The 55,577-nt window shown below is 65.1% G+C and carries 67 protein-coding genes and 6 pseudogenes (1 of these 73 running past the window's edge); 36 read left to right on the top strand and 37 right to left on the bottom strand.

Going from position 1 to position 55,577, the window contains the following annotated elements; translation table 11 throughout:
* On the bottom strand, positions 1-380 hold the 5' portion of the coding sequence (locus GNX96_RS35295) for a TetR/AcrR family transcriptional regulator (RefSeq protein WP_313885855.1). 46 nt of this gene lie to the left of the window's left edge; only the first 380 of its 426 coding nucleotides appear in the window; its start codon is at positions 378-380; its stop codon lies beyond the left edge, outside the window.
* 158 nt (positions 381-538) lie between these two features.
* Here GNX96_RS35295 and GNX96_RS35290 point away from each other — a divergent pair, with 158 nt between their 5' ends.
* Together GNX96_RS35290 and GNX96_RS35285 are read left to right on the top strand one after the other, a co-directional pair.
* The gene (locus GNX96_RS35290; RefSeq protein ID WP_279582296.1) at positions 539-988 is read left to right on the top strand and encodes an ester cyclase; all 450 of its coding nucleotides are present in this window, start codon (positions 539-541) and stop codon (positions 986-988) included.
* A gap of 120 nt (positions 989-1,108) precedes the next feature.
* A complete protein-coding gene (locus GNX96_RS35285; protein WP_279582295.1) occupies positions 1,109-1,549 on the top strand; it encodes a DUF3237 domain-containing protein in 441 nt (146 codons plus the stop codon).
* Here GNX96_RS35285 and GNX96_RS57585 read toward each other — a convergent pair.
* The 9 genes and pseudogenes from GNX96_RS57585 to GNX96_RS35250 form a co-directional block, all read right to left on the bottom strand.
* The gene (locus tag GNX96_RS57585) at positions 1,546-1,929 is read right to left on the bottom strand and encodes a Gfo/Idh/MocA family oxidoreductase (RefSeq protein WP_279582294.1); all 384 of its coding nucleotides are present in this window, start codon (positions 1,927-1,929) and stop codon (positions 1,546-1,548) included. The two genes, GNX96_RS35285 and GNX96_RS57585, sit on opposite strands and share 4 nt — an antisense overlap.
* Positions 1,930-1,970: 41 nt before the next feature.
* Complete coding sequence (locus tag GNX96_RS57580) at positions 1,971-2,612, bottom strand: Gfo/Idh/MocA family protein (protein WP_279582293.1); 642 nt, start codon at positions 2,610-2,612, stop codon at positions 1,971-1,973.
* Complete coding sequence (locus tag GNX96_RS35275; RefSeq protein WP_279582292.1) at positions 2,609-3,142, bottom strand: ThuA domain-containing protein; 534 nt, start codon at positions 3,140-3,142, stop codon at positions 2,609-2,611. Before GNX96_RS35275 ends, GNX96_RS57580 begins: the two co-directional genes overlap by 4 nt.
* A 358-nt stretch (positions 3,143-3,500) precedes the next feature.
* Positions 3,501-3,959 (bottom strand): annotated as a pseudogene (locus GNX96_RS57575) (carbohydrate ABC transporter permease); the annotation flags it as partial.
* Positions 3,960-4,235: 276 nt separating this feature from the next.
* Positions 4,236-5,192, bottom strand: a complete 957-nt coding sequence (locus GNX96_RS35265) for a carbohydrate ABC transporter permease (protein ID WP_163572204.1) — start codon at positions 5,190-5,192, stop codon at positions 4,236-4,238.
* Positions 5,185-5,940: an extracellular solute-binding protein gene (locus GNX96_RS57570; protein WP_279582304.1), complete on the bottom strand. Its 756-nt coding sequence runs from the start codon at positions 5,938-5,940 to the stop codon at positions 5,185-5,187. Before GNX96_RS57570 ends, GNX96_RS35265 begins: the two co-directional genes overlap by 8 nt.
* Complete coding sequence (locus GNX96_RS57565) at positions 5,892-6,398, bottom strand: extracellular solute-binding protein (RefSeq protein WP_279582291.1); 507 nt, start codon at positions 6,396-6,398, stop codon at positions 5,892-5,894. The genes GNX96_RS57570 and GNX96_RS57565 overlap by 49 nt, the downstream gene beginning before the upstream one ends.
* 80 nt (positions 6,399-6,478) lie before the next feature.
* Positions 6,479-6,919: a substrate-binding domain-containing protein gene (locus GNX96_RS35255; RefSeq protein WP_279582303.1), complete on the bottom strand. Its 441-nt coding sequence runs from the start codon at positions 6,917-6,919 to the stop codon at positions 6,479-6,481.
* Positions 6,883-7,470 carry a LacI family DNA-binding transcriptional regulator gene (locus GNX96_RS35250; protein ID WP_163572202.1) on the bottom strand — a complete coding sequence of 196 codons (588 nt, stop codon included), beginning with the start codon at positions 7,468-7,470 and terminating at the stop codon, positions 6,883-6,885. The genes GNX96_RS35255 and GNX96_RS35250 overlap by 37 nt, the downstream gene beginning before the upstream one ends.
* 131 nt (positions 7,471-7,601) lie before the next feature.
* On the opposite strand from GNX96_RS35250, the gene GNX96_RS35245 reads away from it, so the two are divergent.
* Positions 7,602-7,781: a hypothetical protein gene (locus GNX96_RS35245; protein ID WP_163572201.1), complete on the top strand. Its 180-nt coding sequence runs from the start codon at positions 7,602-7,604 to the stop codon at positions 7,779-7,781.
* Between the two features lie 79 nt (positions 7,782-7,860).
* Here GNX96_RS35245 and GNX96_RS35240 read toward each other — a convergent pair whose 3' ends face one another.
* A complete protein-coding gene (locus GNX96_RS35240; RefSeq protein ID WP_163572200.1) occupies positions 7,861-8,298 on the bottom strand; it encodes a TA system VapC family ribonuclease toxin in 438 nt (145 codons plus the stop codon).
* Positions 8,295-8,528, bottom strand: coding sequence for a hypothetical protein (locus GNX96_RS35235; protein ID WP_279582290.1), 234 nt, complete (start codon positions 8,526-8,528; stop codon positions 8,295-8,297). Before GNX96_RS35235 ends, GNX96_RS35240 begins: the two co-directional genes overlap by 4 nt.
* Between GNX96_RS35235 and GNX96_RS57560 the strand changes: the two genes are divergently transcribed.
* The gene (locus tag GNX96_RS57560) at positions 8,425-9,186 is read left to right on the top strand and encodes a helix-turn-helix transcriptional regulator (RefSeq protein WP_279582289.1); all 762 of its coding nucleotides are present in this window, start codon (positions 8,425-8,427) and stop codon (positions 9,184-9,186) included. The two genes, GNX96_RS35235 and GNX96_RS57560, sit on opposite strands and share 104 nt — an antisense overlap.
* On the opposite strand, the gene GNX96_RS35220 is transcribed toward GNX96_RS57560, so the two are convergent.
* The gene (locus GNX96_RS35220; protein WP_279582288.1) at positions 9,165-9,524 is read right to left on the bottom strand and encodes a hypothetical protein; all 360 of its coding nucleotides are present in this window, start codon (positions 9,522-9,524) and stop codon (positions 9,165-9,167) included. The two genes, GNX96_RS57560 and GNX96_RS35220, sit on opposite strands and share 22 nt — an antisense overlap.
* Positions 9,525-9,630: 106 nt before the next feature.
* Here GNX96_RS35220 and GNX96_RS65655 point away from each other — a divergent pair.
* The 10 genes and pseudogenes from GNX96_RS65655 (at position 9,631) to GNX96_RS35175 (ending at position 20,414) form a co-directional block, all read left to right on the top strand.
* Positions 9,631-11,231 (top strand): annotated as a pseudogene (locus GNX96_RS65655) (peptide-N4-asparagine amidase).
* Between the two features lie 282 nt (positions 11,232-11,513).
* Positions 11,514-12,768: pseudogene (locus GNX96_RS65650) on the top strand (HAL/PAL/TAL family ammonia-lyase); the annotation flags it as partial.
* A gap of 231 nt (positions 12,769-12,999) precedes the next feature.
* Entirely contained in the window at positions 13,000-14,325 is a 1,326-nt protein-coding gene (locus GNX96_RS65645) for an FAD-dependent oxidoreductase (RefSeq protein WP_163572197.1), read from the top strand.
* Positions 14,326-14,327: 2 nt separating this feature from the next.
* Positions 14,328-14,987, top strand: coding sequence for a p-hydroxycinnamoyl CoA hydratase/lyase (locus GNX96_RS35200; RefSeq protein ID WP_279582284.1), 660 nt, complete (start codon positions 14,328-14,330; stop codon positions 14,985-14,987).
* Between the two features lies 1 nt (position 14,988).
* Positions 14,989-15,150: a hypothetical protein gene (locus GNX96_RS57535; RefSeq protein WP_279582283.1), complete on the top strand. Its 162-nt coding sequence runs from the start codon at positions 14,989-14,991 to the stop codon at positions 15,148-15,150.
* 10 nt (positions 15,151-15,160) lie between these two features.
* Entirely contained in the window at positions 15,161-16,720 is a 1,560-nt protein-coding gene (locus GNX96_RS35195) for an AMP-binding protein (RefSeq protein ID WP_163572196.1), read from the top strand.
* Between the two features lie 323 nt (positions 16,721-17,043).
* Complete coding sequence (locus GNX96_RS35190) at positions 17,044-17,652, top strand: hypothetical protein (protein WP_163572195.1); 609 nt, start codon at positions 17,044-17,046, stop codon at positions 17,650-17,652.
* A 206-nt stretch (positions 17,653-17,858) separates the two neighbouring features.
* Positions 17,859-18,425: a hypothetical protein gene (locus GNX96_RS35185; RefSeq protein WP_163572194.1), complete on the top strand. Its 567-nt coding sequence runs from the start codon at positions 17,859-17,861 to the stop codon at positions 18,423-18,425.
* Positions 18,426-18,612: 187 nt separating this feature from the next.
* Entirely contained in the window at positions 18,613-19,845 is a 1,233-nt protein-coding gene (locus tag GNX96_RS35180) for a zinc metalloprotease (protein WP_279582282.1), read from the top strand.
* A gap of 113 nt (positions 19,846-19,958) precedes the next feature.
* Complete coding sequence (locus tag GNX96_RS35175) at positions 19,959-20,414, top strand: hypothetical protein (protein WP_163572192.1); 456 nt, start codon at positions 19,959-19,961, stop codon at positions 20,412-20,414.
* A 109-nt stretch (positions 20,415-20,523) separates the two neighbouring features.
* Here GNX96_RS35175 and GNX96_RS35170 read toward each other — a convergent pair whose 3' ends face one another.
* From GNX96_RS35170 to GNX96_RS57510, 9 genes are all read right to left on the bottom strand, one after another.
* The gene (locus tag GNX96_RS35170) at positions 20,524-21,171 is read right to left on the bottom strand and encodes a DUF222 domain-containing protein (RefSeq protein WP_279582281.1); all 648 of its coding nucleotides are present in this window, start codon (positions 21,169-21,171) and stop codon (positions 20,524-20,526) included.
* Positions 21,172-21,194: 23 nt separating this feature from the next.
* Positions 21,195-21,467 carry a hypothetical protein gene (locus GNX96_RS35165; protein ID WP_163572191.1) on the bottom strand — a complete coding sequence of 91 codons (273 nt, stop codon included), beginning with the start codon at positions 21,465-21,467 and terminating at the stop codon, positions 21,195-21,197.
* Between the two features lie 381 nt (positions 21,468-21,848).
* Entirely contained in the window at positions 21,849-22,433 is a 585-nt protein-coding gene (locus GNX96_RS57530; RefSeq protein WP_279582280.1) for a helix-turn-helix domain-containing protein, read from the bottom strand.
* The gene (locus tag GNX96_RS57525) at positions 22,373-23,242 is read right to left on the bottom strand and encodes a hypothetical protein (protein ID WP_279582279.1); all 870 of its coding nucleotides are present in this window, start codon (positions 23,240-23,242) and stop codon (positions 22,373-22,375) included. The genes GNX96_RS57530 and GNX96_RS57525 overlap by 61 nt, the downstream gene beginning before the upstream one ends.
* The gene (locus GNX96_RS57520) at positions 23,199-24,506 is read right to left on the bottom strand and encodes an AAA family ATPase (protein ID WP_279582302.1); all 1,308 of its coding nucleotides are present in this window, start codon (positions 24,504-24,506) and stop codon (positions 23,199-23,201) included. The genes GNX96_RS57525 and GNX96_RS57520 overlap by 44 nt, the downstream gene beginning before the upstream one ends.
* A gap of 154 nt (positions 24,507-24,660) precedes the next feature.
* The gene (locus GNX96_RS57515; RefSeq protein ID WP_279582278.1) at positions 24,661-24,852 is read right to left on the bottom strand and encodes an adenylate kinase family protein; all 192 of its coding nucleotides are present in this window, start codon (positions 24,850-24,852) and stop codon (positions 24,661-24,663) included.
* Positions 24,853-24,868: 16 nt separating this feature from the next.
* Positions 24,869-25,351, bottom strand: coding sequence for an adenylate kinase family protein (locus GNX96_RS35155; RefSeq protein WP_279582277.1), 483 nt, complete (start codon positions 25,349-25,351; stop codon positions 24,869-24,871).
* Positions 25,352-25,500: 149 nt separating this feature from the next.
* Complete coding sequence (locus GNX96_RS35150; protein ID WP_163572190.1) at positions 25,501-26,742, bottom strand: HNH endonuclease; 1,242 nt, start codon at positions 26,740-26,742, stop codon at positions 25,501-25,503.
* A 274-nt stretch (positions 26,743-27,016) separates the two neighbouring features.
* Positions 27,017-27,187, bottom strand: coding sequence for a hypothetical protein (locus GNX96_RS57510; RefSeq protein WP_279582276.1), 171 nt, complete (start codon positions 27,185-27,187; stop codon positions 27,017-27,019).
* Positions 27,188-27,393: 206 nt separating this feature from the next.
* Between GNX96_RS57510 and GNX96_RS65640 the strand changes: the two genes are divergently transcribed.
* On the top strand, positions 27,394-27,903 hold the full coding sequence (locus GNX96_RS65640) for an MFS transporter (RefSeq protein ID WP_390624225.1): 510 nt from the start codon (positions 27,394-27,396) through the stop codon (positions 27,901-27,903).
* 306 nt (positions 27,904-28,209) lie between these two features.
* Here GNX96_RS65640 and GNX96_RS65635 read toward each other — a convergent pair.
* Positions 28,210-28,662: pseudogene (locus GNX96_RS65635) on the bottom strand (SDR family oxidoreductase); the annotation flags it as partial.
* A 179-nt stretch (positions 28,663-28,841) separates the two neighbouring features.
* On the bottom strand, positions 28,842-29,048 hold the full coding sequence (locus tag GNX96_RS65630) for a hypothetical protein (protein WP_163572188.1): 207 nt from the start codon (positions 29,046-29,048) through the stop codon (positions 28,842-28,844).
* Between GNX96_RS65630 and GNX96_RS57500 the strand changes: the two genes are divergently transcribed.
* The gene (locus GNX96_RS57500) at positions 28,981-29,421 is read left to right on the top strand and encodes a hypothetical protein (protein ID WP_279582274.1); all 441 of its coding nucleotides are present in this window, start codon (positions 28,981-28,983) and stop codon (positions 29,419-29,421) included. The two genes, GNX96_RS65630 and GNX96_RS57500, sit on opposite strands and share 68 nt — an antisense overlap.
* Positions 29,422-29,525: 104 nt before the next feature.
* Here GNX96_RS57500 and GNX96_RS65625 read toward each other — a convergent pair.
* The 4 genes and pseudogenes from GNX96_RS65625 to GNX96_RS35115 form a co-directional block, all read right to left on the bottom strand.
* Positions 29,526-29,753, bottom strand: a pseudogene (locus tag GNX96_RS65625) (L,D-transpeptidase); the annotation flags it as partial.
* Between the two features lie 49 nt (positions 29,754-29,802).
* Positions 29,803-30,258, bottom strand: a complete 456-nt coding sequence (locus tag GNX96_RS35125; protein ID WP_163572186.1) for a hypothetical protein — start codon at positions 30,256-30,258, stop codon at positions 29,803-29,805.
* 113 nt (positions 30,259-30,371) lie between these two features.
* A complete protein-coding gene (locus GNX96_RS35120) occupies positions 30,372-31,409 on the bottom strand; it encodes a DUF346 domain-containing protein (RefSeq protein WP_163572185.1) in 1,038 nt (345 codons plus the stop codon).
* Complete coding sequence (locus GNX96_RS35115; RefSeq protein WP_279582272.1) at positions 31,300-31,944, bottom strand: CHAP domain-containing protein; 645 nt, start codon at positions 31,942-31,944, stop codon at positions 31,300-31,302. Before GNX96_RS35115 ends, GNX96_RS35120 begins: the two co-directional genes overlap by 110 nt.
* 312 nt (positions 31,945-32,256) lie before the next feature.
* Between GNX96_RS35115 and GNX96_RS35110 the strand changes: the two genes are divergently transcribed.
* The 5 genes and pseudogenes from GNX96_RS35110 to GNX96_RS35085 all read left to right on the top strand — a co-directional run bounded on the left by GNX96_RS35110 (position 32,257) and on the right by GNX96_RS35085 (position 37,408).
* The gene (locus GNX96_RS35110; RefSeq protein ID WP_163572183.1) at positions 32,257-33,081 is read left to right on the top strand and encodes an AfsR/SARP family transcriptional regulator; all 825 of its coding nucleotides are present in this window, start codon (positions 32,257-32,259) and stop codon (positions 33,079-33,081) included.
* A gap of 147 nt (positions 33,082-33,228) precedes the next feature.
* The gene (locus GNX96_RS35105; protein ID WP_163572182.1) at positions 33,229-33,738 is read left to right on the top strand and encodes an NB-ARC domain-containing protein; all 510 of its coding nucleotides are present in this window, start codon (positions 33,229-33,231) and stop codon (positions 33,736-33,738) included.
* Positions 33,739-33,982: 244 nt separating this feature from the next.
* Positions 33,983-34,942 (top strand): annotated as a pseudogene (locus GNX96_RS35095) (protease inhibitor I9 family protein); the annotation flags it as partial.
* 31 nt (positions 34,943-34,973) lie between these two features.
* Positions 34,974-36,206, top strand: a complete 1,233-nt coding sequence (locus GNX96_RS35090) for a S8 family serine peptidase (RefSeq protein WP_313885854.1) — start codon at positions 34,974-34,976, stop codon at positions 36,204-36,206.
* Positions 36,203-37,408: a hypothetical protein gene (locus GNX96_RS35085; RefSeq protein ID WP_279582271.1), complete on the top strand. Its 1,206-nt coding sequence runs from the start codon at positions 36,203-36,205 to the stop codon at positions 37,406-37,408. Before GNX96_RS35090 ends, GNX96_RS35085 begins: the two co-directional genes overlap by 4 nt.
* Before the next feature lie 54 nt (positions 37,409-37,462).
* On the opposite strand, the gene GNX96_RS35080 is transcribed toward GNX96_RS35085, so the two are convergent.
* Positions 37,463-38,263: an esterase/lipase family protein gene (locus tag GNX96_RS35080; protein WP_163572177.1), complete on the bottom strand. Its 801-nt coding sequence runs from the start codon at positions 38,261-38,263 to the stop codon at positions 37,463-37,465.
* Between the two features lie 276 nt (positions 38,264-38,539).
* On the opposite strand from GNX96_RS35080, the gene GNX96_RS35075 reads away from it, so the two are divergent.
* The 12 genes from GNX96_RS35075 (at position 38,540) to GNX96_RS35030 (ending at position 48,356) form a co-directional block, all read left to right on the top strand.
* Complete coding sequence (locus GNX96_RS35075) at positions 38,540-39,169, top strand: TetR/AcrR family transcriptional regulator (RefSeq protein ID WP_163572176.1); 630 nt, start codon at positions 38,540-38,542, stop codon at positions 39,167-39,169.
* Between the two features lie 195 nt (positions 39,170-39,364).
* Positions 39,365-39,622, top strand: a complete 258-nt coding sequence (locus GNX96_RS35070; protein WP_163572175.1) for a hypothetical protein — start codon at positions 39,365-39,367, stop codon at positions 39,620-39,622.
* 194 nt (positions 39,623-39,816) lie between these two features.
* Complete coding sequence (locus GNX96_RS35065; protein WP_279582270.1) at positions 39,817-40,563, top strand: S1 family peptidase; 747 nt, start codon at positions 39,817-39,819, stop codon at positions 40,561-40,563.
* A gap of 211 nt (positions 40,564-40,774) precedes the next feature.
* Positions 40,775-41,161, top strand: coding sequence for a RidA family protein (locus tag GNX96_RS35060; RefSeq protein WP_163572174.1), 387 nt, complete (start codon positions 40,775-40,777; stop codon positions 41,159-41,161).
* A 99-nt stretch (positions 41,162-41,260) separates the two neighbouring features.
* Positions 41,261-41,590: a hypothetical protein gene (locus GNX96_RS35055; protein ID WP_163572173.1), complete on the top strand. Its 330-nt coding sequence runs from the start codon at positions 41,261-41,263 to the stop codon at positions 41,588-41,590.
* A 46-nt stretch (positions 41,591-41,636) separates the two neighbouring features.
* Positions 41,637-41,966, top strand: coding sequence for a hypothetical protein (locus GNX96_RS35050; protein ID WP_163572172.1), 330 nt, complete (start codon positions 41,637-41,639; stop codon positions 41,964-41,966).
* Between the two features lie 203 nt (positions 41,967-42,169).
* The gene (locus GNX96_RS65620; RefSeq protein WP_390624223.1) at positions 42,170-43,183 is read left to right on the top strand and encodes a homocysteine S-methyltransferase family protein; all 1,014 of its coding nucleotides are present in this window, start codon (positions 42,170-42,172) and stop codon (positions 43,181-43,183) included.
* Positions 43,159-45,978: a methionine synthase gene (gene metH / locus GNX96_RS35045; RefSeq protein WP_390624222.1), complete on the top strand. Its 2,820-nt coding sequence runs from the start codon at positions 43,159-43,161 to the stop codon at positions 45,976-45,978. The genes GNX96_RS65620 and metH overlap by 25 nt, the downstream gene beginning before the upstream one ends.
* 96 nt (positions 45,979-46,074) lie before the next feature.
* Entirely contained in the window at positions 46,075-46,650 is a 576-nt protein-coding gene (locus GNX96_RS61660) for a TerD family protein (protein WP_313885853.1), read from the top strand.
* 1 nt (position 46,651) lies between these two features.
* Positions 46,652-47,305, top strand: a complete 654-nt coding sequence (locus tag GNX96_RS61655) for a vWA domain-containing protein (RefSeq protein ID WP_313885852.1) — start codon at positions 46,652-46,654, stop codon at positions 47,303-47,305.
* Between the two features lie 88 nt (positions 47,306-47,393).
* Entirely contained in the window at positions 47,394-47,633 is a 240-nt protein-coding gene (locus GNX96_RS35035) for a hypothetical protein (protein WP_163572171.1), read from the top strand.
* A gap of 225 nt (positions 47,634-47,858) precedes the next feature.
* On the top strand, positions 47,859-48,356 hold the full coding sequence (locus tag GNX96_RS35030; RefSeq protein WP_279582269.1) for a hypothetical protein: 498 nt from the start codon (positions 47,859-47,861) through the stop codon (positions 48,354-48,356).
* A 390-nt stretch (positions 48,357-48,746) separates the two neighbouring features.
* On the opposite strand, the gene GNX96_RS35025 is transcribed toward GNX96_RS35030, so the two are convergent.
* A complete protein-coding gene (locus tag GNX96_RS35025) occupies positions 48,747-48,995 on the bottom strand; it encodes a hypothetical protein (protein WP_163572169.1) in 249 nt (82 codons plus the stop codon).
* 55 nt (positions 48,996-49,050) lie between these two features.
* On the opposite strand from GNX96_RS35025, the gene GNX96_RS35020 reads away from it, so the two are divergent.
* From GNX96_RS35020 to GNX96_RS57490, 3 genes are read left to right on the top strand one after another with little or no spacing between them, the layout of a single operon-like run.
* Positions 49,051-50,061 carry a DNRLRE domain-containing protein gene (locus GNX96_RS35020; RefSeq protein ID WP_279582268.1) on the top strand — a complete coding sequence of 337 codons (1,011 nt, stop codon included), beginning with the start codon at positions 49,051-49,053 and terminating at the stop codon, positions 50,059-50,061.
* Complete coding sequence (locus GNX96_RS35015) at positions 50,058-51,155, top strand: hypothetical protein (RefSeq protein WP_163572167.1); 1,098 nt, start codon at positions 50,058-50,060, stop codon at positions 51,153-51,155. The genes GNX96_RS35020 and GNX96_RS35015 overlap by 4 nt, the downstream gene beginning before the upstream one ends.
* Positions 51,038-51,397, top strand: coding sequence for a LamG-like jellyroll fold domain-containing protein (locus GNX96_RS57490; RefSeq protein ID WP_279582267.1), 360 nt, complete (start codon positions 51,038-51,040; stop codon positions 51,395-51,397). Before GNX96_RS35015 ends, GNX96_RS57490 begins: the two co-directional genes overlap by 118 nt.
* A gap of 141 nt (positions 51,398-51,538) precedes the next feature.
* Here GNX96_RS57490 and GNX96_RS35005 read toward each other — a convergent pair whose 3' ends face one another.
* From GNX96_RS35005 to GNX96_RS57485, 7 genes are all read right to left on the bottom strand, one after another.
* Positions 51,539-52,054, bottom strand: a complete 516-nt coding sequence (locus GNX96_RS35005; RefSeq protein ID WP_163572165.1) for a hypothetical protein — start codon at positions 52,052-52,054, stop codon at positions 51,539-51,541.
* A gap of 1 nt (position 52,055) precedes the next feature.
* Entirely contained in the window at positions 52,056-52,976 is a 921-nt protein-coding gene (locus GNX96_RS35000; protein ID WP_163572164.1) for a hypothetical protein, read from the bottom strand.
* Between the two features lie 82 nt (positions 52,977-53,058).
* Positions 53,059-53,352 carry a hypothetical protein gene (locus GNX96_RS34995; protein ID WP_163572163.1) on the bottom strand — a complete coding sequence of 98 codons (294 nt, stop codon included), beginning with the start codon at positions 53,350-53,352 and terminating at the stop codon, positions 53,059-53,061.
* Between the two features lie 97 nt (positions 53,353-53,449).
* The gene (locus GNX96_RS34990) at positions 53,450-54,046 is read right to left on the bottom strand and encodes a LamG domain-containing protein (RefSeq protein WP_163572162.1); all 597 of its coding nucleotides are present in this window, start codon (positions 54,044-54,046) and stop codon (positions 53,450-53,452) included.
* Positions 54,024-54,179, bottom strand: coding sequence for a hypothetical protein (locus tag GNX96_RS34985; RefSeq protein WP_163572161.1), 156 nt, complete (start codon positions 54,177-54,179; stop codon positions 54,024-54,026). Before GNX96_RS34985 ends, GNX96_RS34990 begins: the two co-directional genes overlap by 23 nt.
* Positions 54,161-55,324: a LamG domain-containing protein gene (locus GNX96_RS34980; protein ID WP_163572160.1), complete on the bottom strand. Its 1,164-nt coding sequence runs from the start codon at positions 55,322-55,324 to the stop codon at positions 54,161-54,163. Before GNX96_RS34980 ends, GNX96_RS34985 begins: the two co-directional genes overlap by 19 nt.
* A 43-nt stretch (positions 55,325-55,367) precedes the next feature.
* Positions 55,368-55,577: hypothetical protein (locus GNX96_RS57485; RefSeq protein ID WP_279582266.1), on the bottom strand; the 210-nt coding region annotated here is incomplete at its 5' end.

Below are 55,577 nucleotides of genomic sequence, written 5' to 3'. Positions count from 1 at the left end.
GGTCGACTGTCGAAATCGGCGTAGTTGGCCACCCAGAAGCATCCGCCGGGAAACAGCGGGGTTTCGGCGTACACCAGCCAGCGTTCGACCAGTGCGCGCAGTCGAGCGACGCCGTGGTCCGCGCTCAGGGCGGGTTTGACGACCGCTTCGGTGAACATTTCGCGCGCGCACTCGATGGAGGCGAGCTGCAACTGTTCCTTGGTGCCGAACAGTGTCTGCACGCCGCTCTTGCTCAACCCCAGATCAGTGGCCAGTCGGCCGATGCTGAGCCCGTTCAGGCCTTCCATCGATGCCACGTCGACCGCTCGCCGGGTGATCGCGCGCCTGGTTTTGGCTCCACGCGCGAGCCGTTGGTCGATTGTCGCCGCGTCCGGATCCATCGCAGAGCCTCCCGTCGCTAGGTCTCGGTGACCTTACTTACGTACGACCGATCGTACAACTTCTGCCGAGACTGTCAGGAGTGTCACACTGCTTGGTAAAACAATACGACCGATCGTATGTTTTGTGTCAGAGGTTGGATCGACGAAATGAGGAGTCTGTGGAAAGCGATCGGATGTTCGAACTGGCGCAGGCGTTGGCGATCGCCAAGAGTCGGCAGGACGTGTCGGCCGCAGTGCGGCTGCTGCATGAGGACATGGTGTTGGTGACTCCGGCGTTCGGGACCCAAGCCCGTGGCCGGACCGCGAACGCCAAGGTGTTGACCAGATTTTTCGCGACGTTCCCTGATTACCACGTGGTCCTCGACGGACATGCCAGTGATGCGCAGACCCTGGTCTGCTGGGGCCGCCTGTGGATGACCATGACGGGGGACCGGTTCGGCGTTGTCCCCAACGGCAGGCGTGCCGAACTGCCAGTGTTCATCCAGTTCTCGTTCAAGGACGACCTGATTGCCGGCGAGCAGTTCTTCTTCGACCTGTCCGAACTCTGTGCTCAGTCGGGAGTATCCACCGACGCCGTACGGGACCGCCTTTTCGGAGCGGCGGCATGACCGGAGACCGGCGAATACAGGACGTTGGCGCAATTAAGACCGCACATCTCTTTGACATCGTCGTCGATTTGAACCCTCCGCTGAACATCGGTCACGGGCCGTTCGGCCGGCGGGTTCTTTTTGGGGGCCGCGGGCGGTACGTTCGAAGGGCCGAAACTGAAAGGCGAGGTGCTGCCAGGAGGCGGCGACTGGGCACTGTTTCGCCCGGACGGCACGATGACACTGGACGTGCGGCTGACGCTTCGTACGCATGACCAGGCATTGGTGCACATGACCTACGGTGGTCGGTGGGTGGTGCCGGCCGCCTTACGCAACGACCTGACGGACCCGGTCAAGAGATATCAGATCGACCCGTCAGCATATTATTTCCGAACAAACCCGCTGTTTGAAACCGGGGCCCCTGAGTACGCCTGGCTCAATGACGTTGTGTCTGTCGGATCGGGGTATCTGGTCGAAGGCGGAATCGCGTACAAAGTCACCGAAATCAGTAGAGCGCATGGATTCGGTCACGTCCAAGACAAAAAGGTGCGTACGCGCGGCGGTGTCGGGGCTTCGCGTTAGCCGCTGGCTGCGGTAGACGTTGGGGGCAATTCCCGGCCCCGGGTGAATACGTCGGCGAGTGTCACCGCAACGCCGGTGTCGGCCGACTCGACGGCGGCTTCGACCATGGCGAGGCTCATCAGGTTCTCGTGGATTTCGCCCATCGGTGCGACGCCGGTACGCAGCGCCTCGACGAAGACCTGAAGCGCGCCGGCGATTCCCGAGTACGGAGAGGCTGGACGGTCCAGCGGTGGATGGTCGGAGGCGAGTTCCGGATCGTGGTCGCCGTCCCAGTGCGCGCTGCCTTTCTCGCCGGAGATCCGCCAGGTGCCGTTCCAAGAGGTTTCGGCGCCCGCCGCGCACCAGCTGCCGACGTACGTGTAGCGGGCGCCATCGGACATTTCGAACACAGCCGACGCGTTGGCATCGCCGCGATACCAACTCACGACGGGTTCCAGGACTGGCAGGTCACCGAGACCGGTTCGGCGGCAAGCAGAAACCGTGCGGTGTCGAACGAGTGGATGGCCATGTCCACCAACAGCGGCTGCCGCATCTGGTCACGGAAGCCGCCGAACCGGGGCGCCCGAAAGAACTCAGTGGTCACCGAGCCGACCGCGCCGAGGCCCTCGACCATGGCGCGTAACGCGAACACCCGCGGGTTCCACCGCCGCGACTGGCTCACCATGAACAGCTGCCCGGTCTGTTCGGCCACGGTGGCGAGCCGGACGGCCTCCGCGAGAGTGCTGGCGGCCGGTTTTTCCCCCAGCACCGGCAGTCCCGCACGCAGCGCGGCCATGGTCACCGGGAGATGCGCGGCCGGAACCGTGACGTTGACGATCGCCCGGGCGCCGGTGGCGGCGGCGACCGCCACCGCGTCAGCTCCGATGGGGACGTCCATGCCGAGGTCGGCGACAGCGGTACGGGCCGCGTCCTGGTCGATGTCGATGTCGACGACTCCGGCAAGGCGTACCAGCGGGTCGGCCTGGACAGCGGCCAGCCAGGCCCGGCCCATCGAGCCCGCGCCGACGCACAACACCGGCAGCGGATCGTCCACGGAGGATGGCAGGGTGGCGAACGCGTTCACGCCTGGTTCTCCAGCGGTCCCTGGTAGCCGTGCCCGCGATAGAAGTCGTTGGTCTCGTACCGCAGCAGGGTGGGCAGTGAGCGGGTCGGCTGATCCGTGACGCACCACTGGACCGCGTTGGAGATGACCTTGCGTACGCCTTCGTGGTGGTAAACCGGGTAGTCCTGGTCACCTGGCTTGAAGTAGAAGATCTTGCCGTGCCCGCGCCGGAAGGTGCAGCCGGACCGAAACACCTCGCCGCCGGAAAAGCTGGAGATGAACACCAGCTCGTCCGGCGCGGGGATGTCGAAGAACTCCCCGTACATCTCGTCCTCTTCGATGATCATCGGGTGCGGAATGCCGCGGGCGATCGGGTGCGTCGGGTTCACCGTCCACACCAGCTCGCGGTCATGCGCACTGCGCCAGCGCAGGGTGCAGGAAGTGCCCATCAACTTGCCGAAGATCTTCGACCAGTGTCCGGAGTGCAGCACGACCAGCCCGAGCCCGGACAGTACGTGGCGGTGCACCCGCTCGACGACCTCGTCGGCCACCTCGGCATGCGCGGCGTGGCCCCACCAAGTCAGTACGTCGGTGTCGGTCGGCGAGGATCTCTTCGGTCAGGCCGTGCTCGGGATCGTCCAGGGTCGCGGTGCGTACTCGTACGCGGTCGCCGAGGTTGGCCACGATGCCCTCGGCGATTGTGGTGTGCATGCCGTCGGGATAGATCTTCGCCACCTGCTCCTCGAGCTTCTCGTGGCGGTTCTCGCCCCAGACGGTGACCCGGATCGGCTTGTCTGACAAAGGTCTGCCTTTCATTTGACGGCGCCGCCCGTGACGCCAGCCGCGACGTATCGCTGGGCGACGACGAGCAGCAGGACGGCGGGCGGGAATGGAGGCCAGTACGGCGGTGGCCATCACCGCGCTCCAGTTGCTGACGTACGTGCCGATGTACTGGTAGAGCCCGAGCGTCACCGGCCGGATCGTGTCGGTGGTGGTCAGCGTCAGCGCGAACAGGAAATCGCTCCAGCTGAACAGGAACGTGAACAGCGCCGCGGTGATGAGCGCGTTCCGGCTCATCGGCAGCACGATGGAGATGAAGGCGCGCAGCTGCCCGGCGCCGTCCACCCGGGCCGCCTCGATCACCGACGCCGGCAGGTTTCCCATGAACGCGCGCATGACGAGGATGCCGAACGGGATGCCTGCGGTGGCGTCGGCGAGGATCAGGCCCGGATAGGAGTTGAGCAGCCCGATGTCGTTGTACGCGCTGTAAAGTGCGTTGGCCACCACGATGCCAGGCACCATCTGGCTGATCAGGATCCCGAACAGCACCACGGTGGCCCAGCGCCAGCGGAACTGCGCCAGCGCGTACGCCGCCGGAGTGGCGGATCATCAGGCTCGCCACCACCGTGCCCAGCGACACGATCAGGCTGGTCAGCAGGTGGCCGCCCTGCTGCGAAATCGCGCTGGTGTAGCCCTGCAGGCTCAGGTGCACCGGGAACCACGGAGTGCTCTGCGCCGCGCCACCGTCCTGCAGCGACACGTTGAGCATCCAGTAAAGCGGGAACAGCAGCACCGCGAGCAGCAACAGACCGATCGCGGAGTTGCCCAGCGAACGTACCGACTTGGTGGCACTCATCGCGGCCCTCACTCGTCCACAGCGCGTCGGTTGACGCGCAGGTAGAGCAGCGCGAAGACCAGCGAGACAACGATCAGGACGTTGCCCAACGCGGCACCCTGCCCGAAGTCGAACTGCTGGAACGACAGCGCGTACGACTGCGTGGCGATGGTCTGCGTCGCGTTCGCGGGGCCACCTCTGGTCAGGCCCAGGATGATGTCCAACACCTTCAGCGTGTACACCACACCCAGCACCAGCACCACCGTCACGACTGGACGAAGAAGCGGCCAGGTGATGTGTCGGAACGCCCGCCACCGGGTGGCGCCGTCGATCGCCGCCGCCTCGTACAGCTCGTTCGAGATGTCCTGCAACCCGCCGTAGAGGATCGTGGTGTTGAACGGGATGCCGATCCAGATGTTCACGCCGATCACCGCCACCAGCGCCAGCCGGGTATCGGTCAGCCAGCCCGGGTGCGTCGACACCAGATGCAGTCCGGACAACAGCCGGTTCAGCGCGCCGTTGTCCTGGTCCAGGATCCACCGCCACACCGTGGAGGAGGCCAGCAGCGGGATCAGCCACGGCAGCAGCAACAGGGACCGCAGAACTCCGGACAGCGGGAACCGGCGCTTGAAGAACAGCGCCATCCCCAGCCCCAGCACGAACTGTCCGGCTATCGATCCGACGGTGAAGAGCACAGTGTTCAGCACCGCCTGGCTGAACACCGACGAGGCGATGACCTCGGCGTAGTTGCGCAGCCCCCCCCAGGGCGCGTCCCCGGTGTAGAACGTACGGGTGGTGTACGACTCGAAGCTCATCAGCACGTTCTTGACCACCGGGTAGCCAAAGAACAACAGCATGTACGCCGCGGCCGGCACCAGGAACGCCAGCTCGCCCAGCCGGGTCCGCAACCGGTGGTTCCGCCGCCACCGGCCGGTCCCCAGGACGCTGCCCGCCGGGCGTCTGACGACGGTCGCGGTGTCAGCCATTCTGGGCCTGCTGCAACGCCTTCATCGGTGGTACGCCGCCGGCCAACGCCGCCTGGACCGCGGTGTAGATCTTGGTGGCGGCCTTGGGCCAGTCGGCGCCCAGTTCGCCGGTACGGGCCCGCAGACTGGGCACCAGGTCCACGTACGTCTTCATGGCCGGGTCCTGGATGGCGAACTGCTGGGCAACCGCGGTCTTGGTCGGGATCGTCTGGGTCAGCTTGGCGATGGCGAGCTGGTTGGCGTCGGAGTTGAGGCAGGTCACGAACTTCGCCGCGGCCGCCTGCCGGTTCTTGTCGCCGGTCTGCGGCACGGTCCAGGTCTCGCCACCCAGCGGAGCCACCGTCGTCTGGCCGGCCTTGGGGGTGGGGATCTGCACGATCCCGTAGTGCAGGCCGGCGGTGGTGTCCAGGACTGGCTGCTGCCACGGGCCGTTCACCATCATCGCCGCGTTACCGGCCTTGAACTGGTCGTTGACGTCGGCCTGCGCCCAGTTGACCGCCGATGCGGACACCGAGTGGTCTTTGACCAGGTCCACCCACAGCTGCAGCGCCTGGGCGTTCTGCGCCGACGCGACCGTCTTCTCGTCGCCACCGTTGGTCCACATGAACGGCAGGAACTGCCAGGTGCCTTCGTACGTGTTGATGGCCGAGAACGCCATGCCGTACTGCTTGCCGACGGTCAGCTTCTTGGCATCGACCTTCAGCTCGTCCCAGGTCTTGGGTGGCTGTACGCCGGCCTTGGCGAGTATGTCCTTGTTGTAGTAGAGCGCGATGGTGTTGGTGTTGGCTGCAGACCGTACAGCTGCCCCTGGTAGGTGGACGCCTGCACCACGCCCTTGGCATACCCGTCGGTGGTGATGCCGTAGGTGGACAGCGGGCTGAGCGCGCCGGACCCGGCGATCTGCTGTAGGTCGGGGTTGTCCAGCATCAACACGTCGGGCAGCGTGCGTGAGGACGCCTGTTGGAGCACCTTGGAGATCAGGTTCGCGCCGGGCACCGCGTTGCGCTTGATAGTGACGCCCTGCGCTTTACCGCACTTGGTGAGCAGGTTTCCCCACGTGGTCATGCCCGGGTCGGTGTTGTAGTAGTCCTCGACGGTCAGGCTGCTCGTACTCGCGCTGTTGCCGCTGCTGCAGCCGGCGATGACCAGCGGTACGGCCACCGCCAGGGCGACCAGCGCTGGCAGCCAGGTTGCTCGTCGGTTCATGGTCCTGTCCTTCCAACCGGGGGACGATCACATCGTCGATACGTATCGACGATGGTGATGCGAAGGCGCACTAGCTGAGGTCAAGGGGTGGCACCGCCCCCCGTGGTCTCGCGCCGGGTCAGCCGCGGGACGACCAGTTCGACGCCACTTGGCGGTGGGCCACCGACATCTGGGTCGAGCAACGCGAAGAGGGTGCGCATGGCCCGCCGGGACACGTCCCGTGGCTCCAAAGAGACGTTCGTGACGGCCGGCTCCATCGACTCCGCGGCGGCGTCCGTACAGACCCCGACCACCGAGACGTCCCGACCCGGCCGCCGGCCGGCGGCGGCCAGCGCACGCAGCACGTGCGGTACGGCCACCGTGTTCGGCACTACGAGGCCGCAGTCCTCGCCGGCAGCCTCCAATGCCGCGGCCACCGCGGCGCGAGCACCGGACCGGGTCCGCTCGAGCGGCTGCACCAGGTGCGACTCGACTCCCGCGGCGGTCACCGCCGCGTCCACACCGCGTTGGAAGCGGGCCACGTAATTGAGTTCGCGGGACACCACATCCGGCGGATAGCCGATGACCGCGATCGGTGGTGCCCGGCGGCCACCAGTTCGCCGACCGCGAGCCGGCCGGCTTCGGTGAAGTCGAGGTCCACGCAGGACAAGCCGTCCGCGTCGTCCGGCACGCCGATCAAGATCACCGGCACCCGCAGCGCCGCGATCACCGGGATCCGCGGGTCGCGCGCCTCGATATCCATCAGCACGATTGCGTCGCACAGGGAGCGGCCACCGAGTCTGGTCAGAGCCGAGGCGCCTTCGTTCGCGGTCACCAGCAGTACGTCGTAATCGACCGCGCGGGCACACTCGGTGATCGTCTCCAGAAACGGCAGCAACCCCATCGGATCGGACACCTCACCGAACGGCACCACCAGCCCGATCACTCGAGTTCGCCGGCTCGCCAGCGCCCGCGCACCGGCGTTGGGCTGGTAGGTCAGCTGCTCGATCGCGGTCTGCACCCGTTTACGGGTCTCTTCCGAGATCGGCCGCTTGCCAGTCATCACGTACGACACGGTGCTTTGCGAAAACACCTGCGATACGAGCCACGTCCCTGCTGGTGAACACCTGAGTCATTGCCAATCATCGATACGCATCGACACCGGGGTTGTGATGGTAACCACACGCGACCACGAACTCAACCCCGACGAACAGAACATCCGACATGCTCGCATCGGGACAATTTTGTCGGGAAAGGGACGCACTTGGCGTACGCGCCGGAGCTGGCGGTGGCATTGTCGCCGGCGCCGACTCGTTCTGGGATGGCGATGTTCGCGTCGACCGGCGGGTGGTCTGGTCGCCAAGCCTCGCCGAATCCGCCGACAGTATGACCATGCTGGGCTGAGGGCGCTGGCGGCCCTTGCCGGCTTCAGTTTCCTCATTGTCGATGTCAGGGGGCCGGTCCGGATCGCTCGGCGATACTTTTAGTCGACGAGTGGGTTTCGTACCTTGATCGCGGTGCTGAAGCGTCCGAAGTCCCGATCGGCCGACCAGAGTTCTTGGACGCCATGTGCGGCGCAAAGAGCGGCAATTCGCGCGTCGTGAACCATGGGGCCGATAACTTTTCCGTTGTTAAGCAGAATTTTCAGCTGTTTCCAGTAACCTGCCGGCTCGCCCAGCAAGGTGAGGGTGGGAGCTGCCAGCCATCCGTCGAGTTGGGTGATGGCTTGGTCGCGGGTGCTGGGCGGGTCGTAGATCTTGCGATGGGTGGCGATGGCGTAGAACTCGTGCAGGCACGGCCAGGGGATGGCCCAGCTGGAGCGTCCTTCGGCGAGACCTTTGATCTGGGCGGCCGCTGCGGCGTGGAACTCGGAGTCGCGGCGGTGCGCGTAGACGAGGATGTTCGTGTCGACGGCGATCATGCGGGCTGCGAGTAGATCTCGTCGCGGACCTGTTCCCAATGCGCGTCGCGGAATTCCGGCTGCAGTCCGTGACCATCAACGCTGGCGTCGGGCAAGGTGAATGGCGGCTCGCCGGTGCGCTGTCTGATGACGGTGCGTAGCCCAGCTTCGACCAGCTCTTTTAGTGTTGTTGTTCGCTCGCGACGGGCGATCTCCTGTGCCTCTCGAACCAGCTCGTCAGGCAGGTTCACAGTAGTCTTCATACGGCTAACCATATCACCTGAGCCGTATAGCCGGCTCGCGTTTGCAGCGTCACCTTCGCGGCTGGAGCTGCCCAGGGAACTGCACGACGTGGCCGCCCACCACCTCAGCGGCATGGTGCTGCAGGCGCACGCCGCCCGGATCATTCAGCGCAAGGCTCCCCAGGAATTGGACGAGTCGGTGGCCAGCATCGAGATGGCCGGCGCGGAGGCGCTGGCCGCGATCCGCCGGGTCGTCGGCCTGCTACGCGAGACCACCGAAACCGGCAGGCCCAGATCGGAGCAACTGGGCGAGCTGATCGACCAGTTCGAACGGCACGGTCCGGTCGTACGCCAGCTCGCCGCCGCCGTCGCACCGGCCGGCGACATACCGCTGTCCGGGCGCGAACTGGACGTGGTCCGGGCGATCGCCCGTGGCCGTACCAATCAGGAAATCGTCGCGGAGCTGTTCATCTCACTGAGCACCGTCAAAAGCCACCTGTCCGGCATTTCAGGCCAAGCTGGGCCTGCGCAACCGGGTCGAGGTCGCCGCCTGGGCGTGGGAGAACCGGATAGCCGGAGCCATCTAAGCCGGGCCGATCACGACGGACGCGTCCGTCGTGATCGGCTGCTCCAAGTCCTCGGCGGTCAGGCGAATTCGGCGATATAGCACCCCGAGATCCAACCGGTCACGCCCGTACGCCGGTCGGTGGAGCGGTCCCAGACGAGGTCGTTGCAGCCGGGAGGCGAGTCGCCGAAGCCGGTCTCGTGGATGATCAGCAGGTCGCGCGCGCAGAGTCCGACTGCCCCGTAGCCGGTGCCCGGGCCGCTGCGGATCTTCACGTTGTCCGTGCATCCGCACACGGTCGTGGAGGTGTTGCAGTAGGCGGCGGGAGAGGCCGGAGCCGCCGAGGCCGGTGCGGCGAAGGCCAGTACACCAGTGGCGAGGGCGGCGGTTAGTAGTGTTTTCACGAGGTCCGATAGTGACACCGGCCGCTGGCATTTCACTGTCAGGCGGCTGTCGACTTGTCCGGCATCCTGGCGGTTTCGGCCCGCGATCGTTAACTGGCGCGTAGATTGCCGGCTGGCAAGTCTGGTCGGGAGGAGCCCCGGGATGACTGTACGACGTGTCCTGCTGGTTTTGGCCGTACTCACGGCGATGCTCGGATTGTCGGTGCCAGCCGGCGCTTACGTCGAGCCTGGCGCCGACAATCCGGTGACCGCCGAGCCGCCGGTTTCGCGACCGGCCGGGCCGCATTGCGCGGTCACGCTCGCGAACCACTTCCTGTCGAACGCGCCTGACGGCACACCGCAGACTTTCTCCGGCACGCTCACGCCGCCGGCGGCTTGCCCGGGCCCGTGGGCGAAGGTCGTTATGGACTACACGGTGAGCGTCAGCGGGCGTCAGTACGACCGGATTGGCGACCTGCGGATCGGCGACACCGAGGTCTACTGGGGGACCACCGAGGAGCCCGGCGGGCCGACACCTATCACGTACACGGTGTCCAAGGACGTGACCGAATACAGCGCGCTGCTGGGCGAGCCGCAGTCGTTCACTGGTGGCATCGGCAACTACCTGAGCAGCGTTTATACCGGCAACTACGACCAGACCGTGACGTTCACGTACTACCGTGGCGCGGCGCCGGACGTCCCGGATGCGGTCGTCGGCTTCCCGGCCCAGCATCTGTCGCCGGCCGCGAATGTCACGCACCTGAGTCTTCAAAACCTGCCGCGGAACATCACGCGTGCCTATCTGGAGGTCACGCTCGAAGGTGGCGGCTGCGACGAGCAGTGGTTCAGCGACGTACCAGCCGACGTGGCGGCGAAATACCCGAACGCCGGCATGTGTACGCACGGCCCCTACCGCGAGGCTGACGCCTCTCTCGACGGCACGTCAATGGCCGCGGTGCACACCTTCCCGCACATCTATACGGGTGGGATCGTGCCGACGTTGTGGCGCCGATACCGGCGATCCACACGTTCAGCCTGCAGTCCGAGCGGGTAGACATGACGCCGTTCGTGGGCCGGCTGGTCGACGGGCGTACGCACGATCTTGCGTTCAGCGTGCAGAACAACGGCGACTCGTGGAGCGTTGTGGCCACGCTGCTGCTCTACACAGATCACCATTGGGCGCGTACGTCCGGAGCGCTCACGACCGCCAGCGTCGCGCCGACCGCCGTGGAGCACGTGACGGAGTCCGCGATCAGCGGCGGTACGCGCGTCGTCGACAGCACGTCGCGTACGGACGTCACGGCCGGCTATGTGGACACGTCTGCGGGCCGGGTCTCCACGCGCGTGGTGCGCACGATGGCCTATCGCAACGACGACACGGTCACGGCGAATGGCCTGGCGCAGAGGATCGTCCAGTCGGACGCGGGTACGCAGACCGCCACGTCAACGGCCGGTGGACGGATCGTGGCGAGTACGCGGCACGCGTACGACTATCCGATCACGATCGACTACTCGGCCGCCGCGTACGTGGACGACCAGAACTTCTCGCTGACCGGCACGGTCGACATGACGCAGACGCTGGTCGACTCCGTCGCCGGTGCATCTACCGAAAACGTGCGGTCTTACGGCATCCTGTCCCGTACGAACGGCGTGACGAGCGAGTCCGACGGCCATTCGACGTCGCGCTACGCCGGCGTCGACGACCGTGGGCATCCGTACGTCCAGGTCCTCGCCAGCAACCACGGTCGCGTCGACCGGAACTGACTGTAGCGCTAAAATATATGACAAATGTATATAGTTTCTGAGTTGTTGGCAACCCTTTTCCGGCTTGCCGTGAATTTTCGTGCCGTGATGATATTCACCATGTTCTGAAGGTTGACGGTGCGGTATCGTCCCGATCCGTGCTGGCCACGAATGCATTCAATTCCACTTCTGATACCCGTCCGCCGTTGGACGGGCATCAGCTGACCTGCGATGACGTGATCGCGATCGCGCGGGGTACGGCGACCGCCGCGCATCGACGCGACGAGGCGGTCGGTCCGAAGGATGGCGGCGTCGCGCGCGGTGCGGCAACGTGTCGTCGAGTCGGGACAGCCGGTCTACGGCGTGACGACCGGGTTCGGGGACAGCAACATCCGACAGATCTCGGCGGCCAAAACCGCGCAACTGCAACGAAATCTGATCCTTTACCACCTCACTGGCAGCGGGCCGGTGGCCACCGTACAGGTCGCCCGCGCCACATGGCCATCCGAGCCAACTGTCTGGCCCGCGGCTATTCCGGCGTAAGACCGGAGCTGGTGCAGCTGCTGGTCGACTGCCTGGAGCACGACATCACCCCGCTGATCCCCGAACGCGGATCGGTCGGCGCGAGTGGTGACCTGGTTCCGCTGTGTTACCTCGCCGCCATGCTGATAGGCGAGGGCGACGTGCTGTACGGCGGCAAGCGGATCACCGCCGGTGCCGCGCTGGCCGCAGCCGGCCTGCGGCCCATCACGTTGGAAGCCAAAGAGGCCTGGCGCTGATCAACGGCACGTCGTTCATGGCCGCGTACGCGGTGTTGGCCCTGCAGGAGGCCACCGAGCTGGCGTACGCTGCCGAACTCTGTACGGCGCTGGCTTCCCAGGTATTGCTCGGAAACCACGCGCATTTCGCGGAGTTCCTGGAGCGCCAGAAGCCGCATCCCGGGCTGGCCGCGAGCGCGGCCACGGTCCGGACCCTGCTGGCCGGATCCCGGCTGGGCGATCCGGATCGCCGGTCCGGGCCCGCTGCCGTCAACGGGTTCCGCGAGCTGGACGTACCCATCCAGGACCGCTACTCGGTTAGGTGCGCGCCGCACGTCATTGGCGTTCTGCGGGACACGATGGGCTGGGTGGAGTCATGGCTGACCGCTGAGATCAACTCGTCCACCGACAACCCGCTTTTCGACATCGACGCGGATTTGGTGCACAGCGGCGGAAACTTCTACGGCGGTCACGTCGGGCAGGCGATGGACGCCTTGAAGCTCGCGGTCGCCAGCGTCGGTGACCTGCTGGACCGTCAGCTTGAGCTGGTGGTGGACGAGAAGTTCAACCGTGGCCTCACGCCCAACCTGATCCCGCGGGTAGCCGACCACGACTGGGCCGCGGGCCTGCACCACGGGTTCAAGGGAATGCAGATCACCGCGTCGGCATTGGCCGCCGAGGCACTGAAACTCACCAATCCGGCGACCGCGTTCTCGCGTTCCACCGAGGCGCACAACCAGGACAAGGTGAGCATGGGCACGATCGCCGCCCGGGACGCGCGCGATATCGGCGAGCTGGTCGCGCAGGTTACCGCGATCCAGCTGCTGGCGCTGTGCCAGGCGGCTGACCTGCGCGGTCCTGAGCTGTTGAGAGCCCAGCCACCCGGGCCGTGCACGTACATATCCGCGACCGGGTCTCGTTCGTCGATCAGGACCGCCGGATGGACGGCGACATCACCGCGATCGTCGCCCAAATCCGTTCCGGAGCGCTCCGGAACGTCAGTTCCTTCTGAGAATCCAGGGAGCCCGCAGATGACAAACGACTCGTACGACGTGGTGGTGATCGGCGGCGGACCGGCCGGTTCGACCAGCGCCGCGATGCTCGCCGGCCGCGGCTACTCGGTGCTGGTCCTGGAACGGCAGCGTTTCCCACGGTTCCACATCGGCGAATCGATGCTGACGTACACGGCCGCGTTGCTGGACCGGCTGGAGCTGGGCGACCGGATCCGGGCGACCGACTTCCCGATCAAGACCGGTGCGGAGTTCTGTGACGAGCAGGGCCGGGCCACCCGAGTCGACTTCACCGACCAGGGCGAGGGCCGGGCGCTGACCACCTTCCAGGTGGAGCGTTCCGAGTTCGACGACATCCTGTTGCGGCACGCCACCGACCGCGGCGCGCAGGTCGTGTTGGAGGCGCGAGTCAACCACGTCGACACGGTCGACGGTCGAGTTGTTGGTGTCACGTACACAAAAGACGGGGAACGGCACACGGTCACCGCGCGGCACGTACTGGACGCGAGTGGCCGGGCCGGCGTGATCGCGAACCAGCACCTGCGGTCCAGGAAAATGGCCGAAAGGCTGAAGATGGTCGCGGTCTTCCACCATTTCGACGGGGTTCAGGAGACAACCAACCCCGGGGTCGAAGGTGACATTCAGATCGGCAGCCACCGGGACGGTTGGGTGTGGGCGATCCCGATTCGGCCGAACAAGCTCAGCGTCGGTACGGTCACCCGGCCGGAAACCCTCCAGAGCGCAGCGTCCTCGGAGCAGCTGTTCACCGACCACGTGTCCAGAATTCCACGGATTCGTCAGCGGATCGCCGGACTGGACGGCGGCGAGCTGCGTACTGAGAGCGACTTTTCCTACTACAGCGACACAGTGACCGGGCCGGGCTTCTTTGTGGTCGGTGACGCCGGATGTTTCATCGACCCGATTTTCTCGGCCGGCGTGTATCTCGCGGTCAGCAGCGGCCTCAAGGCCGCGGAGATGACCGACCAACTGCTGGGTGGTCACCTCAGCGAAGAGGACGCGGGGGAGCTGTACGGCCGGTTTTACAAGACCGGCTATGACACGTACTTCCGGCTGATCTGTGCTTTCTACGACCACGATTTCAAGATCGGCCGATTCCTGAAGAGCACCGGCGTGCGGGTGGATCCGGTGTGGGTCGCGAGGCTGCTCGGCGGCGACTTCTGGAGTGCGAAGAACGCGTTGGGCAACCACCTGCGTGGTCTCCCTGAGTACGCGACTTTCGCTCCGTACGAACCACTTTTCGGTTGCCCGGTCTATCCGGAGCTGGACCGGTTGGAGTCGGCGACGCCAGACCTGACCACCCGGCCGGATCTCGTCGGACAGTCCTGACGATGTCCAACGTCCTGCTTGAGTGCGAGGGCTCGATCGGCTGGGTTGTGTTGAATCGGCCGGAAAAGCGCAACGCGATGAATCCCGCGTTGAACGCCGAGATGCTCGACGTACTCGACGAGGTGGAGGCCGACGACAGCATCGAGATCATGGTGCTCACCGGCGCCGGAACGGCGTTCTCGGCCGGCATGGACCTGAAGGAGTATTTCCACGAAATCGACTCCGCACCGCCGGCCCGGCAGCGCCAGGTCCGCAGGGAAGCGTACGGCTGGCAGTACGAGCGGCTGCGGATGTTCCCGAAGCCGACGATCGCGATGGTCAACGGCTGGTGTTTCGGTGGCGCGTTCACTCCGCTGGTCTCCTGTGACCTGGCGATCGCCGCCGAGTCGGCAACCTTCGGGCTTTCCGAGGTCAACTGGGGAATAATCCCGGCCGGTGTGGTCACCCGGGATCTCGCGGCGGTGCTCGGATATCGCACGGCCTTGGACCTCATCATGACCGGCCGCACCTTCGACGGACGGGAGGCCGCGGCGATGGGGTTGGTCAATTCGGCCGTACCGGCGGCGGATCTGCGCGCTGAGGTGATCGCGCTGGCTGACCGGCTGCGGGCCAAGAACCCGGCGACGCTGCGGGCCGCCAAGGAGGCTTTAGATCTCCCATGACATGCCCTGGGAGCAGGCGCGCGACTATCTTTATGCCAAGCTCGACCAGATGAGGTTGCACGACACCGAAAACGGTCGGCAACGTGGGCTGGAACAGTTCCTGGACAAGCAGTTGAGACCAGGTTTGACGGCCGTTCCCCGCGAGCCACCAGCCTCGTTGTGAGGGTGGTGCCATGAACGAATCGCTGGCGACCATTCTGGAGACAATCGCGGACCTGCGTGCCGATCGGCTGGCCATCTCCCAGGGCGACCGGCGGTTGACCTGGGCGGAGCTGGATAATCGCGCGGCCCGGCTGGCTGCCTACCTGGCCGGCCACGGCATCGGGCCGGGCAGCCGGGTCGCCATCGCGCTCTACAACGGTCCTGAGTACATCGAGAGCGTTTTCGCGGTCCTGAAACTGCGAGGAGTGCCGGTCAACGTCAACTATCGTTACCGGTCAACCGAAATGCGGGAGATCCTGGCTGGATCCGGCGCGCGGGCAGTGGTTCTGGACGAATCTCTCAAAGAGCGCTTCGACGCCGTACGCGACGACCTCCCGCGGTTGCGGACCTTCTTGGTCGTCGGCGCGGTGGGTACGTACGAAGAAGCCCTCGGTGATCCGGCGCCGCGCATCGGTCGCAGCGGCGACGACCTTTGGGTGACGTACACCGGCGGCACGACCGGTAGTCCGAAGGCCGTCGTCACGAGACATTCGTGGGTCTACAAGGTGTGTACGGTCAACGGTTTCACCCTGCTAGGACAGCCGGTCCCGGACACTCTGGAAGATCTTCGAGCAGCCACCAGGAAAGTCTCCGGAGATCAGCTCGTCTACCTGCCGGCGCCGCCGCTAATGCACGCGACCGGCATGTACACCACCCTCGGTGGCTTGGTCGCGAGCGGCAGGATTGTCTATTTGGCAGGCAAATCGTACGATCCGGCCGAGGTTGCCAGGACCATCGAACGTGAACGGGTGGACACGATGTCCATTGTCGTCGGCGACGTTTTCGCCAGGCCGCTGGCGGATGAGCTTGACGCCCACCCGTACGACATCTCCAGCCTGAAGCGCATCGTAAGTGTCGGATTGGCCTGGTCGAAGGAAATCAAAACCCGGCTGCTCGCGCACGGCGACATTCTCTGCCGGGAGATGGTGGCGGCCACCGAAGGAGGCCCGTTCGCCTTCTCCGAAATGACCAGGGAAAAGCCTGCCGAACTCCGGCTGGCACCCGGCGCCAGGGTGGTCGACGAGAACAACCGCGATGTCGAGCCAGGTTCCGGTCAGACCGGAATCATGGCCGCGCCGGCGGACAATTTTGTTCACTACGAAGGCGATCCGGATCGTACCGAACTGACCTTTCGTAGGTTCGACGGGCAACGTTGGGCAATGCCCGGCGACCTGGCCACCGTACGTGCCGATGGCACCGTGCATCTGCTTGGTCGGGGCAGCGGCGTTATCAACACCGGTGGTGAAAAAGTACACGCGGAAGAAGTCGAACAGGTCGTCGCCAGGCACCCGGCGGTCCGCGAGGCAGTGGTCGTGGGAGCGCCTGACATGCAATGGGGCCAGGTGGTAGTCGCGATCGTCCAGCTTCAGCCTGACGCGACTCTCGACCTCGCCGCACTGGCCGCCCACGTCAGCGACTTTCTCGCCGCGTACAAGAAACCACGCCGCCTGCTGATTGTCCCGGAGATCCGTCGAAGCCCGGCCGGGAAAGTGGACATGCGCTGGATACGCGACGAAATCGTGACCAGCTAAGAACTGCCACGGTAGCCGCCGCCTGCGCGCGGCCGGTTTCGGTTGGTTCCCTCGTACGAACGACCTTCCCTCGCACGGCCTCGCTCGCGCGAGGGAGTCCGAGATCGCTCGCTTCGGCGATACGCGGCCGGCCGTACTTCTCTAGCGTCCTGATTTGGTACATCAGCAGACATAGAGGAGACAGATGACAAATGACATCACCATCCCCAGAGTAAGGCAACTGTCGGCGTGGCGCAGAGCCGGCGTTGCCGTGCTGGCAATGGCGTGGGCAATGGAAGCCATTGCGATCAGGATTGACGTGCGCTAACTAAGGAGAAGAAGAAATGATCGCGCTCAACACAAACCGGTCGCCTGCGTGGCGCAAGGTCAGTCTCGCCTTGGTGGCACTTGTTCTGACACTGGGGACGGGCTTGGTTCAGACAACAAGCGCGTCGGCCGACACTTCATTGGCGCATGTCCGCACTACTGACAAGATTGAGCCGTCGGCTGCTGCGGCTCATGCAAAGGCCAATCCTGATTGCGTTGGTCAAGTCGTTTACGAAGTCCACGTGCAGGAGCTCGGTTGGCAGCCGTCGGCCTGTGATGGCGGCGACGCTGGCAGCACCGGCAGCGGTCTTCGTTTGGAAGAGATCCAGATGGTCGTTGGATGGGGAAACATCTGCCTTCAGGGTCACGTTCAGAACATCGGCGACCAGGAATGGAAATGCGAGGACCTCTCTGTTCGCCGGCGCGCGGAGGCAGGAACAACGGGCCAGGGTCTACGCCTGGAAGGCGTTCATATCCTGACGTGGGGAGGCCCGACCCTTTGCGCGCAGGCATACCTCCAGAACACGGGCTGGCAGCAGGCGCAGTGCGGTGCCGCCGCCATCTGGGTGGGCACTTCAGGTCAGGGCATTCGGATGGAAGCCTTCAGGGCGTGGCGTAACACGTGATTCACGCGCGGATCGTCACCGCCGCATACTGAATCGACATGCCCGCAGGGTATCTCGCCGAGACCAAACAGGTATTGGGCATCTGTCGCTGCCCGAACCAGACTTCTCAGGGTGACCGTTGGCTGTTGGGGTATTCGACCGCTGACGAATGTCATTGAACACGGACCACCCTGCTGTCCTTGAACCATTCCGAAAGGAATACGGAAATGCGAAAGCTTCTTGCTGTACTGGTGGCTACTGCCGTCTCGATCGGATCTTTCCTCGCTGTGGCGGAATCGCCCGCTGGTGCGGCGCTGATTGCCAACTCCCATCAAAATGTCACTCTCGTCGACCGGCAGGGTCATTTGCGTACCGTCGTCGCCAATCAGAGCCCGGCGCCAGGGGTGCCGGCAGAGGTGCAGATGTACCAGGTTGCCGCGTCCTACATGCACAACAAGAGTAAAATCGAAGCACTGGCCGAGAGCCTCTGTTGGGATTCCTACGGGTGCTTTTTTGCTGATGCCAACGGTGGAGGCCAGCTGATCCGAATTCCAAACGGTCAGGGAATCAACGATCTGACGCAGATACAGTGCCCCGTGACACTGGGCTGCCGGGCCGGCACATTCAATGACAGTCTCACCTCTTGGGCGTCCAACTGGAACTTCACCGGCTACGTCGACGCCCACTACGGATGCCATGACGGCCTCTGCTGGCGCCTTGAGCAACTCCCCCGAGGGGCATACCGGAACGTTCCCGCGAACGCGAATGACCAGATCTCGTCCATTCTCGGCTAGCGACACCTGATTCCCTGGTGCCAGTAGGTGGAGGCGCCGGATTAATATCCGGAGCCTCCATCGCGGCCGCCGCGGAAGCGATATTCCGCTTAGAGAAATGGCGGTGGAAAGAGTCGCTGGATATTGTGGAGTGTCAGCTGTACGGTCACTGCTGACGGCCGTAACCTGCTGAAAACTGGGAGAATCGTTGAAGGCGCACAAGATGGTGCTGGCCCTGGCACTGGCCGGCTCGGTCGCGTTGGTTCCCGGAGCAGTCGATGCGCCGCCGGCGAAGGCTAATTGCCTTAACACGCCGGCGGCGCACACGACCTCTCCGCACGATCCGAACAGCCTCTCGGGAAGCCGCTCCATCCAAGGGTCGGATGCCGCGGAGGAGATCCTGCGCACCGCGTACGACCGGCACACGCTGCCGCGGACCATGCTCACCAAGGGGCCTGATGGCAACGTCCACGCCCGGCTGAGTAGCGGCCAGGCGAAAATTCCGGTAAATGTCCACGTCGTACACGACGGCGCCACCGGCATGGTTCCGGTCAACGAAATCCTTCGGCAGATCGCCGAGCTGAACAGGGACTATGGCAACACTCCGGCGAAGATGTTCAGCTTCTGGCTCCACGACGTCGACTACACCGACAACAAGGCCTGGCACTATGCCATGGCGATGCAGCCGGACGAGAAGGCCATGAAATCCGCGCTGCGCAAGGGCGACGCCAGCGAGCTCAACCTCTATTTGAACGAGCCGGGCTACGAGAAGCCCGCCGATCTGATCGGCATCGCGACCTGGCCTTGGGACTACCAGGCGGCGCCGGAGCTGGATGGTGTGATGCTCAAATACAGCACAGTTCCCGGTGGTGGCGCCAAACCCTTCGACGAGGGCAAGCAAGCGAGCCACGAGACGGGGCACTGGCTCGGGCTCTATCACACCTTCGAGGGCGGTTGCGCGGCTCCAGGCGACTATGTGGACGACACGCCGGCTGAGGCGGCGCCGACCAGCGGCTGCCCGACCGACCTCAAGGCGTGTGACAACACCACTCCGGCGCCAGTCCCACAACTTCATGGACTACAGCGACGACCGGTGTCTGTCGCAATTCACTCCAGGCCAGGCGCAACGAGCGGCCGACCACTGGTTGGCTTATCGCTATCGGGACCGGCTCTGATCTTTCAGGATTATTCTGACGATTGGGCCCACTTCTGGCTCATGCGTTCGTGCGTCGGGGTGCGAGCTGTTGGATGGATGCCGCATAGTTGTACGCAGCCGATAATGGTCGCTGGGGCCACCACGAACCCGAGAATGAAGCTGATTCCTGAGAAGGTGAGCCACAACGGCCCCGGGCCCCAGATAATCAGAATGATCGGGATTCCGGGGAGAACCGCTGAGCCGAGGCCTATCAGGGCCCACGTGCCGGGCTTCTCGGTGACGTAAGCGTGGATCGAGCGCCCACCGGCGAATATCGAGTAGACGACGCAGGCGATTGAGCCTGGGCTGAGAGTGAACCAGTTCAGGTCGTCGTGCCAGCCCACCACACTGAGAACCACGTGCAGCAGGACGTTCCCCCACGGAATCGCCAAAATGAGCCAGCTCGCCGAGACAAGCGCCAGGAGTGCGGCGGCTACGAATCGTACGATGAGGCTACGACGGTCACTACGGGCAGCCAGATCGCGCAGGAGGTCGCTGGTCCGCCCGACGCCCTCGACGGATTTCTTGTACAGGCCGTAGATGAGCGCGGCCCAGCTCAGCAGCGAGATCAGCAGGACGAGCCACGGGTTGTCACCGACCAGATCCCGAAGGATCTCCCAGATGTCCGGCGCGTTCTGAAGGCCCGGCCCATCGGCCAGCTCTATGGCGTGCAGGGCTTCCACGTTCCGCCTTCCCCGAAAACGGCCGCGCTGCCACGGCCGGAGGTAGAGAACAGTCAACCGGTTTTGTTGGCCCAGATGCCGCAGCTGACTGTCGCCATCCTCGGCGGAATGCCTCTGAGCAGGCGATATTAGCCAGTGACACAGGACGATGACCGGACGCCAACCGGCGGCCCGGGCAGGTATAACACGCCGGGTTGCCTCTCCTTCACCACCTATCGGGCCGAACGTTGGGAACCATGGACTAGAACGGTGGTGGTGGGTATTCGTCGTTGGGTGTGACGTCGTAGGTGCGTCCGGTGGGGCTGGTCCAGAGGAATCGTCCTGGTGTGGGTTGGGTGACGGTCCAGCCGTGTTCTTTGATGTCGTTGTGGAATTTGCAGGCCGGTCCGGCACAGTCGTACGCGGTCTTCCCTTCCGATTCGCGGAAAGGGATGGTGTGGTCGAACTCGCAGGTCGCCGCCGGTCGGTTGCAGGCGGGGCCGCAGCATCGTTGGTCGCGGGCGTTCACCAAGTCCCGCAGCGCCTTGGTCGGGCGGTAGCGCGTACGGCCGTGGTCGATCACCACTCCGCTGACGGGGTCGGTGAGGATTCGGTACCACTCACTGGTGTCGTCGCCGGCGAGTTCGCGGGCGCGTTGCGCGGTCATCGGCCCGTAACCACTCAGGACCGCGGGGTTGTCGTCGTCCAGGCTCATCAAGGTGGTGGCGTCGACGCGGAGTTCGATTTTGGTGCATACATTGCTGGGGACGCCGAGGCTGAGGGCGTCGGCTCGGAGTGCGTCCATGGTGCGGGTTTCGTCTTTGGTTTTGAGGCTGCGGGCGATGGTGTCGATGATGCGGTAGATCGCTTCGGCTGATTCGGCGGGCAGGAACGCGCCCAGCAGAGCCATCCCGTCTTCGCAGGGTTGTTTTTCTACTCGCCTCGCCTCTCGGAGACGAGCTTTTTGCGGCGGGTTTCGGCGGCTGCTGGGTCGATTTTGATGACCTCCCGCCGGGCCCTGTCTCGGATCGATCGAGGCGTCTTGGAGTCCGCGCCGGGCAGCACCGTCTCTTCGACTTTCCGAGCGTCCTCAGGGCAGAGGTGGCCGACCTGGTCCGCGAACGTGAACGCCTTACGCAGGTCAAGGTCACCGTGAGACATCCCAGCCATGGTGCCCGGCAGCTCATGGACCAGTTGGTACGCCAATTCAACCGCTTCTGAGCGGCCGACAGGCTCCAGGTCAGTGATGCGGCGATTTCACCGGCCGCGTATTTGGAGAAAGGTGCACCTACGGCGGGTCGGGCGTTGGTGAAGCGGTCCATGAACCGCATCTGCATCGCCTGCGTATACGAAATCACCTTATCCAAGGTTTCGATCGCGGCCAGCGCGCGGCCTGGCGTTCCCCGACGACGGTGGTGAACGCCTCGATGAAGCTGGTGGGTTGGACCAGCCACACACGGATCGCGGTGTCGGTGACGGAGTGGCCGTTGCTGAGATGGACCAAGGCGTGGTGGATGCGCAAAATGGTGCGCCAACGCTGAAACTCAGTTCCCGGCATCGGTGACTATCTTGTCGGCAGCGCGCCGATCACGATGCCTGCTCGGCATGGAGATCGGGCTGGTCCCGGAGCTGTCGGCGAGAGGTGATGCCGAGCTTGCGGAAGATGTTGCGCAAATGCGTGTCGACCGTACGTACGAGGCTGATGAACAGCCGGGCGGCGACTTCGTTGGAGGTGGCGCCGGTGGCGACCAGCCGGGCGATGTGCGTTTCCTGCATGGTGAGCTCGTTGTACGTGTGCGTGGACCGGCCGCGGGCCTTTTCGCCGGTGGCGCGCAGCTCGTCGGCGGCCCGCCGTGCGAACGCTTCGAGTCCCGCCTCGGACAGCATTTCGTGGGCCGTACGCAGCTGAACGCGGCAGTCTTTCCGGCGCCCTTCGCGGCGCAGCCATTCCCCGTACAGGAGGTGGGCCCTCGCTCGGGCGGGCCGCATCGGGCTTTGGGCGAGCAGCTCGACGGCTTGCCGGAAGTGGTCCTCAACCCCGGTGACCAGCCCACGCGCGTAAGCCGCGATCCCCAGGCCAGTGGCGGTTCCGCTGGCTTGGGTGCGCTCGGTCAGCGATGCCAGCGCGGCGGCGGCTTCCTCGTACTCGCCGCATCGGACGGCCGCCTCCACCACCTCGGGCAGCGAGACTCCGGTGAGTGAGAGAAAAGGTCGCCGTACGAAATGGCCTGCCGACCGGCGGCCAGCGCGGCCGGGTAGTCGGACCAGCTGTTGTTCAGCACGGCCGCGGCCCAGTGGACATTCGCGATCAGCTGCCCGATGCCGTGGGTGGCAGCCGCCTTGGTCGCGGCTTCCATCAGCTCGAAGGCCTCCTCGCGGCGGCGCGCGCGCATCGCGGCCAGGTGCAGCCGGTGATAGTACGTCGGCGGTCCGCCGGTCACGTCCGCGAGCGCGTCCTCCTCGGCGATCGCCGCGATGGCCTGCCCGACATCGCCGGTGAGAGCGGCACGGGACGCGACCTGGCTGAGCGCCAGGCGCAGTACGAACGGTGACCCCGACTCGCGACCGGTCTTCATCAACCAGTCGACGATCGTCCAATGTACTTGCGGATCCCACAAATCCGCGGCCAGCATCACCGCGAGCGCCGGCCGCTGAGTCCACAGTGGAGTGTCGGTGCCCTGGAGAACCTTGCGCAGTAAGGGAACCGCGACCCGGTGCCCTTGCGTGGTCAGCAAAGCAAGTGCGTCCAGGATGTCCGGGGAGTGCGGTGCCGGCGCGCAAGTCTGCGCCGCGGCCAGGACCAGGTCCATGACGCCACTGGGCCGGCCGACGGCCATGCTTATTTCCAAGGCGTCCACGAAACAGTCCCGAGATCGTTGCGGATCCAGTGCCGAAAGCCTTTCCCCAGCCCGAATCATGAATGTCGGACCGTCGCCGTCATGCTGTCGTACGAACGCGATCCGGCCTCGGAGCAGATCCACCTCCGCGAGCTGGCGCTCGTCCAGGCCCGCGTTCTCGACGGACGCGAGAAAGTCTGCCGCGGTCGTCGGCGGCGCCCGCGTCGAACTTGGCCTGAGCCGCGGCGAGCGTACGTTCGACCCGCTTGGTCGCGTCCACTGACAGCTCGGCCGCGCGTTCGATGAAGGCCGCCGCGGCCACCACACCGCCGCGCGCCTGGGCGCGCGAAGCGGAACGTTCCAGCTCGGCGGCGACCGCTTCGTCCGGTCCGGCGCAGGCCCGGGCGCGGTGCCAGATCCGCCGGTCTGGGTCGACAGCGGGATCGGTGACGTCCGCGAGCACGCGATGGGCCGTACGACGCTGGTCGGCGTCGGCCGCCAGATAGACGGCAGACCGGGCCAGCGGATGGCAGAACCGGATCCGAGTGGAGAACTCGACCAGCTCGGTGGTGGTGATCGCCGCGCTGGTGGCCTGCAGATCGATGCCCAGCCGGTGGGCGGCCGGCCACAGCAGGCCCGGGTCGCCGGTCGGGTCGGCGCTAGCGATGGTCAGCAGCAGCCGCGCATCGGTGGGCAGATTGGCCAGCCTGGCCTGGAAAGTCCGCTCGATCCGGGTCGGCACCGACGAGGTGTCCGGCACCGCGAACCCGTCGGCCCTGGGCAGGTGCAGCAGCGCCAACGGGTTCCCGCGTGCCTCGGCCACGATCCGGTCGCGTACCTGCTCGTCCAGCGTCATTTGGCTCTGCGCCACCAACAAAGCCCGCGCGTCGGCGTCGCTCAACCGCTCGACCGCGAGACCCGGCAGCTCGTCCAGCTCGCTGGCCGGAGCGGGCAGCCGTACGGCCACCGCCATCGCGACCGGATCAGCGGTGACCCGCCGGGCCACGAAAGTCAACGCCTTCGCCGACGCTGCGTCCAGCCACTGCGCATCGTCAACAACGCACAACAATGGCTGTTCTCTGGCTGCGAAGGTGAGCAGCTCCAAGGTCGCCAGACCCACTCGATAAAGGTCTGGCGGGCCGCTGACCAGCCCGAACGCGACTTGCAGAGCTTCCCGATGCTGAGCTGGCAGCTCGCCGAGATAGCTGAGCGAAGGCGCGCACAGTGGCCGGCAGAGCTGGTGCAGAGCGGCGAAGGGCAGCTCCGACTCGAACTCCGACCCCGACGCGTGCAGCACCTGGAAACCAGACGCCGTGCTGTGGGCGTACGCCAGCAGCGCGCTCTTGCCGATGCCAGCCTCACCGCGTACGGCCAGCACACCGCCCTGGCTCGCACGCGCGGCGCCGATCAGCTCATCGATGGATGGACTGGGTCTCTGCTTGCCTCCCGACCAGTGAACCGTGGGCGGGTGTCAGCGGTCGCATACAACAGACGTTAGTCGGACCCCTGCGGCTGTCCGAGGGGCGGTTGTGTGCGAACGCTGTTCCGGGAGAATTTCGCGTTTAGGCTTGGTACGCCGGCAGTCCGAGCTGGGCGCGGATCTCCTGTTGGACGGTGATCTTGTCGGGCCGGGCGTCGACGGTGAAGACGAACTCCTTGTTCGCGAAAAGTTCCAGGACAGGGTTGGTTTTCGTGTGGTAGTCATGCAACCTGCTGGCCAACGCCTCCGGCGTGTCGTCCTCACGACTGACCAACCGGCCCCCGCAGACATCACAGCGGTCTGCGATTTTTTGGGCTGTGCGCGATCAAGTTGTAGTCCATGCCGCAGCCGGCGCACAGCCGTCGGGCCAGCACCCGCCGATGCACCTCCTCGTCCGGCAACCGCAGCTGGATGACGCCATCGATGTCATAGGTTTCCAGGAAAAAACTCTCGGCCTGCCGGCGGTTGCGTGGAAAACCGTCGACGACGAACCCGTAGTTCCAGTCGTGCTGGCCGAGCCGGTCCCGGACCACCGCCTCGACGAGATCGTCGCCGACCAGCTCACCGGCGGCCATGATCCGGCGAACCTGCGCACCGATCTTGGTGTGGTTCTGCACATGCCAGCGGAAGATGTCACCGACGCTGATCATGGTCAGGTCGAAGTCGTGGGCCAACAGCGCACCCTGAGTGCCCTTGCCGGAGCCCTGAACTCCCATGATCACGTACTTTCGCATGCGCCACAGCGTACGCCGGTGTCCGTCGTTGTCCGTCATTGTCGTCGTTGTCGCCGTGGCATCTGACGAGCTACTGGGGCCGTCGCGTTTAGCTGACCTCCGGTGCGCTTGCGTTGCCTGGGCAGTAGAGGCTGGGCAGAGTTTGTCGGCCGCCGGGCGTGGTGGGGCCTGGCGGCCGGGTGTATTTTCTATGCGGCGAGTTGGTTAATGCCGCGGATGGGTCTTCGTTCGGGGTCTCTGTACGCTGGCGGTATGAATTCGACGATTCCGTCGATGATGCGTACTTCCCAGTCGCTGTGATGGATGAGGCGATGGCAGGCGTCGCAGAGAAGTACGCAGTTTTCTAGGCATGTATGGCCACCGTCGGCCCAGTGGACCACGTGGTGGCCGCGGCACCAGCGGGGTGGTCTGCCGCATTTGGCGCAGCCTTTGTCTCGCGCTATCAGCGCTTTGCGGAGTTGTATGGGGATGAGTCGTTCGGTGCGTCCGACATTGAGCGGTACGCTGTTGCGGCCCAGGATCATGGGGATGATGTCGGCTTCGCAGGCGAGGCGGCGGCCGGATTCGGGGGAGATGGCGGTGCCGGTGTGCGCGTATGCGACTCCGAGGCGTTCGCGGAGTAGTTCCCAGTCCATGGTGATGGTGAGGTGGGGGCGTTCTTGTCCTTGGATGGGGAGTTTCCCGGAGTCCGCGATGAGGTTCAGCGCATCGGCGAGTGCGTCGCCATTGCGTTGGGAAACTGATCGTTGGTCGGGGCGGCCGTCTTCGGCGGGACGAGGTTTGGCTAGTGGGCTCAGGATCTCGCTGAACAGGGTGCCGGTTTCGCCGTCGAAGGAGCCGCTGAAGTTCAGCCGTCCGTCTCTCCCGGTGTGCAGGTTTAGTTCGCGCCTGGGTTTCTCGTTTTCGCGTTCGGTGGGCGCTGGACCGTCGGGGTCGAGGTGGTCGTGGATACGTTGGCCGAGTTCGACGAGCCGGCGGGCGGGGTAGCTTTTCGCGTGTTCCACCAGGGAAGTCTCAGCGTCTTCGCGTTCTTTGATGTTGACGCGGGCGGGGAGTTTGTTGACGATGCCGATGATGGTGTCGATTTGGGAGTCCGCGAGCTCGCCTCGGCGCATGGATTCACTGACAATGCCAAGCTTGGGTGCGAGTGTTTCACCGGTGAGGGTTTCGCTGTTGCACAGGTTCAGGGCTCGTTTGAGACGTCGACCGGCTTCGGTGGGCGATAGCAGCAGGTTGTCTTGGAGCATGCCGATGGTGGTTTCGTGCCCGAGAGCCTTCCCGACCTTGTTCTCGTGAATAGCCGCGACAATATCCAGCACCCGCGCTTGCCGGCGCCGGACGTCCTGTTCAGCTTCGCGCAGCAGGTCGGCCAGTTGCCGGGGGCGACACATCCAGAGCTCTGGAGCGTTGAATTCCTCACCTGCGGCCATGACACTAATTCTACCGTCACCACTGACAGTTTGACCGCGTTTCGTCTATCAGGACATGCTCATTTTCTCAATGCCCCCAACAAAAAACGTAGAGCGCGCGCGTTCAACTAACGGGTACCGAGGCCCACGGGCGAGCGTGCTGTCGGATGTGTGCGCACTGACGGCAGTCGCGGCGATTCCGCTGCTGTTTGTCGTCGGTTGGCTGTCGTTGCCCCCCTGCTCGCTTTTTTCTCGCGTTGGCCATGGGGTTGAGCCGGGCACCGGGAATGACCGCTCAGGACGTGATGCTGCCGGACCTGGTCAGTGGCACCAGTATGCCGTTGGAAAGGGCCACCGGTGTCATCGACGGGGTGGTGCGCGCCGCTCGGCTGATGGGTGTTTCGGTGGCCGGCGTTCTGCTCGTACTGATCGGATCCGCGCGAGTTCTTTTCGTCGATGCGGCCACCTTCGCGGTTTCAGTCGTGCTGGTTGGCGTGGTTGTCCGGGTACGAGCGGAACGGCCAGCCGCCTGGAGCCTGCGCGGCCATGTTGACGAACAGCGAGCTGGATTCCGTTACATAACTGGGGATCGGTTCGTGCTAGCCCTGGTTTTGATGATTGCCGCTACGAATTCACTCGATGCCGGCTGGAGTGCGGTAGGCCTTCCGGTCTATGCGAGGAGCGTGCTGGGCGGCAGCGTGGCGCTCGGTTCGTTGGCGGCGGCTTTCGGCGCTGGTGCGGTCACCGGGTCCGCTGTTGTTCAGCTGGCTGGGACCGTGGCTGCCGCGGTGGCAGACCTTCGCCCTCTGCTTTCTGCTCGCCGGAGCGCCACGCCTCGTTGTCGGTCTTTTGAGGCCGAGCCTGGTGATCATGGTCATCGCGACCTTTGTTCTGAGCGTTGGGTTTGGGACGCTCAACCCGATCATCGACACGGTTCTCTACGTACGAGTACTGCCGGAACTGAGGGCCCGGGTGTTCGCTGTGGTGAACGCCTGTGTGCTGGCGTGCGTTCCGGTCGGTGCGCTGGCGATGGGTGTCCTGGTCGACGGCGTCGGATGGTTCGGCGCGATCCTTGCCTGGGCCGCGCTCTACCTCGCGGCGACACTTTGCCCGCTCGTGTTCCGAGGCTGGCGGGAGCTGAACGCGGAGCAGGTGCGACCGCCGAGCCTTGTTAACTCCTGAGCCAGTCAGGCGTACGGGCGGGTCAGTGTGAGCGCAGCCAGTCGCGGAAGTGGGTGGTGGCCAGGTGGGATCTTCGGGCGCGGTGAGTACGTCGCCCTTGACCGCGGCGAAGAGGCCGGCGGTCTCGTCGTCGATGACGACGCGGCGGTTGTCGCCGGCCGCCTGGATGGCGATGCGGCCCAGCTCGTCCAGCGTAAAGACGTCAGGGCCACCGATGTTGCGGGTGCCCTGCAGTGCGGCGCCAGCGGCGACTTCGGCGACAGCGGCGGCGACCTCGGCCGAGCTGATGGGCTGGATCGGGGTGGTGGGTAGGCGTACGACGTCGCCGTCAGTGGTCCAGCTCATCGTCGGCTCGACGAACTCCATGAACTGGGTGGCACGCACGATCGAGTACGGGATCGGCCCGGCCTTGACCAGGTCCTCCTGCAGCGCCTTGGCTCGGTAGTAGGCGAGGTCGGGCACCTGGTCAACGCCGACGATCGACAGCGTCACGAGGTGCCCGACGCCCGCGGACTGCGCGGCGACCAGCAGGTTGGTCACCGACGTACGGAAGAAGTCGAGAGAGGCGTCGTCGAAGGTTGGCGAGTTGGTCAGGTTGACGGCAACCTCGGCGTTGCGTACGGCGTCGTCGAGCCCCTCCCCGCTGAGGAGGTCCAGGCCGGTGGAACGGGAGTGCCCGGCCACCTCATGGCCGGCCGCGGTGAGGTCGCGTACGACCTGGGAGCCGATGAGACCGGTGCCGATGACCGCGATTTTCATGACCTGCCCTCTCGTCCGGGCTTCGCCCGGCAAACTCGGATTCCTTGTGTCCGAGATCTTACTCGGACATATGTTGTCCGAGTCAAGGGGTGCAGGGAGTCACTTAGCGCGCTGCGAGAGTGTGCGGGTGGTTTTCGGCGGTGGCCGAAAATCTGGTGGCCGCTGGCGGTGGTGCGAGATCATCGCGGCATGACGGTGAATGGCCGGCCGCGGTGATGGCGTACGAACCGGTGCTGGAGCTCAGGCCGAATCGCCGGGCCCTGCGACCTTTCCTGTTCGTCGGCCCGATCGTGGTCCTGCTGGGATTTGGTCGTCTCGGTGCTGGTCTCACTGCGCGAACCGATCGGCACTTTGCTGCAGGTGGTGGGAATCACGACAGCGATCACGGTGTCTATCGCTGCCTATCTCATGCGTCGGTTGTTGGTTCGCGGACCGGTCTTCGTCGCGGACCGGGCCGGTGTCCGAGCGTGGCGTCTCGGATTCGCTGGCGGAGAGCCGAAATCGCTGCGATGGGAGGACATCAGGGCGGTCGATGTCGCTGTCGTCGAAGGAATTGTCGCGCTGCGCGTGTGGCCGGCGTCTTCTTGGGCGACGCTGTCCCCGGTGTGGACGGCCGATGAGGACCGAGAAGCGAACGACGTTCGTGTCGGTCTGCTCGTGCCGGGCGACATCGGCGCCCGTACGCCCATGGACATCGTCGCCATCCTCACCGATCTCGCCGGCGAGCGCTGCCAGGTGCGTGTGACGAGCGCCCGATGACTCGGGTTAGGCGGGTTTCTTCCCGAAAATGTGGACGTGAGACCCCCACTTGCGGTCATCGAGTAGAGCTTGCTCGCGTCGCCGCGCAGGAGGTTGATGCAGCCGTGCGAGCCCGGGCTGTCACCCTCGTACAGATAGGTGGTCGTCTGGTGGAAGCCCATGTCTGCGTGGAATCGTTGCCAGTAGGGCAGACGGACTTTGAAGTACGACGAGATGGTCGACTTTTTCTTGTCCGCGACTGAGAAATGCCCGGGTGGGGTGGCGAGGCCGGCCCGTCCGGTGCGGATCGGAGTCGGCCCGAAAACCACCTTTCCGGCGCTGTGCACCCACATGGTCTGCGAGGTCAGGTCGACACAGACGGTGAACCTGTAGCTGCGGGTGTCACATTTTTCGAGGTTGGCCGCCGCGAGCCGGCGCGCAATGGTGCCGGTGACCTTGCCCGCGTAGCCCTTCGCCGGCATGATCCGGAACCGCTGCTGGAACTTCGCGATCGCGGCGCAGTCGCGCGCTGACTGCTTGCCGTCGACGCTGACGGCTCCGTAGCCGGAGGCTGTCCAGATAACGCTCGACTGCGGCTTGTGCCGGCCCGGTCTCGGCGCAGGACAGGCTCTTGGTGCTGGGAGCGCTGCTCGGGCTGGGTCGGGGAGCCGGACTGGGCGGCAGTTCCGGAGTAGCGGGAGTGTCGGGGGCCTCCGGTGTGATGCTGTTTTGCTGGGTTTCGGCGGAAATGGCCGGTCCGAACGGGATGACGCCGGTGGCGTACGCGACGCCCGCGCCGGTGAGAGTGAGTGCGACCGTGGCTGCCACTGCCAGGCCGATCACCGTACGACGTGCCATGTCCGTGCTCCTTCCGCTCCGACCCCACTGTCGGACTCGCAGAAGTAAGACGTACCAAAGTCAAGCAAGGTTGGCTCTCGCTTTGGTGATTCTTGAGTATTTCCCACTGGTTCTTACGTGGACCAGGTGTCGTGGGTCATGGCGTTGGTGGTTTCGTTCCAGAACCAGTGTTGGACGGCGTGGTTTTTGTCGGTGGCCCAGGCGTGTTGTTGGCGGCCGATGAAGGATGCCGTGGGGTCGGTGGTGATGGAGCCGGCGGCGGCCCAGCTGTCGTGCCGGATGGTGTCGTCTGCGGGGGTCCACCAGAAGTGTTGGAGGCTGCCGTCGGTGCCGCGGGCGAGGACGTGTTGTGCGCCAGTGTCGTCGACCATGATGGAGGGCCGGCCGGTGATGGCGGCGCTGGTGGCCCAGGTGTCGTGGGTCATGATGCTGGGGCCTTCGTCGAAGAACCAGTGCTGGAGACTTCCAGCGGAGTCGATGGCGAATATGTGTTGCTGGCGGCCGATAAACACCGAAGTCGGATCGCTGGCGATGGATCCGGCGGGCGCCCATGACTCGTGGCGGATGGTGTTGTCCGAGGGTGTCCACCAGAAGTGCTGCAGGCTGCCGTCCGTACCGCGGGCGAAGACGTGTTGTATGCCGGTGTCGTCGACGAGAATCGTTGGGCGGCCAACCAAGCCCGCGTTGGTTGCCCAGGTGTCGTGGGTGATGGTGTTTTGTGATTCGTCGAAGAACCAGTGCTGCAGGCTTCCGGAGGAGTCGGTGGCGAAGGTGTGTTGTTGGTCGCCGATGATGATGCTCGCCGGGTCGCCGGTAATAGATCCCGCTGGTGCCCAGACATTGTGGTTGATGACGGACGGCGTGGCGGAATCCCAGTACGCGTGCTGCAAACTTCCGTCGGAGCCGCGGGCCCACAAATGCTGCTGACCGTTGTCCGCCGCGTCGGAAGTGGGTTCACCAACAATGCTGGTCATCCAAATGTCGTGCGTGATTGCGTTGTTGACGGGATTCCAGAACCAGTGCCCAGCCGAACCAGACGCGTCATCGGCAAAGAAATGCTGCTGGCCATTGGCGATCACCATCGCCTGCGAGCCCTCGCCCGGTGAGACGGTGACAACTCCGGGCGGCGGAATGTAGCCCTCGATCCACATGTCCATGACGCTGCTGTACGTGCCGACCGCCGAGCCGTACGCCGGCGTGTTGTGGATGGATGACGTGAGAAGTGCTGGCGAAATGCGCTTCGGTGCCGCTCTGTCCGCCCCAGTCGCCGCTGACGGTCTCGATCGTGCCGCCGCTGACGGCGGTCACGATCGCGACGTGGTGGATGCCGTTGCTGTCCGCCGACGTGTCGCCTTTGACGTTGGAGAACACCACCGCGTCGCCGACCGCCGGCGTGCTGGTGACGATGCCACGGCTCGTACCGTACGTGTAGAAGCTGCGCGCCAACGGGTTCAGGCCGGACAGGTCGGCGACGCCGGAGTTGGCCCACACCCATTTGGCGAAGTCGGCGCACCAGTATTCGGGCTGGCCGCCGTTTCCTGTGCAACTGGTGTAGAAGCTGTGCCCGCCCAGGCTGTTCGCCGCGCAGGCCATGCCGCCGACGTTCGCGTTGGCCAGGCTGGCGATGCCGGTGGAGGTGGTGGCGGCGGCTGGACTGGCCGTGGCCGACACCAGTAAACCGGTCATCAGCACCGAGAGAACGGCTAAGGCGGTCATTCGACCCCATAGCCGGTGATGGGGAGATTGCGCGTTAATTCCATGCATACCGGGCACTCCTCTGTCTTCTCATGACAGCGCCAAAAGCAGTGAAGACCGACTCGCTGTCACTGACCTTTCATCGACTGTCAGCGGCGGCGGCCAATGTCGTGCGGATTGCCGGGTGGGCGGCCCAGGGGCTTTGACCATCCCGGTTCGGCTGGTAAGCAACTGTCGTAGGCCTAACTACCTGTTGACCTGCGGGAAAAACTTGTCAAAACGACCCATTGGGCGGCGCCGGCGATGCAGCGCGAACCAGTGATTTCGGTGCGGTTGCTCGGGCAGTTCGAGCTGACCGTCGACGGCCGGCCGGTGCACGTGGCGGCCGGCCGGCAGCGTTGCCTGACAGCCGCGCTCGCCCTTTCGGCGGGACGGCCGGTGTCCAGCCACGCGCTCGCCGAATGGACGTGGGGTGAAGAGGCGTCCGGCCGGTCCCGGGCGGCCCTGCATACGTACGTCCGACGGCTTCGCCAGGTGATTGGCGCGAGCCGGCTGATCACCACCGCGGACGGCTACCAGCTGGATGTTTCCAGCGACTGCGTGGATGTTCTGCGGTTCACCGACCTGTTGAAGGCGGTCGACCGGGTGGCTGGCGACCGCGACCCGACGCAGGAGTTGGCACTGCTGCGTGAGGCACTCGCGCTGTGGCGCGGGCCGGCGCTGGCCGACATCGAGTCCGAGCGGCTGCGCGACGAGGTGGCGCCGAGCCTGCTGCTGGCCTGGATGCGGGCGGTGGAGCGACGGGCCGACCTGGATCTGCAGCTGGGCCGGCACGGCGAGGTGGTGGGTGAGTTGCGCGAGGTGACCCGCCGCTACCCGCTGCGTGAATCTCTGTGGGAGCGGCTGATTGTCGCGCTACACCGGTGCGGTCGTACGGCCGACGCCCTCGGTGTTTACGACGAGATGGCCAAAGCGTTGCGGACCGAGCTGGGGGTCGCGCGCCAACGCGGCGCTGCGCGAACTGCGCGACTCGCTCGCCGTCCTTCATCCGCTCCGCGACCGTGGCCGGCATCCCGGCGTGGGCGGGCAGCAGGTGCCATGGCGGGTGCGCTGTCAACTTCCGGCTGATATCAACGATTTCGTCGGCCGCGGCGACCTCGTCGAGCAGCTCCAGCGACAGCTCCTGTCGGCGTCCGCGGGGCCGCCGGTGTTGGTGATCGCCGGGCTGCCCGGAGTGGGCAAAAAAGCGCTCTCGCGACCCGGGTCGGGCACCGGATGCGAACGGCGTTCCCAGATGGCCAGTGGCACGTCCGGCTGGACGGCGCCAGCGGGCATCCGGGTACGCCCGAAGACCTGCTCGCCGAGTTGCTGGCCACCGCCGGCCAGCCGGCCAACGAGCTGCCCACGTCGGTGTCCGGCCGGTCGGCCACGTTGCGCGCACTGCTCGCGGACCGGCGGGTGCTGATCCTGCTGGACGACGCGGCCAGCGCGGAGCAGGTTCGGCCGTTGCTGCTGCCGGGTACGGCCGGAAACGCGGTGATCGTGACCAGCCGGCGCCGGCTGACTGGGCTGGAGGGCGCGCAGGACTGCGCGGTGCCGCCGCTGACGACCGTGGAGTCCAACGAGCTGCTGTCGTGCTGGGTGGATGCTGGCCGGCTGGCCGCCGACCTGGACGCGAGCCAGGCGCTGATCAGCGCTTGCGGCGGGCTGCCGCTGGCGTTGCGGATCGTCGGCGGGCGCCTCGCCGCGCGGTCGGAGGGCAACCTCGCCCGGAGTGGTCGCTGAGTGTCGTACTTCATCCCGCACTCGACGTCGAGTGCGGGATACAGTGCTGCGGTCGACGTGCTGGATATCCCACGGACGGTGAGATCACGCCTGGCAAGGCGATGACAACGTGGTGACAGCGGCGTAACAAGACGCGCGCCTACCTTGACTTGTCCTCTTCCGCTGCACCGGAGGGGCTCGTCGCGGGGCGGCGGGCGGAGCCGGGGAAGCGGGCGTTTTTTCTGCCGTTACCCCGAGGGACCTCATGTCACGCAAGAGAACCACCGCGATGACCGCGATCGCGGCCTTCGCCGCATTGACCGCGGCCACCGCGCTGAGCGGGCCGGCCACCGCGGCCGGCGCCCAGCCACTGACCGCGGCGGAGGTCAGCGCGCTGACGATCGCCCCTGGCAACGCCAGCACCTCCGTGATCGTGCTTCTTCGCAATCAGCCGGGCGCAGCCGCCAGAGGCAGCGCGGCCGCGCTCAGCCGGGCCCAGGCGATCGCTGGCAACCAGGCGCCACTGGTCAGTGAGCTGACCCAGGTGCATGCCAAGAACCTGCGCCGCTACCAGTTGATCAACGCGGTCGCGGCGACCGTTTCGGCGGCCGAGGCGACCCGGTTGGCGGCGAACCCGAATGTCGCCCAGGTGCTGCCGGACCGGCTGCTGAAAGTGGCTCAGCCGGCCAAAACGCCAAGCCGCAAAGCTGGCAGCGCCAGCGGCACGGTGCCGGCCGGGACCTGCGCGCCAGCAGGGCAGACCCAGCTGGAGCCGGAGGGCCTTTCCACTACCAACACCGATTCCGCCGATCCGGCCGCGCGAAAAACCGCACGGTCACTGGGATTCACCGGCGCCGGGGTCAAGGTCGGGTTCATCGCCGAGGGCATCGACGTGAACAACCCGGACTTCATCCGGGCCGACGGCAGCAAGGTCTTCGCCAATTTCCAGGACTTTTCCGGCGAGGGCGCGGCCGCGCCAAACGTCGACAGCGAGTCGTTCCTGGATGCCAGCGCGATTGCCGCGCAGGGCCGGCAGGTCTACGACGTACAGAACTTCAGCGCCGATCCGCTGCCCAGCACGTGTGATATCCGGGTCGAGGGCGTCTCTCCTGGTGTTTCGCTCTTCGGCTACAAAGTTCTCGGTACGAATGCCGAGTTCAGCGAGGCCAACTACATCCAGGCAATCGACTACGCGGTCACCACCGACCACGTCGACGTACTGAACGAATCGGTGGTGTTCCAGCCGGTTCCCGGACGTGGCCGCGCTCAACGCGGTGGAACAGGCCAACGACGCTGCCGTACGCGAAGGTGTCACCATTGTCGGCGCGACCGGCGACGCGGGCACCAACAGCACCATCGACGTGCCCTCCACCGACCCGAACATCATTTCGGTGGGCGCCAGCACCGACTTTCGCTGGCAGGAACAGACCAACTACACCGGCGCGCGGCAGTTTTCCACCGGCTGGCTGAACAACAACGTCTCGGCGATCACTTCGGCCGGCTTCACCCAGTCTGGTCGTACTCTCGACCTGCTGGCACCTGGGGACGGCTCCTTCGCGGTGTGTACGCCAAATCTGGCGATCTACCTGGACTGCGCTGACTTCACTGGCAAAGCCTCCAGTGTGGTCCGTAGCGGCGGCACCAGCGCGGCGGCGCCTTTCGTCTCGGGTACGGCCGCGTTGGTCATTCAGGCGTACCGCAAGGGTCACGGCGGGGCGAGCCCGACGCCAGCACAGATCAAGCAGATCGTGACGAGCACCGCGCAGGACCTCACTGCGCCCTCGAACGAGCAGGGTGCCGGGCAGGTCGACGCGTACCGCGCGGTGCAGGCCGCGCAGGGCAACACCGGTTCCTCGGTGCTGGTGGACCAGAGCCAGCTGAACTCGGTGGGTGCACCGGGTGGTAAGCAGAATTTCACCGTGCACGTCACGAATACCGGCGCCAGCACTCAGACGGTCAACCTCAGCGGTCGTACGTTCGGGACACCACGGACCGTGGGCACCGGCACGGTGACGTTGAGCGACTCGGCCAGCGATCATTTCACCGACTGGAATGGCACCAACGACAATTTTGGTAAATTCACCTTCACAGTGCCCGCCGGCGTACAAAGACTGAAGGGCTCGATCGCCTTTCAGTCCGCGGCCAATGCTGGCGGCAACGGGCGCGTACGACTGGATTTGATTGATCCGACAGGCAAACTGGCCGCGAACTCGATTCCGCAGGCCATTGGGCCGGATGGCAACTACGGCAGCGCCGATGTGGTGCTACCGGCCGCGGGCATCTGGACGGCGGTCATGTTCAGTGCGGTGTCCACCTCCGGTGGCACCGTCGGACCGGTGAAATTCCAGGCGGATGTCGCGAACACCGCGGCTTTCGGCGCGGTCAGCCCAGCCACTATGACGTTGGCTCCGGGCGCGCGAGCCGGGCCGCGACGGTCACCGAAACCACGCCGGCCGGTGCGGGTGACTCCAGCGGCGCGCTGGTCGTGAATGGCAGTGGAGGGCAGCACAGCTCGCTGCCGATAATCATGCGCGGCCTCGTCCAACCGACCAGCGGCGGCGCTTTCACCGGCACCCTGACCGGCGGAAACAACTTCAACAGCGACGACGGCCAGGCGAACTACTACCAGTTCGACGTGCCCGCCGGTGTGTCGAACCTGAAGGCCAGCGTGAAGCTGACCAACGATCCGGGCGACACCGTGGAAACCCAGCTGGTGGCCCCGTCCGGTTACGCGGTGGGAAGTGGCAGCAACCAGCTGACCACGGCGTACAACCCGACCACTCGGGTCGGCACGTTCAGTCCGCAACTGGGCACCGACGCGTACGCACGAGCGCCGCAGGCCGGTCGATGGACCTTGGTCATCCGATTCCCGGGCAACGTTGTCGGCGACGAGGTGTCGCAGCCATTCACCGGCTCGGTCACCTTCAACACCGTGAAGGTCGACGGGTCCGCGGTTCGTACGGCAACGAAACGGCCGCTGGCCGCGAAAAAACCGGTGGGGATCACCGTTCCGGTGACCAACACTGGGACCCAGCCAATGAACTTCTTCCTTGATCCACGGCTGAACACGACCAGCACGCTGACGCTGGCGCCGGTCGAGCCGCAGACCAATTTCCAGTCTCCGTTGAATTCCTCGGAAAGCTCGCCGGCGTGGTTGGTGCCGACCGAGAGCTCGCAGTTCACCGTGACAGCGACCGCGTCGGCGCCGATCGGCCTCAACTACGGCCCGGAATCCGGTGATCCGGTGACTTTGTCGACCACCAACGGAACCACCGCGACCGGCTCGATCACCGGGAGTCCGCTGCCGAACGGCGTGTGGGCGGCCAACGTCGTACAGATCGGACCGTTCGCGGCACCGACCACCACGACGGCGAACCTGTCCGCGACCGTACGGGCCGCGCCCTTTGACGCGAACGTCGTTCCGGACGCGACCGATTTCTGGCAGACCTCGGTCACTCCCGCGACCTCGATGCACCTGGTCACCGTCCTACCTGGACAGACGGTGACGCTGACCGCGAACATCACTCCCACCGGGCCTTCGGGCACCACCGTTTCCGGCACGGTGTATGTGGATTCGCTGGTCGTGGGCAGCACTTCGACCGAATCCGGATTCGAATACAACGACTCGGGTAGCACCGAACCGGCCGGAGACGAGCTGGCGGCGATCCCGTACAGCTATACGATTAGCTAGCCAACTGACAGCACGCGAGGGATATGGCCCCTCGCGTGCTGTCCTTAATATCGTTTAGAAGCAGCAGTGAACCGGTTGCGGATGCGCGGGATCCAATGCGTTGTCGACGAGGTCGTAAACGCCTTTGTCGTACGAGAGACTGGCGTGGTCGACGGCGTCGAACGGGCACGAGTTCTGCACCCACGTGTTCGTCACGCCAGGCTCGGCGATGAAGGCGGCCGTACCAGCCGGGGTGACCACGAATTCGTTCCTGGTCTCGATAATCGTGTAGCTGACCCCCGGCTGAGCGACCGGACCGGCGTTCAACGCGGTCACCACGGCGGAGCCCGGCACCTGGTCGCCGCAGGCCGGGCAGGCCGCGCCGATCACGTCGGTGATGCCGAAAGCCTTACCCAGCAGGGCAAGCCCGTCCAGAGTGGTGCCGTGGGTGGTCGGGGAGAGGCCAACGAAGCTGTGCACTTTGCTGGCACCGTTGAGATTCTTGAGGTAGTACTCGCCGATCAGGCCACCCTGGGAATGCCCGACGAGATCGACCTGAGCCGCGCCCGTACGCGATCGCACCTGGGTCACGAAGGTGCCGATCTGAGCCGCTGAGGTGGCGACCGCGCCAATGGTCTGGATGAGCGAGGACGGGCTGCCGCCAATCACCGTGCTGTAGACGCAGTAGCCGCGGTTCGCGAGCGTCGGGCCGAGGCCGGACCAGTCGTCGATCATGTTGCCGAAGGTGCCCGTAATCAGCACGACCGGCCGGGGGTGGGCCGCGCTGGGCTGGCACGACGACACGTTCACGCCGGCCGGCGACCCGGCCGGGTTCGGTGTCGAGGCGGCGATGCCCTGCCCGAGGTTCGCGAGCACCAGGTAGTGCGGAGCGGCGTTCGCTGGGGTGGCGGCGGCGAAAAAAACGCCGTTAGTACGGCCGCGAGTATTGCCACGGTCGCGAGAAAACGGTGGGTTCGAGCGGGCACGACAGCCTCCAGGCGGGATGGGGGTGAATCTGAAGTGGTGCCGTTTCAGAAATGTGGTTACCGGAGAGTAGACCTGATGTGGCCCAGACCACAAGACCCTGCTTCGTTGCTGATCACGTGCACTATCGGCCGCCCTGGTCCGGCGGCGCCCTCTAAGGTTGATCGCATGACTCAGCCCGGGCCGCAGCGCCAATACGCCGGACGGTCGGCCGCCGAGCGCCGCGCGGACCGGCGGAGCCGGCTGGTCGACGCCGGGCTGCAGATGTTTGGCACGGTCGGCTACGCGATGGCGCCGGTCGGGCGCATCTGCAAGGTCGCGAACCTGTCGACCCGGCAGTATTACGAGGAGTTCGGCAGCCGTGAAGCTGCTGATGATCACGGTGTACGACACGATCAACACCGAGGCGATCGAAGCGGTCGCAAAAAAGCGGTGGCAGCACTGGGAAATGCCACCTTGACGGCGCGGGTCGAGGCCGCTTTGCGTACGTACGCGCGAAGCACCGCTTCCGACCTGCGCAGCGCGCGCGTCGCGTACCTGGAAATCGTCGGAGTGAACCCGGCGATCGAGGCGCATCGGATGGCGTGGCGGCGTCGCTGGGTGACGCTGATCGGTGGGGTCCTGCAAGCCGCGATCGAGCGCGGCGAGATCGCGGACCGCGACTACCGGCTCGCCGCCGGCGCTTTTGTCGGCGCGGCCAACGGCCTGCTGCAGGACTGGTGCGCCACCGACGACCGCGCCCCACTGGACGACGTGGTCGCCGAGCTGTCCCGGCTCGCCGACGCGCTCACCCGCTAGCGCGCTCTGTCGAGCGGCCTTGAGTGGCCATCTGTCGGAAGCTGGCCGCTGCCAGTGGACTTGACATTCGTCATGGCCGAATGATGACAAGTGCTACTTGTTGGAATCGTTTTCCTTGACTAAAACGATGGACCATCCGGCGGCGGTCAGTCCGCGCATTCTCGGCACTATCGCACCGAAAGTCGAGGATTTCCCATGAAACTCAGAACAGCTCTAGCGCTCGCGATCGCCATCCCTTCGGTGGCCGCTGGGTTGGCGCTGCCATCGGCAACAGTCGCCGCCGCGCCGGCGGCACCCCAGCTTTGGGAAGTTGTGGGCGGTTTCGGCAGCCCGGATGCCTGCGACCGTTACGGCAGCGGTGGTGAGGCCATCGGCCGATGGCGAACGTATTACTGCGTGGAGGACGACCGGCCTCTCGGCACGGTTTGGGATCTGTATGCCGACGTCATCTAGATCGTAGAAGCCGGGATCCCAACACACTGCGTGGATCCCGGCTCCGCGAAACGGCCAACCCGCTGTCGTCATCAGGGCAGGATGCCTCTGTGTGTTCGGCTTTTAACAGGTAGTGCTACCTATTGTTCCAGCGCCTTCGGCCTGTCGGAATGAGGACACCCGTCCCGCACCACGCCTGACCGGAGGTTGTGCTCATGAGAAAGACCTTGCGCAGATGGGGTCTCGCAGCGATGACCTGCGGTTTCGCGGTCGTGCTGATGACCGCCGCACCGGGCACTGGGCTAGCTGCCAGCGCGGCACCCGCGCCGGCGGTGCTTGCCACCGACTTCCACGGCATCGTGGCGCTCTCCAACTGCTCGGGCTCGGTGGTGAAGACGCCGACCGCGGCACTCACCGACCCGGCGCTGGTGCTCACCAACGGTCACTGCATCGAGTCCGGATTTCCGCGGCCCGGCCAGGTGATCACCAATCAGGCGTCCAGTCGGACCTTCTCGCTGCTTTCCAAGAACGGGCAGTCCCGGCTCGGCACGCTGCGGGCGAAGAAGGTCATCTACGCGACGATGACCGGCACGGACGTGACCATCTACCAGCTGACCACGACGTACGCGCAAATCCAGCAGACCTACGGGATCGCGCCGCTGGAGCTGTCGGCCAGCCATCCCAGCGCCGGCGTGCACATCGATGTGGTGTCCGGCTATTGGCGGGCGATGTATTCCTGCAATATCGACGGATTCGCGTACGAGCTGCATGAGAGCGACTGGGTCTGGAAGGACTCGATCCGCTACACCTCGCCCTGTCACGTCATTGGCGGCACGTCAGGTTCCCCGGTCGTGGAGACGACAACGGGCAAGGTCGTTGGCGTCAACAACACCACCAACGAAGACGGTGAGCAGTGCACGCTCGACAACCCGTGTGAGGTGGACGCGGCCGGCGGGGGGTGACGATCCATCAGGGCATCGGCTACGCCGAGGAAACGTACGGCATCCCGGCCTGTCTGAAGGCCGGCAGCGAGATCGATCTGAACCAGCCCGGGTGCACTCTGGCCAGGTAGTAGTCATGCTGTAACGGCATGGCAGCGATGCGAAATCGTCGTTGGACGCATGGGTGTCTGGGTGGCTAGTTTCTCCTTCAGGTACCGATCAAGGAGAGACTTTGAAGCTGATATTGGACAATCCGGCGACCGTACCGGCACCGGTCGGTCCTTTCGCGCACGTCGCCCGCGTCGACGGCACTCTGCTCGTACTATCCGGGCAGATTGCCGTCGACGACGCGGGCGAAGTGGTCGCCCCCGGCGACATCACCGCCCAGGCCGAGCGAATTTTCGAGCTGATCGGCGGGATCCTGGCCGCACACGGCGCCGATTTCGGCTCGGTGGCACATATTCGTACGTTCATGACCAACCTCAATGACCTGCCCGGCTACGGGGTCGTAAGACGACGGCTTTTCCCCACGGATCCGCCGGCCAGTACGACGGTGGAGGTCAGCCGGCTGTTCCGGCCCGGCGCGCTGCTGGAAGTCGAGGTCACCGCGGTCGTGTAAGCCCCTGCTCCCGGGCTGGCCAGTGAAAGGGAAATGAAAGGCAGCCATGCCTACAGTGTCGCCGTCCGCGTTTTCTCTCGACAAACAGGCGGAGACACGATGAGGTCAACATTCAGGAAAGGCACGTCGCTGGCGTGTGCGCTGCTCGCGGCGGCGGCGATCATCGCAACGCTGCCAGTGCAGCCGGCCGCGGCGGATCCAGGTTTTTGCGGCGTACGCGTGCAAGGGCCCTATCCGGATCCCAATTCCAACCCGACCGGCGCCAACGGCATTTTCACGTACCTGGCGAAAAACAAGTGCTCGATCGGCTGGAGTTTCAAGGTCGTGTTCGTGCACGGCAGTGAGATTCCGTGCGCCTATATCGGCCCGTACGCGCTGCACACCTACAGCGCCATCTGGGCGGACGACTGGAATCTCGTTGTCTGCTGAGTCCGGAACCGAGTTGACCGCGAGCGTTTGGAGAAACGAGTCCCACATGAGCGCCCATCCTGTCCGGCCGCGGCGAATCGCGCGCCTGGCCATCGCCGGCACCGTCGCAACCCTCGCCGCTATCGCCCTCCAACCGGCCCAGCCGGCCGCCGCCGATCCGGGCTTCTGCGGAGTCCGGGTCGGACTGGAATCCGGTGTTGACATGAACATGATCTACACGCTCCGTAATCAGTGTCACCTGACCTGGAACTTCCGGGTGTTCATCCCGGCCGTCGGCCGCTATGCCTCGCCGGGCTGCCGGCCGGTCTCCGGCGGGACGTACGGCTCGTACACGGACTTCTACGCCGACGGGAACTGGCGGATCGAAGTCTGTTAGCCACCCCCCCCCTGCCTTTCTGTAGTCGAGTGACTACCGAAAGGCAGGGTTGGGTGTTGTTCGTGACGTCCGCCGCACGCATGGCGCCTTGACCGTGCCTGGATGGGATACTGCTAACAAACCATTCGTGCATCTGGTGAGAGGCGGCGCTGGTGAGCCGGACGCCGAGGCTGACCCAGCCCTGCTGACAACACCCGGGGGACATGCCTGTGCCTGCAACGTCGCTGGTCCGGTCCGACGCCACCCAAGCCCTGACGGCCCTGTTGAGCTCGCGGATCCTGGTGCTCGACGGGGCGATGGGCACGATGATCCAGCGGCACACCTTCAGTGAGCAGGAATATCGCGGCGAGCGGTTCGCCGACTGGCACCGCGATCTGAAGGGCAACAACGACCTGCTGTCGTTGACCCAGCCGGCGGTGATCGGCGCGATCCACCGGGCGTATCTGGACGCCGGCGCCGACCTCGTCGAGACCAACACGTTCAACGCGCAGAAGATCTCGCTGGCCGATTACGGCATGGAGGAGCTCGCGTACGAGCTGAATTTCGAGTCGGCGCGGCTGGCCCGGCTGGCGTGCGACGCGGTCACCCAGGCGACTCCCGACCAGCCGCGGTTCGTCGCCGGCGCGATGGGGCCGACCAACCGGACCGGGTCGATTTCGCCGGACGTCAACGATCCCGGCGCCCGGAACATCACGTACGAAGAGCTGGTCGACGCGTATTTGGAACAGGCGAACGGGCTGGTCGACGGTGGCGCCGACCTGCTGCTGATCGAGACGATTTTCGACACCCTCAACGCGAAAGCGGCGATCTTCGCGCTGGAAACGCTGTTCGAGGAACGCGGCCGGCGGTGGCCGGTGATGATTTCCGGGACGATCACCGACGCCTCTGGCCGGACGCTGTCCGGCCAGGTCACCGAGGCGTTCTGGAACTCCGTACGGCACGCTAACCCGCTGCTCATCGGCCTCAACTGCGCGCTCGGCGCGGCCGAGATGCGGCCGTATCTGGCGGAGGTCTCGCGGATCGCCGACTGCTTCGTCTCCTGCTATCCCAATGCCGGCCTGCCCAATGCGTTCGGTGAGTACGACGAGGCGCCCGACCAGACCGCTGCGATCGTACGAGAGTTCGCCGAGAGCGGGCTGCTGAACCTGCTGGGTGGTGGTGCTGCGGCACCACGCCCGAGCACATCGCGGCGATGGCGGCGTGCGTGGTCGGCGTGACACCACGGGTGCCGTCCGAGCGTGCGCCGGCCTGCCGGCTGTCCGGCCTGGAGCCCCTCACCATCGTCGACGAGACGCTGTTCGTGAATGTCGGCGAGCGTACGAACATCACCGGGTCGGCGAAGTTCCGCAACCTGATCCGGGACGGCGATTACAACACCGCGCTGTCGGTGGCCCGCCAGCAGGTCGAAAACGGCGCGCAGGTCATCGACATCAACATGGACGAAGGCATGATCGACGGCATCGCCGCGATGGACCGCTTCGTCAAGCTGATCGCCAGCGAGCCGCCGGACATCAGCCGAGTGCCGCTGATGATCGACTCCTCGAAATTCGCCGTCATCGAAGCCGGTTTGCGGTGCGTACAGGGCAAACCGATCGTGAACTCGATCTCGATGAAGGAAGGCGAGGAGAAGTTCCGACGGGAGGCGTCGCTGTGCCGAAAGTACGGCGCCGCCGTGGTTGTGATGGCCTTCGACGAGGACGGCCAGGCGGACAACCTGGAGCGCCGCAAGGCGATTTGCGAGCGGGCGTACCACATCCTGGTGGACGAGGTCGGGTTCCCGGCCGAGGACATCATTTTCGACCCGAACATCTTCGCCGTCGCGACCGGCATTGAAGAACATGCCAACTACGGCGTCGACTTCATCGAGGCGACCCGCTGGATCAAGCAGAACCTGCCCGGCGCGCTGATCTCCGGCGGTGTCTCGAACGTCTCGTTTTCCTTCCGTGGCAACAACGCCGTCCGAGAAGCGATTCACGCGGTCTTCCTCTACCACGCCATCGCCGCTGGCATGGACATGGGAATCGTCAACGCCGGCGCGCTTGTCGTGTACGACCAGGTGGATCCGCGGCTGCGCGAGCGCATTGAGGACGTCATCCTCAACCGGCATCCGGACGCCACCGAGCGGCTGCTGGAAATCGCCGGTGAGTTCGCCGGCGACGGCAAGAAAACCGAGATCGTCAACGAGGCATGGCGAGAGCTGCCGGTCGACGAACGCATCACCCACGCGTTGGTCAAGGGCGTCGACGACTACGCCGAGACGGACACCGAGGAGTTGCGCGCGCTCATCGAGGCCCGCGGCGGCCAGCCGATCGAGGTCATCGAAGGCCCGCTGATGGCCGGCATGAATGTCGTCGGAGACCTTTTCGGCGCCGGCAAGATGTTCCTGCCGCAGGTGGTGAAATCGGCGCGAGTGATGAAAAAGGCCGTCGCGTATCTTATTCCCTTCATCGAGGCCGGAAAGTCGCCCGAGGACGCCGGACGCAGCAACGGCACGGTCATTATGGCGACCGTGAAGGGGGACGTACACGACATCGGCAAGAACATCGTCGGAGTCGTCCTGCAGTGCAACAACTATGACGTGATCGATATGGGCGTCATGGTGCCGGCGCAGAAGATTCTCGACGCGGCCAAGGAAAACGACGCCGATGTCATCGGCCTGTCCGGGCTGATCACGCCGTCGCTGGACGAGATGGTCACCTTCGCCGCCGAAATGGAACGCCAGGGCTTCGACATCCCGTTGTTGATCGGTGGCGCCACCACTTCCCGCGCGCACACCGCGGTCAAGATCGACAAGAAATACCACGGCCCAGTCATCTGGGTGAAAGACGCTTCGCGCTCGGTGCCGGTCGTCGCCGCGCTGCTTTCCGGCGACCAGCGACCGGGACTGCTGGCGGACGTACAGGCTGACTACGACTCGCTGCGTGAGCGATACGCTGCCCGCAGCGAGGCCAAAGTCATCCTCCCGATCGCCAAGGCGCGGGAAAATCGAACGCCGATCGACTGGACTGGCTATCACCCGCCGCGGCCGCGCATGCTGGCCCAGCAGGCGCCGGACGTACACCACGACGACGAGCGACCGCTCCGCTCGGCTACCCAGTTCGTCAAGACCTTCCACGATTACTCGCTCGCGGAACTGCGCGAATACATCGACTGGCAGCCGTTTTTCAACGCGTGGGAGATGAAGGGGAAATACCCGGACATCCTTAACAATCCCGCGTCCGGTGAGGCGGCGCGCAAACTGTGGGACGACGGGCAGCAGATGCTTGACCGGCTCATCGAAGAGAAGTGGATCAGCGCCTCGGGCGTGATCGGGCTGTTCCCGGCGAGCATGGTCGGCGACGACGATATTGAGGTCTACGCGGACGAAACCCGCGCCGAGGTGCGTACGACCCTGCGTGAGGTGCGCCAGCAGTCCGAGCACCGCCCGGGCGTGCCGCATCGGTCGCTCGCCGACTTTGTCGCGCCCAAGGAGACTGGATTGCACGACTATGTCGGCGCTTTCGCGGTCACCGCGGGACTGGGCATCACCGACAAGATCAAGGAATTCAAGGCCGCGCTCGACGACTACAGCGCGATTTTGCTGGAGTCTCTGGCGGACCGGCTGGCCGAGGCCTTCGCCGAACGGCTGCATCAGCGCGTACGCACCGAATTCTGGGCGTACCAGCCGGATGAGTCGCTTGACAACGAGTCGCTCATCAAGGAGAAATACGTCGGCATCCGGCCGGCTCCGGGCTACCCGGCCTGCCCGGAGCACACCGAGAAGCAGACGATCTGGGAGCTGTTGGACGTCAAGACCAACACTGGCATCGAGTTGACCGAGAGCATGGCCATGTGGCCTGGCGCCTCGGTCAGTGGCCTCTACTTCTCGCACCCGCAGTCGCAGTATTTCGTGGTCGGCCAGATTGGCCGGGACCAGGTCACCGACTACGCGGCCCGCAAGGGCCTGACCGTCGCCGCGGCCGAGAAATGGCTGTCGCCCAACCTTGGCTACCGCACCGACGACGACGAGTAGTTTTTGGCGCCCGAAAGGGCAAACTCCGTGGACCTCGGCTGAACGGCGAGAGCGCCACCCTTACGCTGCAAGTAAACCGGCGGCGAGAGGGTGGCAGTGGAACTGGGTCGAGGCGCTAACACGGCAGTGTCGGGCACCAGCCTGCGGATCGGGGTAGCCGGTGCCAGCCAAGGTACGGTCGATCTGTTTGTCTTGCAGTTGACCGAAAATCGGCGGGTGCGTACGGACAACGACTTGGTGTTCTTCAATCAGCCGGCCTCCCCTGAAGGCGCGGTCCGGCTCACCGACGGCAGCACGGTCGACATCAACCTCGGCCAAGTCCCCGCGGAGGTGGACATGTTGGCCGTCGCGGTTTCGTTGGACGACTCGGTTCCCGGCTCGTTGGCCACCGTCCCGTCGCTAGGCGTCACCGTCTCCGGCGTGGGCGATCCCGTACGCGCGATGGCCGGTGACCTGTCGTCGGAGCGGGCCGCGTTGCTCGTGGAGGTCTATCGCCGGGCCGGCGGCTGGAAAATCCGCAACGTGTCCCAGGGCTGGGCCGCCGGACTGTCAGCGGTGTTGCGGGAGCACGGGATCGACGTGGCGGAGTCCGGCAGCGAACCGCGTACCGCTCCTGGCGAGGAGAAGCTCTCCCTGAAAAAAGAAGGAAAAGCTCGACCTGCGCAAACGTGAGGTGGCGAAGGTCCTGCTGACCAAGCAGGCAGCGGCCGTGCGAGCGCGGGTTGTGTTGGTGCTGGACAAGACCGGGTCGATGGGCTCCGCGTACGAGGATAAGGTGGTGCACCGGGTCGTCGAACGAATGGTCCCGGTGGCCGTACAGTTGGACGAGGACGGCACGCTGGAGGCCTATCTCTATGCCAACAACTTCCTGAAACTGCCCGATTTGCGGGTAGGTGAGTTGGAGACCTGGCCGCAGCGTTTCCTGCACATGGAAGACATGCATGAGGGTCTCGACTACGACGCGATCGGTTACACGAATGACGAGCTGCCGATCATCGCGGAGGTGCTGGCCAGCGCGAAGCAGTCACCGTTGCCGACCCTCGTACTTTTCTTCACCGACGGCGGATTCGTGGAGGAAGACGAGATCGCGGAGCTGATGGTCCGCGCTTCCCACGAGCCGGTTTTCTGGCAGTTCGTCGGGATCGGCGAGGCCGACTACGGCGTGTTGGAGAAACTGGACGAGCTGCCTGGCCGATTGGTCGACAACGCCGGCTTCTTCGCCCTCGACGATGTGGACAAGGTCTCCGACAGCGAGCTTTACGAACGGGTGCTGGCCGAATTTCCGGCCTGGCTGCAAGCTGCTCGTACGGCAGGCATCATTCGCTAGTGTCCTCCTCACCGCGCGTCGGGTTTGTTGGGCTTGTGCTGCCGTTTACCTTTGTCCGAGACAGACTTCCGAGGGTGAGGGGCGCGCGTTGCCTGACAGACGGGTTCATCGGCATCAGAAGTTCCGCCCGGACGAGGCTGAATACGCGGCCGCCATGCAGGAGTTGCGCGACCGCGACCGCCTGATGAACGACTTCCTTCGCGCCAGCCTGCGCTGGGTCGCGGATGACCCAGAGGCGGCCTTGGCGGCACTCGCCCCCTTGTGGCCGACCCCTCGCCCCCGCGGCCGCCGCCCCATGTCGGCCACCGACGAGCCCCCACCTCGGTGACAAACGGATTCGCTGTCAGCACACCGATGTTCACTACCAAAACGTCAAGTTCGCGGCGGCGGGGTTGTACGAGGTTTGTCGTTCGGTTCGTGGGTGTCGATGCCGTACAACGTGCGAGCGCTAGACAGGGAGGGCGAGCTTTCCTCGAAGAAGGAGTCGGCATTGATCCAGAGTAAGAACCTCCCTCACATTCGCTCCCTAGTGACCGCCTGCACTGGCCTGCTGGTGACGGCTGCACTTCTCCTTAACCCGGCCGGCGCGTCAGCATCTCCGGCCGCCACTCACGTCGCCGCAAGGCCGGCCGCAGTGACGCAGCCGATGTCACCAGCGGATGAGTGCAGTACGGCCGAATTGCCGCCCGGGGCCTGTCTTTTCCCTGGAAAGATCAGCTGGACCAACTTCAGCTACGTCCAGTCAGCCAATGCCGAAATCCGGCTGACGCTTTATGCCGGTCAGTGGCTGGTGGTCAAGCCGAGGTCGACCGGTGACATCGTCATTTGGAATGCTCCCCAGGTCGGCAGCAACGGCCGCCGGGCGAGCTTCCAGTCCGACGGGAATCTGGCCGTCTACAACAGCGCGAACCAGGCGCTGTGGGCATCCAACACCTCGGCCGGCGGCGAGGCGAACGTGCTGGACATCCAGAACGACCACAACGTGGTGATTTACCAGTACACCGCGCTCGGCTACCGAGTGCGCTTCGCCACCAACACCAACGGCAGGTAAGAACACCCAAGATGGCCCATGCATCAGCGTGGGCCATCTCGGCTTTACGGGGAGGGTGATGTTTGTAGGCGAGACGCTCCCATAATTCATTGCATCGTCACTCGACAAATCCGGGTGAAAACCTCGCCCGGTAGCCTAACAAAAGTGACGGTAGCGGTCGATACGAATAAAACGGTCATTGAATGGTTAATGGCTCACGGCGTGCCGTATCGTCGGCAATCGGTGCGTTGATAAAGAATATTTGACTCCCTTCCTACTGACAGATGGCATCGCGGTGGGCTACCGTCTCGTTGCTACTTGTCGCGGGGGCAGGAAGGACAAATAGAACATGGCACGGGGGATTCGCGGGATACATCTGCGTCGCGAACGGTGTTCGCTGATTCGTTTACTTCATTTGTCCAGGCCGCGCGCAGTGGCTGGTGTGGCCGCCTTGGTGGTGGCGGCTGGTGTGCTGCCGGCGTGGGGCGCGCCCGCTGCGGCGGCGCCGGTGGCGGTTCCGCGCAAGCCCGCGGCGGCGGTGCCGTTGTTGGATGAGGCGGCGGCCGCGGTGAGGGCGAAGGCGACGGCCGCGCCTGTTGAGGTGTCGGCGTTGACGAATGAGACGCGGTTGGTGACGGCTAATCCGTCGGGCAGTTTCACGTTGACGGAGAATGCCCGTCCGGTACGCGTGCATCGTGGCACGAGTTGGGTGCCGGTGGATCTGACGCTTGTGCGTGCGGGGGATGGTTCGGTGTCGGCGGCGGCTGCGCCGACTTCGGTGGTGTTTTCTGGTGGTGGTTCGGGTCCGTTGGTGCGGATTGGTACGGGCACGGCGAATGTGGCGTTGAGTTGGCCCGGTGGTTCGCTTCCGGCGCCGTCGTTGTCGGGTGATATGGCGACGTACCCGAATGTCCTGCCGGATGTGGATTTGCGGTTGACCGCGGATGTTGACGGTTACACCGAGGTGCTGGTCGTCAAGACGCTTACAGCGGCGTCCAACCCTGCGCTGAAGGCGTTGCGGTTCGGGTTGGCCGCTACTGGCGTGTCGACCGTGAAGGACCGCGCCGGTGATATTGATTTCCGTGACGGTAATGGGAATGTGGTGTTCCATGCCCCGACGCCGACGATGTGGGACAGCCCTTCGGCGCCATCCAAACAGTCGCCGACTGCGACGGACCCACCGGCGACCGAGCCGGACCGGGTGGCGATGGGTGTGGACGTGTCGGCCAGTGCGCTGACGATCACACCGAACCAGGCAATGCTGACGGGTACGGGAACGCAGTTCCCGGTGTATCTGGATCCGTCGGTGTCGGCGGGGCGGCGGGCGTGGACGAGCGTGTGGGCGAAGTTCCCGACCACGTCGTACTGGAACTCGTCGGAGAATGTCGCTCGGGTGGGGCATGTGTCGGAACAGGGGGACGTGGAGACGAACCGGTCGTTCTTCTGGCTGGCGACGGACCCGGTGAACGGAAAGCACATTCTGTCGGCGACGTTGCGGGTGACGAATGCCTATTCGTACTCGTGTACCGCACGACCGGTGGATTTGTGGTTGACCGGCGCGATCACCTCGTCGACGACCTGGAATTCGCAGCCGAGTTGGATGCGCAAGCTGGGTTCGGTGAACGCGGCGAAGGGATATGACTCGTCGTGTCCGGCGGGTGAGTTGGAGTACAACGCGCTGTCGGCGATCCAGCAGCAGGCGGCGGCGGGGGGTGGCCTGGTGTGACCGTGGGGTTGCGCGCGGCGGATGAGTCGGACAGTTATGGCTGGAAGAAGTTCACGGCGTCCAACACTGCGATCGTGATCGAGTACAACACGGTCCCGGCGGCGCCTACGTCGATGTCGGTGTCGGAGAACAAGCCGTGTGTGATTGGTGCTGACCGTCCGACGATTGGTACGGCGACGCCGACGGTGTATGCGACGATGCGGGACGCTGATGCCGGCCAGAATCTTCGGGCGCGGTTTCAGTGGTGGACGACGAACAGTGTGCTTAAGGGCGAATATCTCACGTCGTTGCAGAATCCGGTGAACACGGTTTTCCAGGCGCAGGTGCCGGCCGGGATGTACGCCGATGGTGGTGACATTTCTTGGCGCGTACGCGCCGAGGACGGCACCGATGTCGGCCCGTTTTCGACGTGGTGCGAATACCACGTCGACGCCACCCACCCTGAACATTCTCCGACGGTGGCTTCGACGCAGTTCCCGACTGGTGGTCAGTTGGGGAATGGTGTTGGCCGAACCGGGACGTTCACGTTCGGCCCGAACGGTGAGGTGGGTGTTGTCCGGTACGCGTACGCGGTGAATTCCACCACGATGGATGTGAATCGGTCTGTGCCGGCGACCGGATTGGGGATGTTCGGCGCGCTGGGCGTATACGCCGACGACGCATCGGGACAACTTCCTGATGGTGTGGACATTGGACGCTGCGAACAACCCGAGTCCGCCCACGCAGTATTTCTTTGTGGTGGACGAGCCGACACCTGTGTCGGGGCAGTGGCTGCTCAACGACGGCTCCGGATCCACCGCGGCGGACAGCAGCGCGGGCGGTGGGCATCCGTTGTCGTTGCCGGCGTCGGGGACGAGCTGGGCGGCTGGCCGGGAGGCCGGCGGTGTCGCTTTCGCTGGTGGTGTGGCGACGACAGGCGGTTCGGTGGTGGATTCGGCGAAACCGGTGACGGTTTCGGCGTGGGTGTCGCTGTCGAATGTCTCGGTGTCCTCTGCGGTGGTGGGTCTTGGTGGTTCGCGTACGACGGCGTTGTCGTTGCAGTACGCGGCAGGTTCGCATTCGTGGGTTCTGCGTTCGACCAGCGCGGACACTGATACCGCGACGGTCACGTCGGCTACTGGTGGCCCGGCGCCGGTCGCGGGGGGTGTGGACGCATCTGGTGGGCTTGTATGACCCGGGCGCGGACGGCGCTGCGCAGTTGCGGTTGTACGTGAACGGTGTCCTTGCCGGCTCGGCTGCGGTGTCCGCTGTGTGGACCGCCGGCGGCGGGGTGCGGGTGGGCGGTGACCTGCAGGCGGGACGAATGTGTGTTGCTGTTGCAGGGAAGTGTGGATGATGTGCGGGTGTGGGACCGGGTGTTGACGGATGCGGAGATCGCGGCAGGCGACGTGTGGTTTACTGCACGTCGCACCCGTCCCAGATCCTGGTGGTGATTTTCGCAGCATTTTCCATCCGAAAAAACGACGGCGAGAACCGGTTACTGCACGTCGCACCCGACGCGCAGATCTGGTCGAACGGCACATCCGGCCAATACCCCGCGTTCGCCGCCGTCAGCTCGACGGCGCGCGGTGATCGACCCGGACGGGACGCATCTTTCGGTGACATCAAACGCGATCTGCGCCGTCGCGCCGGTATACGCGGCGCCGTCGCGGAACCCGTACTCGATTTTCGCGAGATTGTCCGCGGCGGTGTAGGGGGTGTTGTCGGTGGCGACCAGGTTCCGGCCGTACGAGTTCGTTTCCTTGTTGTAGTAGTAACCTTGCGCGTTGCCGTTCGAGTCCACGACGTAGTCCAGGTTCCACCGCCACGCCTGCTGACACGACGATCCCGCGAACGTCGCGGCATGGCACGGCTCCCCGGGCTGGTTCCCGAACACCGGGACGGTGTCCACCGAGTTCGTTTCCAGCTTCCCGGTGGTCCACCCCGGCAAGTGGTTCTCGCCGAAAATGTAACGGGTCCCGTCTGGGGTGGTGACCACCCATTTCTCGCCCACGTCACCGCCCGAGCCCGGCTGCGCCGCCGTCGCCGTTGGGTGCGCCAATGAACTTCTGCACCCTGGTGCCGTCATCGACCCGCAGTTTCCACTGATCCGGGTGGTTCACGTCATGGACCAGCTCGACGGCTTTCCCGTTCAACGACAGGGTCGCGTTGTCGCGCTGCCAACACAGGTCACCGGTTTTGACAGTGTTGTTGCCGCCGGTCATGTCATCGCCGCAGCCCTGGAACTTTCGTTCGATGAACCCCGGCCGCAGATCGAAACCCTCACCGATCCACGAAGGCTGATTGTTCGTCGCCGCGACCCGGCCATCCACCGACCCAGACGAATACCCCAACCCCAACTTCGGTGCAGCGCCGCCGGTCGAAGGCGGTGCCCGCAACGGATACGACCAAGAGAAATCCCCACCTGAGCCGCCGGCGGACCAGGTCGCTGACGGCGCCAACGAGGTCGCGCTGAAATCCCCAGAATCACCCGCCGTCGTACCGGCCGCCGCCACGAACGTGCCCTTGCTGGATGCCGGCACGTTCGCGGTCAGCGTCTTCTTGCTGGAGTTGTTCTTGGTCAGCAGCGGAACCAGCCGGCACGCTGGCGCCGCTGGGGTGCTCAGAGCGCAGGCGGGGACGGTAAACAGTGTGAGCCGGTTGCCGTAGTCACCGCCGTACGCGTACTTGAACCCGTCGTACGACACCGAAACCGACACCGACGCCCCATCCGGAACAACGTTCGCCCTCGACGGCCCGCCCGGCGCTGGAATCGACCCGGTGTCGGTGACCGACAGCAACGCGCCCAGAATCCCGGCCTTCGCGTCGCGGCCCGATCGGCGAACGTAACCCGCACCGTGCGCCCATTCGCCGGAGCCGCTTGTGCCTTCGGCGACCCGGGGGCCGGTTTCGCCGCTGGCACAGGACTCACCCATACCGGCAACGCCCCAGCCCTGAGCGCACTGCCGCCCACATCGCCGCCAGGCACGTCCACGGTCGCCGTGCCAGCCGGCCAGGTCACCGGCCCAGGCTTAGTGAAAGCGTCTCGCGCTGGCGCCGGTGGAGCTGGGTTCGCGGCCAGCGGGCGGGTCGCGATCCGCCGATCCGGGTTCGGTAGCGACGACACCGTCGGCGCGGGCGCGGCGGTGGCGGGCCGGGGGGATCCCAGCTCACCGGCAACGTTGCCGCCAGCAGCAACGCCAACCCAGCCGCCAACACCATCAGCGCGCGCCGCCTGAGCGCGCGCGCGGCGAGACGGGGGCACCCCCGAAAAACGCCGTACCAGGACATGCCGGTGAACAGTTGACGCACCGCGAACCTCCACTGCCAAGCGGCCACACACTTGCCCGTGGACCGAAACGACAAGCAAACGACACAAACCAGCCGCGCCCGATAGAGGCGCTATTTTCTAAGCGGAGCCAGTGAAAATCCCATAGATCTGATCGTCGGTCAACACACCCGAGTACGCCCGCACGTCGTCGATCTGGCCCGGCCAGTAATTCGTCACCACACTGTTGTAGCGGCTCGCGCCGATATGCAGCGACCCGGTCGCGTTCCACATGGTCGCCGGCGCGGGCATCACCGTCGGGCCGCCGTTGCCGTTCGTATCGGGTGTGGTGTTGCCGTTCACATACAGCCGCAACTGCTTATGCGGCGCGTCATACACGACGGTCAGGAAAACCCACTCCAACGGGCCGCCCGCATCGAACGCCGGCGCGGACGAATTCACCCGCACCAACGGCGGACTCGTCGCGTCCTTGGTCGGGATCACGTACGACCACTGATTCGTGTCCTGCTCGTACTGCAAAATAAACCCGCTGGACACCGACCCATCCTGCGACACCACGCCAGCGAACTTCGACGCATTCGCCAGCCGCGCCCACGCGGTCACCGTATAACTGCCATCCGTACGCAACACCGAACCGCTGGTAGCCGCGAACGAGTTCGTACCATTGGCGTCCAAAGCGAAACCCGGCGGCCGTTCAATCCAAGCCGCGTTCGACAACGTCGCGGCTTTCCCATACCCACTCGCCCGCCGCCGTCGAACCGGTTCCCTCATCGAAACCCCAGCGGCCCACCAGCACCGCCTCGGTCGCCGACGCCGCGATCTCCGCATCCGTCAACACCCGGTCCCACACCCGCACATCATCCACACTTCCCTGCAACAGCAACACATTCGCGCCCGCCTGCAGGTCACCGCCCACCCGCACCCCGCCGCCGGCGGTCCACACACAGCGGACACCGCAGCCGAGCCGGCAAGGACACCGTTCACGTACAACCGCAACTGCGCAGCGCCGTCCGCGCCCGGGTCATACAAGCCCACCAGATGCGTCCACACCCCCGCGACCGGCGCCGGGCCACCAGTAGCCGACGTGACCGTCGCGGTATCAGTGTCCGCGCTGGTCGAACGCAGAACCCACGAATGCGAACCTGCCGCGTACTGCAACGACAACGCCGTCGTACGCGAACCACCAAGACCCACCACCGCAGAGGACACCGAGACATTCGACAGCGACACCCACGCCGAAACCGTCACCGGTTTCGCCGAATCCACCACCGAACCGCCTGTCGTCGCCACACCACCAGCGAAAGCGACACCGCCGGCCTCCCGGCCAGCCGCCCAGCTCGTCCCCGACGCCGGCAACGACAACGGATGCCCACCGCCCGCGCTGCTGTCCGCCGCGGTGGATCCGGAGCCGTCGTTGAGCAGCCACTGCCCCGACACAGGTGTCGGCTCGTCCACCACAAAGAAATACTGCGTGGGCGGACTCGGGTTGTTCGCAGCGTCCAATGTCCACACCATCAGGAAGTTGTCCCGATGCGTCGTCGGCGTATACGCCAGCGCGCCGAACATCCCCAATCCGGTCGCCGGCACAGACCGATTCACATCCATCGTGGTGGAATTCACCGCGTACGCGTACCGGACAACACCCACCTCACCGTTCGGGCCGAACGTGAACGTCCCGGTTCGGCCAACACCATTCCCCAACTGACCACCAGTCGGGAACTGCGTCGAAGCCACCGTCGGAGAATGTTCAGGGTGGGTGGCGTCGACGTGGTATTCGCACCACGTCGAAAACGGGCCGACATCGGTGCCGTCCTCGGCGCGTACGCGCCAAGAAATGTCACCACCATCGGCGTACATCCCGGCCGGCACCTGCGCCTGGAAAACCGTGTTCACCGGATTCTGCAACGACGTGAGATATTCGCCCTTAAGCACACTGTTCGTCGTCCACCACTGAAACCGCGCCCGAAGATTCTGGCCGGCATCAGCGTCCCGCATCGTCGCATACACCGTCGGCGTCGCCGTACCAATCGTCGGACGGTCAGCACCAAATCACACACGGCTTGTTCTCCGACACCGACATCGACGTAGGCGCCGCCGGGACCGTGTTGTACTCGATCACGATCGCAGTGTTGGACGCCGTGAACTTCTTCCAGCCATAACTGTCCGACTCATCCGCGCCGCGCGCAACCCACGTCACACCAGGCACCCGCGCCGCGCGGCTGGCTCGCCGACAAGCGCGTTGTACTCC

This window comes from Fodinicola feengrottensis, assembly GCF_010993775.1.
Classification (GTDB): domain Bacteria; phylum Actinomycetota; class Actinomycetes; order Mycobacteriales; family HKI-0501; genus Fodinicola; species Fodinicola feengrottensis.
Note: the sequence above shows the minus strand (reverse complement) of the source record. Positions and strands in the feature narration are given on the sequence as shown.

Coding starts and splice junctions, on each gene's coding strand:
- GNX96_RS57585 (WP_279582294.1), bottom strand. CDS start 1,929: ATGTCCGATGGCGCCCGCTACACGTACGTCGGCAGCTGGTGCGCGGCG.
- GNX96_RS35265 (WP_163572204.1), bottom strand. CDS start 5,192: ATGGCTGACACCGCGACCGTCGTCAGACGCCCGGCGGGCAGCGTCCTG.
- GNX96_RS57565 (WP_279582291.1), bottom strand. CDS start 6,398: ATGAACCGACGAGCAACCTGGCTGCCAGCGCTGGTCGCCCTGGCGGTG.
- GNX96_RS35245 (WP_163572201.1), top strand. CDS start 7,602: ATGCTCGCATCGGGACAATTTTGTCGGGAAAGGGACGCACTTGGCGTA.
- GNX96_RS35240 (WP_163572200.1), bottom strand. CDS start 8,298: ATGATCGCCGTCGACACGAACATCCTCGTCTACGCGCACCGCCGCGAC.
- GNX96_RS57560 (WP_279582289.1), top strand. CDS start 8,425: ATGACGGTGCGTAGCCCAGCTTCGACCAGCTCTTTTAGTGTTGTTGTT.
- GNX96_RS65645 (WP_163572197.1), top strand. CDS start 13,000: ATGACAAACGACTCGTACGACGTGGTGGTGATCGGCGGCGGACCGGCC.
- GNX96_RS35200 (WP_279582284.1), top strand. CDS start 14,328: ATGTCCAACGTCCTGCTTGAGTGCGAGGGCTCGATCGGCTGGGTTGTG.
- GNX96_RS57535 (WP_279582283.1), top strand. CDS start 14,989: ATGCCCTGGGAGCAGGCGCGCGACTATCTTTATGCCAAGCTCGACCAG.
- GNX96_RS35195 (WP_163572196.1), top strand. CDS start 15,161: ATGAACGAATCGCTGGCGACCATTCTGGAGACAATCGCGGACCTGCGT.
- GNX96_RS35190 (WP_163572195.1), top strand. CDS start 17,044: ATGATCGCGCTCAACACAAACCGGTCGCCTGCGTGGCGCAAGGTCAGT.
- GNX96_RS35185 (WP_163572194.1), top strand. CDS start 17,859: ATGCGAAAGCTTCTTGCTGTACTGGTGGCTACTGCCGTCTCGATCGGA.
- GNX96_RS35170 (WP_279582281.1), bottom strand. CDS start 21,171: ATGGCTCTGCTGGGCGCGTTCCTGCCCGCCGAATCAGCCGAAGCGATC.
- GNX96_RS35155 (WP_279582277.1), bottom strand. CDS start 25,351: ATGACGGACAACGACGGACACCGGCGTACGCTGTGGCGCATGCGAAAG.
- GNX96_RS35150 (WP_163572190.1), bottom strand. CDS start 26,742: ATGGCCGCAGGTGAGGAATTCAACGCTCCAGAGCTCTGGATGTGTCGC.
- GNX96_RS65640 (WP_390624225.1), top strand. CDS start 27,394: ATGCGAGGAGCGTGCTGGGCGGCAGCGTGGCGCTCGGTTCGTTGGCGG.
- GNX96_RS35125 (WP_163572186.1), bottom strand. CDS start 30,258: ATGGCACGTCGTACGGTGATCGGCCTGGCAGTGGCAGCCACGGTCGCA.
- GNX96_RS35120 (WP_163572185.1), bottom strand. CDS start 31,409: ATGTGGATCGAGGGCTACATTCCGCCGCCCGGAGTTGTCACCGTCTCA.
- GNX96_RS35115 (WP_279582272.1), bottom strand. CDS start 31,944: ATGACCGGTTTACTGGTGTCGGCCACGGCCAGTCCAGCCGCCGCCACC.
- GNX96_RS35110 (WP_163572183.1), top strand. CDS start 32,257: ATGCAGCGCGAACCAGTGATTTCGGTGCGGTTGCTCGGGCAGTTCGAG.
- GNX96_RS35105 (WP_163572182.1), top strand. CDS start 33,229: ATGCGAACGGCGTTCCCAGATGGCCAGTGGCACGTCCGGCTGGACGGC.
- GNX96_RS35075 (WP_163572176.1), top strand. CDS start 38,540: ATGACTCAGCCCGGGCCGCAGCGCCAATACGCCGGACGGTCGGCCGCC.
- GNX96_RS35070 (WP_163572175.1), top strand. CDS start 39,365: ATGAAACTCAGAACAGCTCTAGCGCTCGCGATCGCCATCCCTTCGGTG.
- GNX96_RS35065 (WP_279582270.1), top strand. CDS start 39,817: ATGAGAAAGACCTTGCGCAGATGGGGTCTCGCAGCGATGACCTGCGGT.
- GNX96_RS35055 (WP_163572173.1), top strand. CDS start 41,261: ATGAGGTCAACATTCAGGAAAGGCACGTCGCTGGCGTGTGCGCTGCTC.
- GNX96_RS35050 (WP_163572172.1), top strand. CDS start 41,637: ATGAGCGCCCATCCTGTCCGGCCGCGGCGAATCGCGCGCCTGGCCATC.
- GNX96_RS65620 (WP_390624223.1), top strand. CDS start 42,170: ATGCCTGTGCCTGCAACGTCGCTGGTCCGGTCCGACGCCACCCAAGCC.
- metH (WP_390624222.1), top strand. CDS start 43,159: ATGGCGGCGTGCGTGGTCGGCGTGACACCACGGGTGCCGTCCGAGCGT.
- GNX96_RS57490 (WP_279582267.1), top strand. CDS start 51,038: ATGTCTCGGTGTCCTCTGCGGTGGTGGGTCTTGGTGGTTCGCGTACGA.
- GNX96_RS35000 (WP_163572164.1), bottom strand. CDS start 52,976: ATGGGTGAGTCCTGTGCCAGCGGCGAAACCGGCCCCCGGGTCGCCGAA.
- GNX96_RS34980 (WP_163572160.1), bottom strand. CDS start 55,324: ATGCGGGACGCTGATGCCGGCCAGAATCTTCGGGCGCGGTTTCAGTGG.